At 40.7% G+C, this 56004-nt stretch carries 66 protein-coding genes and 2 pseudogenes (2 of these 68 cut by a window edge); 14 read left to right on the top strand and 54 right to left on the bottom strand.

The window, feature by feature from the left end:
* The 6 genes and pseudogenes from AC0VXY_RS11325 to AC0VXY_RS11300 form a co-directional block, all read right to left on the bottom strand.
* A protein-coding gene (locus AC0VXY_RS11325; RefSeq protein WP_475527856.1) for a DEAD/DEAH box helicase crosses the window boundary here: on the bottom strand, nt 1-446 show its 5' end (the start). It extends 868 nt beyond the left edge of the window; the window shows 446 of its 1314 coding nt (coding positions 1-446); the start codon lies at nt 444-446; its stop codon lies off the left edge, out of view.
* A gap of 17 nt (nt 447-463) precedes the next feature.
* A complete protein-coding gene (locus AC0VXY_RS11320; protein ID WP_475525300.1) occupies nt 464-1246 on the bottom strand; it encodes an AAA domain-containing protein in 783 nt (260 codons plus the stop codon).
* A 143-nt stretch (nt 1247-1389) separates the two neighbouring features.
* Entirely contained in the window at nt 1390-2685 is a 1296-nt protein-coding gene (locus AC0VXY_RS11315) for a protoglobin domain-containing protein (RefSeq protein WP_475525299.1), read from the bottom strand.
* Between the two features lie 133 nt (nt 2686-2818).
* Complete coding sequence (locus tag AC0VXY_RS11310; protein ID WP_475525298.1) at nt 2819-3454, bottom strand: lytic transglycosylase domain-containing protein; 636 nt, start codon at nt 3452-3454, stop codon at nt 2819-2821.
* A gap of 146 nt (nt 3455-3600) precedes the next feature.
* A pseudogene (locus AC0VXY_RS11305) lies at nt 3601-3681 on the bottom strand (YjcZ family sporulation protein); the annotation flags it as partial.
* A 275-nt stretch (nt 3682-3956) separates the two neighbouring features.
* Nucleotides 3957-5486: a glycine betaine uptake BCCT transporter gene (locus AC0VXY_RS11300; protein WP_435990683.1), complete on the bottom strand. Its 1530-nt coding sequence runs from the start codon at nt 5484-5486 to the stop codon at nt 3957-3959.
* Nucleotides 5487-6066: 580 nt separating this feature from the next.
* On the opposite strand from AC0VXY_RS11300, the gene AC0VXY_RS11295 reads away from it, so the two are divergent.
* Nucleotides 6067-6192: a hypothetical protein gene (locus AC0VXY_RS11295; RefSeq protein ID WP_435990684.1), complete on the top strand. Its 126-nt coding sequence runs from the start codon at nt 6067-6069 to the stop codon at nt 6190-6192.
* 75 nt (nt 6193-6267) lie between these two features.
* Here the strand turns inward: AC0VXY_RS11295 and AC0VXY_RS11290 are convergent, their stop codons facing one another.
* On the bottom strand, nt 6268-6840 hold the full coding sequence (locus tag AC0VXY_RS11290) for a 3D domain-containing protein (RefSeq protein ID WP_475525297.1): 573 nt from the start codon (nt 6838-6840) through the stop codon (nt 6268-6270).
* A 296-nt stretch (nt 6841-7136) separates the two neighbouring features.
* On the bottom strand, nt 7137-7949 hold the full coding sequence (locus AC0VXY_RS11285; RefSeq protein WP_435990686.1) for a 3D domain-containing protein: 813 nt from the start codon (nt 7947-7949) through the stop codon (nt 7137-7139).
* Nucleotides 7950-8353: 404 nt separating this feature from the next.
* Here AC0VXY_RS11285 and AC0VXY_RS11280 point away from each other — a divergent pair, with 404 nt between their 5' ends.
* On the top strand, nt 8354-8509 hold the full coding sequence (locus tag AC0VXY_RS11280; protein ID WP_098440347.1) for a DUF8096 family protein: 156 nt from the start codon (nt 8354-8356) through the stop codon (nt 8507-8509).
* 46 nt (nt 8510-8555) lie between these two features.
* On the opposite strand, the gene AC0VXY_RS11275 is transcribed toward AC0VXY_RS11280, so the two are convergent.
* The 8 genes from AC0VXY_RS11275 to AC0VXY_RS11240 all read right to left on the bottom strand — a co-directional run bounded on the left by AC0VXY_RS11275 (nt 8556) and on the right by AC0VXY_RS11240 (nt 17089).
* Nucleotides 8556-9842: a methyl-accepting chemotaxis protein gene (locus AC0VXY_RS11275; protein ID WP_435990687.1), complete on the bottom strand. Its 1287-nt coding sequence runs from the start codon at nt 9840-9842 to the stop codon at nt 8556-8558.
* A 320-nt stretch (nt 9843-10162) separates the two neighbouring features.
* Complete coding sequence (gene map / locus AC0VXY_RS11270) at nt 10163-10906, bottom strand: type I methionyl aminopeptidase (RefSeq protein ID WP_475525296.1); 744 nt, start codon at nt 10904-10906, stop codon at nt 10163-10165.
* A gap of 163 nt (nt 10907-11069) precedes the next feature.
* On the bottom strand, nt 11070-11756 hold the full coding sequence (locus tag AC0VXY_RS11265; RefSeq protein ID WP_475525295.1) for an LrgB family protein: 687 nt from the start codon (nt 11754-11756) through the stop codon (nt 11070-11072).
* A complete protein-coding gene (locus AC0VXY_RS11260; protein ID WP_435990690.1) occupies nt 11740-12120 on the bottom strand; it encodes a CidA/LrgA family protein in 381 nt (126 codons plus the stop codon). The genes AC0VXY_RS11265 and AC0VXY_RS11260 overlap by 17 nt, the downstream gene beginning before the upstream one ends.
* A 113-nt stretch (nt 12121-12233) precedes the next feature.
* On the bottom strand, nt 12234-12887 hold the full coding sequence (locus AC0VXY_RS11255) for a type 1 glutamine amidotransferase domain-containing protein (protein WP_435990691.1): 654 nt from the start codon (nt 12885-12887) through the stop codon (nt 12234-12236).
* A 148-nt stretch (nt 12888-13035) separates the two neighbouring features.
* Complete coding sequence (locus AC0VXY_RS11250; protein ID WP_475525294.1) at nt 13036-15198, bottom strand: DNA topoisomerase III; 2163 nt, start codon at nt 15196-15198, stop codon at nt 13036-13038.
* Between the two features lie 186 nt (nt 15199-15384).
* A complete protein-coding gene (locus tag AC0VXY_RS11245) occupies nt 15385-15828 on the bottom strand; it encodes a DUF6376 family protein (protein WP_475525293.1) in 444 nt (147 codons plus the stop codon).
* A 163-nt stretch (nt 15829-15991) separates the two neighbouring features.
* On the bottom strand, nt 15992-17089 hold the full coding sequence (locus AC0VXY_RS11240; protein ID WP_475525292.1) for a M24 family metallopeptidase: 1098 nt from the start codon (nt 17087-17089) through the stop codon (nt 15992-15994).
* A gap of 240 nt (nt 17090-17329) precedes the next feature.
* Here AC0VXY_RS11240 and AC0VXY_RS11235 point away from each other — a divergent pair, with 240 nt between their 5' ends.
* Nucleotides 17330-17437 carry a putative holin-like toxin gene (locus AC0VXY_RS11235; RefSeq protein WP_430341197.1) on the top strand — a complete coding sequence of 36 codons (108 nt, stop codon included), beginning with the start codon at nt 17330-17332 and terminating at the stop codon, nt 17435-17437.
* A 227-nt stretch (nt 17438-17664) separates the two neighbouring features.
* Here AC0VXY_RS11235 and AC0VXY_RS11230 read toward each other — a convergent pair whose 3' ends face one another.
* The 9 genes from AC0VXY_RS11230 to AC0VXY_RS11190 form a co-directional block, all read right to left on the bottom strand.
* Nucleotides 17665-18108, bottom strand: a complete 444-nt coding sequence (locus AC0VXY_RS11230) for a DUF4064 domain-containing protein (protein ID WP_435990695.1) — start codon at nt 18106-18108, stop codon at nt 17665-17667.
* 28 nt (nt 18109-18136) lie between these two features.
* The gene (locus AC0VXY_RS11225; protein ID WP_475525291.1) at nt 18137-18550 is read right to left on the bottom strand and encodes an NUDIX domain-containing protein; all 414 of its coding nucleotides are present in this window, start codon (nt 18548-18550) and stop codon (nt 18137-18139) included.
* 480 nt (nt 18551-19030) lie between these two features.
* On the bottom strand, nt 19031-20695 hold the full coding sequence (locus tag AC0VXY_RS11220; protein ID WP_475525290.1) for a glycerol-3-phosphate dehydrogenase/oxidase: 1665 nt from the start codon (nt 20693-20695) through the stop codon (nt 19031-19033).
* Between the two features lie 173 nt (nt 20696-20868).
* Nucleotides 20869-22359 (bottom strand): glycerol kinase GlpK, encoded by a 1491-nt coding sequence (gene glpK / locus AC0VXY_RS11215; protein ID WP_435990698.1) that lies wholly within the window; start codon nt 22357-22359, stop codon nt 20869-20871.
* 18 nt (nt 22360-22377) lie between these two features.
* Entirely contained in the window at nt 22378-23208 is an 831-nt protein-coding gene (locus AC0VXY_RS11210) for an MIP/aquaporin family protein (protein ID WP_435990699.1), read from the bottom strand.
* Nucleotides 23209-23541: 333 nt separating this feature from the next.
* Entirely contained in the window at nt 23542-24099 is a 558-nt protein-coding gene (locus tag AC0VXY_RS11205) for a glycerol-3-phosphate responsive antiterminator (protein ID WP_435990700.1), read from the bottom strand.
* A 185-nt stretch (nt 24100-24284) separates the two neighbouring features.
* Nucleotides 24285-24665, bottom strand: coding sequence for a DUF805 domain-containing protein (locus AC0VXY_RS11200; protein WP_475525289.1), 381 nt, complete (start codon nt 24663-24665; stop codon nt 24285-24287).
* Between the two features lie 221 nt (nt 24666-24886).
* Nucleotides 24887-26128 (bottom strand): aminopeptidase, encoded by a 1242-nt coding sequence (locus AC0VXY_RS11195; protein WP_475525288.1) that lies wholly within the window; start codon nt 26126-26128, stop codon nt 24887-24889.
* A gap of 11 nt (nt 26129-26139) precedes the next feature.
* Nucleotides 26140-26571 (bottom strand): HIT family protein, encoded by a 432-nt coding sequence (locus AC0VXY_RS11190; protein WP_475525287.1) that lies wholly within the window; start codon nt 26569-26571, stop codon nt 26140-26142.
* A 119-nt stretch (nt 26572-26690) separates the two neighbouring features.
* Between AC0VXY_RS11190 and AC0VXY_RS11185 the strand changes: the two genes are divergently transcribed.
* Nucleotides 26691-27194, top strand: coding sequence for a GNAT family N-acetyltransferase (locus tag AC0VXY_RS11185; protein ID WP_435990704.1), 504 nt, complete (start codon nt 26691-26693; stop codon nt 27192-27194).
* 75 nt (nt 27195-27269) lie between these two features.
* On the opposite strand, the gene AC0VXY_RS11180 is transcribed toward AC0VXY_RS11185, so the two are convergent.
* The 4 genes from AC0VXY_RS11180 to AC0VXY_RS11165 all read right to left on the bottom strand — a co-directional run bounded on the left by AC0VXY_RS11180 (nt 27270) and on the right by AC0VXY_RS11165 (nt 30600).
* Nucleotides 27270-27770 (bottom strand): CBO0543 family protein, encoded by a 501-nt coding sequence (locus tag AC0VXY_RS11180; RefSeq protein WP_435990705.1) that lies wholly within the window; start codon nt 27768-27770, stop codon nt 27270-27272.
* Nucleotides 27771-27859: 89 nt separating this feature from the next.
* Nucleotides 27860-28888, bottom strand: coding sequence for a serine hydrolase domain-containing protein (locus tag AC0VXY_RS11175; protein ID WP_475525286.1), 1029 nt, complete (start codon nt 28886-28888; stop codon nt 27860-27862).
* A complete protein-coding gene (locus AC0VXY_RS11170) occupies nt 28885-29430 on the bottom strand; it encodes a GNAT family N-acetyltransferase (protein WP_435990707.1) in 546 nt (181 codons plus the stop codon). Before AC0VXY_RS11170 ends, AC0VXY_RS11175 begins: the two co-directional genes overlap by 4 nt.
* Before the next feature lie 156 nt (nt 29431-29586).
* Entirely contained in the window at nt 29587-30600 is a 1014-nt protein-coding gene (locus tag AC0VXY_RS11165; RefSeq protein ID WP_475525285.1) for a S66 family peptidase, read from the bottom strand.
* A gap of 261 nt (nt 30601-30861) precedes the next feature.
* On the opposite strand from AC0VXY_RS11165, the gene AC0VXY_RS11160 reads away from it, so the two are divergent.
* A complete protein-coding gene (locus tag AC0VXY_RS11160; protein WP_475525284.1) occupies nt 30862-32175 on the top strand; it encodes a D-alanyl-D-alanine carboxypeptidase family protein in 1314 nt (437 codons plus the stop codon).
* Between the two features lie 103 nt (nt 32176-32278).
* A complete protein-coding gene (locus AC0VXY_RS11155; protein WP_034759385.1) occupies nt 32279-32671 on the top strand; it encodes an SET domain-containing protein in 393 nt (130 codons plus the stop codon).
* Nucleotides 32672-32794: 123 nt separating this feature from the next.
* Here AC0VXY_RS11155 and AC0VXY_RS11150 read toward each other — a convergent pair whose 3' ends face one another.
* The 6 genes from AC0VXY_RS11150 to AC0VXY_RS11125 form a co-directional block, all read right to left on the bottom strand.
* The gene (locus tag AC0VXY_RS11150) at nt 32795-33616 is read right to left on the bottom strand and encodes an EcsC family protein (protein ID WP_475525283.1); all 822 of its coding nucleotides are present in this window, start codon (nt 33614-33616) and stop codon (nt 32795-32797) included.
* A gap of 64 nt (nt 33617-33680) precedes the next feature.
* Nucleotides 33681-34949, bottom strand: a complete 1269-nt coding sequence (locus AC0VXY_RS11145) for a hemolysin family protein (protein WP_435990711.1) — start codon at nt 34947-34949, stop codon at nt 33681-33683.
* Between the two features lie 42 nt (nt 34950-34991).
* Entirely contained in the window at nt 34992-35402 is a 411-nt protein-coding gene (locus AC0VXY_RS11140; RefSeq protein WP_435990712.1) for a MerR family transcriptional regulator, read from the bottom strand.
* Between the two features lie 168 nt (nt 35403-35570).
* Nucleotides 35571-36050, bottom strand: coding sequence for a YjdJ family protein (locus tag AC0VXY_RS11135; RefSeq protein ID WP_435990713.1), 480 nt, complete (start codon nt 36048-36050; stop codon nt 35571-35573).
* Nucleotides 36051-36171: 121 nt separating this feature from the next.
* The gene (locus AC0VXY_RS11130) at nt 36172-36804 is read right to left on the bottom strand and encodes a nucleotidyltransferase family protein (protein ID WP_475525282.1); all 633 of its coding nucleotides are present in this window, start codon (nt 36802-36804) and stop codon (nt 36172-36174) included.
* A 326-nt stretch (nt 36805-37130) separates the two neighbouring features.
* A complete protein-coding gene (locus AC0VXY_RS11125; protein WP_475527855.1) occupies nt 37131-39263 on the bottom strand; it encodes a peptidoglycan D,D-transpeptidase FtsI family protein in 2133 nt (710 codons plus the stop codon).
* 369 nt (nt 39264-39632) lie between these two features.
* On the opposite strand from AC0VXY_RS11125, the gene AC0VXY_RS11120 reads away from it, so the two are divergent.
* Nucleotides 39633-40013: a sporulation protein gene (locus AC0VXY_RS11120; RefSeq protein ID WP_475525281.1), complete on the top strand. Its 381-nt coding sequence runs from the start codon at nt 39633-39635 to the stop codon at nt 40011-40013.
* A 56-nt stretch (nt 40014-40069) separates the two neighbouring features.
* Here AC0VXY_RS11120 and AC0VXY_RS11115 read toward each other — a convergent pair whose 3' ends face one another.
* From AC0VXY_RS11115 to AC0VXY_RS11100, 4 genes are all read right to left on the bottom strand, one after another.
* On the bottom strand, nt 40070-40780 hold the full coding sequence (locus AC0VXY_RS11115; protein WP_475525280.1) for a nucleotidyltransferase domain-containing protein: 711 nt from the start codon (nt 40778-40780) through the stop codon (nt 40070-40072).
* Between the two features lie 97 nt (nt 40781-40877).
* Nucleotides 40878-41018: a hypothetical protein gene (locus AC0VXY_RS11110; RefSeq protein WP_435990717.1), complete on the bottom strand. Its 141-nt coding sequence runs from the start codon at nt 41016-41018 to the stop codon at nt 40878-40880.
* Nucleotides 41019-41056: 38 nt separating this feature from the next.
* The gene (locus tag AC0VXY_RS11105) at nt 41057-41227 is read right to left on the bottom strand and encodes a tRNA U-34 5-methylaminomethyl-2-thiouridine biosynthesis protein (protein ID WP_435990718.1); all 171 of its coding nucleotides are present in this window, start codon (nt 41225-41227) and stop codon (nt 41057-41059) included.
* Between the two features lie 15 nt (nt 41228-41242).
* Nucleotides 41243-41446, bottom strand: coding sequence for a hypothetical protein (locus AC0VXY_RS11100; RefSeq protein ID WP_435990719.1), 204 nt, complete (start codon nt 41444-41446; stop codon nt 41243-41245).
* A gap of 233 nt (nt 41447-41679) precedes the next feature.
* On the opposite strand from AC0VXY_RS11100, the gene safA reads away from it, so the two are divergent.
* On the top strand, nt 41680-42309 hold the full coding sequence (gene safA / locus AC0VXY_RS11095; protein WP_435990720.1) for a SafA/ExsA family spore coat assembly protein: 630 nt from the start codon (nt 41680-41682) through the stop codon (nt 42307-42309).
* Between the two features lie 205 nt (nt 42310-42514).
* Here the strand turns inward: safA and AC0VXY_RS11090 are convergent, their stop codons facing one another.
* The 3 genes from AC0VXY_RS11090 to AC0VXY_RS11080 form a co-directional block, all read right to left on the bottom strand.
* Nucleotides 42515-42700: a hypothetical protein gene (locus AC0VXY_RS11090; protein ID WP_475525279.1), complete on the bottom strand. Its 186-nt coding sequence runs from the start codon at nt 42698-42700 to the stop codon at nt 42515-42517.
* Between the two features lie 127 nt (nt 42701-42827).
* Nucleotides 42828-43463, bottom strand: coding sequence for an FMN-dependent NADH-azoreductase (locus AC0VXY_RS11085; RefSeq protein WP_435990722.1), 636 nt, complete (start codon nt 43461-43463; stop codon nt 42828-42830).
* A gap of 197 nt (nt 43464-43660) precedes the next feature.
* Nucleotides 43661-44086, bottom strand: coding sequence for a DUF1801 domain-containing protein (locus AC0VXY_RS11080; RefSeq protein WP_475525278.1), 426 nt, complete (start codon nt 44084-44086; stop codon nt 43661-43663).
* Nucleotides 44087-44430: 344 nt separating this feature from the next.
* Here AC0VXY_RS11080 and AC0VXY_RS11075 point away from each other — a divergent pair, with 344 nt between their 5' ends.
* Together AC0VXY_RS11075 and AC0VXY_RS11070 are read left to right on the top strand one after the other, a co-directional pair.
* A complete protein-coding gene (locus AC0VXY_RS11075) occupies nt 44431-44568 on the top strand; it encodes an FbpB family small basic protein (RefSeq protein ID WP_475525277.1) in 138 nt (45 codons plus the stop codon).
* Nucleotides 44568-44954: a sporulation protein gene (locus AC0VXY_RS11070; RefSeq protein WP_475525276.1), complete on the top strand. Its 387-nt coding sequence runs from the start codon at nt 44568-44570 to the stop codon at nt 44952-44954. Before AC0VXY_RS11075 ends, AC0VXY_RS11070 begins: the two co-directional genes overlap by 1 nt.
* Before the next feature lie 35 nt (nt 44955-44989).
* Here AC0VXY_RS11070 and AC0VXY_RS11065 read toward each other — a convergent pair whose 3' ends face one another.
* The 8 genes and pseudogenes from AC0VXY_RS11065 to AC0VXY_RS11030 all read right to left on the bottom strand — a co-directional run.
* A complete protein-coding gene (locus tag AC0VXY_RS11065; protein ID WP_435994700.1) occupies nt 44990-45130 on the bottom strand; it encodes a hypothetical protein in 141 nt (46 codons plus the stop codon).
* 16 nt (nt 45131-45146) lie between these two features.
* Nucleotides 45147-45572, bottom strand: a complete 426-nt coding sequence (locus AC0VXY_RS11060; RefSeq protein WP_475525275.1) for a GNAT family N-acetyltransferase — start codon at nt 45570-45572, stop codon at nt 45147-45149.
* A 6-nt stretch (nt 45573-45578) separates the two neighbouring features.
* Nucleotides 45579-45707 carry an LPXTG cell wall anchor domain-containing protein gene (locus tag AC0VXY_RS11055; protein WP_435990731.1) on the bottom strand — a complete coding sequence of 43 codons (129 nt, stop codon included), beginning with the start codon at nt 45705-45707 and terminating at the stop codon, nt 45579-45581.
* Between the two features lie 58 nt (nt 45708-45765).
* Entirely contained in the window at nt 45766-46230 is a 465-nt protein-coding gene (locus AC0VXY_RS11050; RefSeq protein WP_435990733.1) for a GNAT family N-acetyltransferase, read from the bottom strand.
* 19 nt (nt 46231-46249) lie between these two features.
* Nucleotides 46250-47080, bottom strand: a complete 831-nt coding sequence (locus AC0VXY_RS11045) for an alpha/beta fold hydrolase (RefSeq protein WP_475527854.1) — start codon at nt 47078-47080, stop codon at nt 46250-46252.
* Nucleotides 47081-47249: 169 nt separating this feature from the next.
* Nucleotides 47250-48119: a cation diffusion facilitator family transporter gene (locus AC0VXY_RS11040; protein ID WP_475525274.1), complete on the bottom strand. Its 870-nt coding sequence runs from the start codon at nt 48117-48119 to the stop codon at nt 47250-47252.
* A gap of 253 nt (nt 48120-48372) precedes the next feature.
* The gene (locus tag AC0VXY_RS11035) at nt 48373-48924 is read right to left on the bottom strand and encodes a hypothetical protein (RefSeq protein WP_475525273.1); all 552 of its coding nucleotides are present in this window, start codon (nt 48922-48924) and stop codon (nt 48373-48375) included.
* A gap of 743 nt (nt 48925-49667) precedes the next feature.
* Nucleotides 49668-49925, bottom strand: a pseudogene (locus AC0VXY_RS11030) (acyl-CoA dehydrogenase family protein); the annotation flags it as partial.
* A 110-nt stretch (nt 49926-50035) separates the two neighbouring features.
* On the opposite strand from AC0VXY_RS11030, the gene AC0VXY_RS11025 reads away from it, so the two are divergent.
* Nucleotides 50036-51283: a cytochrome P450 gene (locus AC0VXY_RS11025; protein WP_435990741.1), complete on the top strand. Its 1248-nt coding sequence runs from the start codon at nt 50036-50038 to the stop codon at nt 51281-51283.
* A gap of 78 nt (nt 51284-51361) precedes the next feature.
* Here the strand turns inward: AC0VXY_RS11025 and AC0VXY_RS11020 are convergent, their stop codons facing one another.
* Nucleotides 51362-51910 carry a 2'-5' RNA ligase family protein gene (locus AC0VXY_RS11020; protein ID WP_475525272.1) on the bottom strand — a complete coding sequence of 183 codons (549 nt, stop codon included), beginning with the start codon at nt 51908-51910 and terminating at the stop codon, nt 51362-51364.
* A gap of 238 nt (nt 51911-52148) precedes the next feature.
* Here AC0VXY_RS11020 and guaC point away from each other — a divergent pair, with 238 nt between their 5' ends.
* A complete protein-coding gene (gene guaC / locus AC0VXY_RS11015; protein WP_475527853.1) occupies nt 52149-53132 on the top strand; it encodes a GMP reductase in 984 nt (327 codons plus the stop codon).
* A gap of 50 nt (nt 53133-53182) precedes the next feature.
* Here the strand turns inward: guaC and AC0VXY_RS11010 are convergent, their stop codons facing one another.
* Complete coding sequence (locus AC0VXY_RS11010; protein WP_475525271.1) at nt 53183-53695, bottom strand: STM3941 family protein; 513 nt, start codon at nt 53693-53695, stop codon at nt 53183-53185.
* 251 nt (nt 53696-53946) lie between these two features.
* Here AC0VXY_RS11010 and AC0VXY_RS11005 point away from each other — a divergent pair, with 251 nt between their 5' ends.
* Both AC0VXY_RS11005 and AC0VXY_RS11000 read left to right on the top strand, forming a co-directional pair.
* Entirely contained in the window at nt 53947-54273 is a 327-nt protein-coding gene (locus tag AC0VXY_RS11005; RefSeq protein WP_475525270.1) for a hypothetical protein, read from the top strand.
* 142 nt (nt 54274-54415) lie between these two features.
* A complete protein-coding gene (locus AC0VXY_RS11000; protein ID WP_435990749.1) occupies nt 54416-54598 on the top strand; it encodes a twin-arginine translocase TatA/TatE family subunit in 183 nt (60 codons plus the stop codon).
* 90 nt (nt 54599-54688) lie between these two features.
* On the opposite strand, the gene AC0VXY_RS10995 is transcribed toward AC0VXY_RS11000, so the two are convergent.
* Nucleotides 54689-55489, bottom strand: coding sequence for a methyltransferase domain-containing protein (locus tag AC0VXY_RS10995; RefSeq protein WP_475525269.1), 801 nt, complete (start codon nt 55487-55489; stop codon nt 54689-54691).
* 185 nt (nt 55490-55674) lie between these two features.
* On the bottom strand, nt 55675-56004 hold the end of the coding sequence (locus AC0VXY_RS10990; RefSeq protein WP_475525268.1) for a GNAT family N-acetyltransferase. Its footprint extends 2748 nt past the window's final position; the window shows 330 of its 3078 coding nt (coding positions 2749-3078); its start codon lies off the right edge, out of view — the gene reads right to left on this strand; its stop codon occupies nt 55675-55677.

Here is a 56004-nt window from a genome sequence, read left to right as displayed (position 1 = left end):
TCTCTCAGGGAAAATAGTACCGCTCCATGTGACGGGAAGGGTTTTTTATTTGTGATGATTTCCCGAATCGTTTTGACCGAACGATGGTCCCCCACCTGTGAATGATAAATGTACCGATTGGTGAATGCCGAAATGCTGGGGTGCATCCTCCTTTGTTCCGGAAGTAATAAGAGATGGGGGTGATCCAGTCCTTTCTCGACGGCTCCTGCCACTCCGGCTGCATGAAAGATGTCTTCCTTCAGCCACTTGGCTGCCAGGGGATGAAAGGAAGTTGAGATGGGGGGAAGCTGTTTGAAATCTCCACATATGATGATCTTCTTCCCCATGGTCGCAGCGAACGCCACTTGAGGTATATAGGCCATGCTTGCCTCATCCACGATCACTAAGTCGAACTCCTCTTCATACAGAAGTCGGTCAATGGCCGCCTTTGAAAGGGTTGTCCCGATTACCTTAGCCTCCGAAACTAACTCTCCTTCCCTTTTTCCTCGGAGAGAGTCGGATCCTGTTGTTCCAGTAATTGAAGAGCGCTTAAATCCGTCACGTCACCGCTATAGGTTTTCCTGCTTGTACCATACCGGATCACCTCTCCAGGGGTCCAACGGTCATGACTGCTTAGAAAACGATACATTTCTTCTATTAATACATCCACTGCTGCATTACTATGGGAGAGAAGCAGCACTCTCTTCCCTTCTGAATAATGATAAGCGGCCACTCTTGCAAGGGTATAAGTTTTTCCTGTTCCAGGTGGTCCCCACAGGTACGTAACAGGATTATGCTTACTTCTGACATAAGCTTCATGCAATGGGGTCTTGTATTCGTATTCAGGATGTCTTTGAGCAATTTCCGGAAACATCACCTTCTGAATGCGCTTGGATTTCCCATGGCGTTCCCTTGCTTCATCCAACCGTTCCATCAGCTTCTCAAGGATATCCCATGGCTCGTGAAGGATCTGTCCGTATGGTAGAGTATCCCCGAGGAACTGATCGAGCTCTATGATGCATTCTCGTTCTTCTGAATTAATCACGATCCCTTGGGTTGAAGAATGCTTCCGTTTATATAGGACGCTTCCCCCTTCAGGCAGCGAAGCGGGATAGTGAAGGGTGAACCAATAAATATAGGCGCCTTCTTCTTTTCGGATGCATCTTCCCTCTTCAATGAGGATCCCATTCGTTTCCCGTTTTTTTAACTGCAGGATCTCCATATCCAAAGCAGATTTCCACTCTTCTATCATGTCTGTTGTCTTCATTTAAATCACCTTTGTTAAACGATAAAAATTCAAGACCTTTATCATAACAATTTATGTAGTAGGTGTACATGGATATTGCCCGATTAGGTACCTTTTTCAATCATATAAATAGAACCGATTCAGTGAATCGGTTCGTATCCTCATTATAATTCTGCTGTTAATTGACTCAATTGATCTGCAGAAGTCGTTAGAAGGGAAATGGCGTTAGAAATCTCCTCTACAGCCAGTGAAATCTCTTTCATCTCTGTTTCTACATGCTCACTTTGGCTCTTCGAGGAATAAATGGATTCTACAATTTCGTGAAAGAAAATATGAGCTTGATTTGTAGAGTCCATCCCCTTCTTAGCAGTCTCTTCAACCGAAACAATATAACCAGAAATTTTATCCACTTGTGATTTTGTCCCGTTAATTAGACTGGAGACATTGGTTACAGATTTTTTTGTCTGCTCTGAAAGTTTTCGTACTTCTTCAGCTACTACAGCAAACCCTTTCCCATGTTCCCCTGCTCGTGCAGCTTCTATACTAGCATTAAGAGAAAGTAAATTCGTTTGCTCTGCAATGGTTTGCACGATTGAAACGATATCAAAAATTTGGTTGGAAATATGTTGTAATTGACCGATCTCCTTCAGCATCTCTCTCAAGTCAGACAGGATTTTACTCATATGGTCTTTCTGAATCCCCATATTACCCTTTCCCTCAATTGAGAAATGACTGATTTTTTCAATTGATTGAGTTCCTTTGACCGATAATAAGCTAACCTCACTCATTTTTGCATTAATTGAATCTAAAGAAGCCATTGACTCTTCTGATATTGCCGATAAACCGATAGTGGCTTCACGGACATTTTCATTCATCTTTTCTTTTAAACGTTGAGACTCAGCTCTAACACCTTCGATTTCTTCTTCATATGCTTCTAAAACCAATTGTTGCTCCAAATTTAATATCTTGGTGAAGGCATTAATAACCTTGTTATAATCATCTATGTGTGTAAAGTAACGGTACATCACTGTGAAAATGATGGTTTGAAGGTTTTGAAAAGAAGCAATGTACCATTTTGTGGGAAGTCCTATATGTATATGCATCTTAGCGATTTTTCTGCGTTTTTCAATGAATGGTTGATCAATGATACCGTTTGTCAATTCAGTGACATGGATTGCTAGCGTATGTTTTAAACGATCTATAGAGCTGTATTTTTCTATAATCTCCAATAAAGTAGGGTTATTTTCAATTGGATTATAAAAGCCATCAATAATTTCTTCAATATTCTCCACTAGATAAGATTTGGTAGAAGATAATACAGCTAATTCCTCTTTAGACAATCGAATCATATTTAATTGTTTTCTTACATCTTGTGAAACCTCGAGTTTTACTTCCTGTAACTTTGATGCTTCATTTAGTCTGTTATTTTCTTTGTGTTTCAACCTATTTTTTAATAGCACTATTTGTACCCCTCATCATAATGATAATTAGAATAAAAATCCTTTTATGGAAATCTTGCGTGAATAATATAACAAAAAAACACCCTAATGAGTAGTATGGGTGTTTAGAGAAAATTGTGACAAAAATAAGAAATTACATGGGTTTACCTTCCTCGTCCTCTTCCACGAATCGGTCAGCATAATAGAGGACATCTTCAACATATTGTTCGCTATGGTTGTAGGCAAATACAGCTTGTTCGAGCTTTCCTTCAGCAGCTCCATTATGAGCCAGATAGTTGGCGGCACTGAATATGGCATCTTCAATCTGGAAAGGATCCGCTTTTCCATCCCCGTTTGCATCCACGCCATATCCGCCATATTTTTCAATGACGGCAGGGTCCGTTTTTTGATATGTTGGGATATCCCCTTTTCCGAGTCCCGAACAACTTGGATGTGACCAGCCTACAAAGGTACAGGGCATAAACTGCATGTGGCCCTCTGCCCCGGCTGGAGAGACAAGGGACTTCATGGTGGAGAATTTCGTTTCAACCCTGTGGTGGGCAGCTAAAAGATACCAGGGCACTCCGTATTCATCTTCAGCTGCTTTATAGATGGGGATATATTCAGAAGGTATCTCATTTTTTCCAATCGATGAGAGGTTAAATGATGGGTCATCATAATTGAGTGCATAATAAATAGCTAAAATGATGATGGGGATAAGAAGCATTCTTATGGGTGATGATTGCTTATTTTTTCTTGACTGCTTTTTTCTGGCCTGTTTTTTTGTCATTGATGTCGATCCTTTACAAGGTTATGGCTGCACCTTGTATTCTAATATGAGAATTCATTTATGACAATCCATTATGTAAAAAAAGATGCCCCCTAAGCAGAAGGCTCTCTGCTTCTAAAGGACATCCATCCATTATCTATTTATTGTTAACAAACAAACGCTGCTCCAACGATAATTAAAAGGATGAATAAAACTACGATTAACGCGAAACCACCAGCGTAGCCACCACCACCGCAGCCATATCCATATCCAGGGTATCCATATCCATACATCATCAGTCACCTCCAGTTATCTTACTACGATATTAATGTATGTAGTGGACAAAATGTAGGTTAATTAAAATCATCAAGCATTTCCCATCCAGGTTCTGCATACGGATCGAAATCCGCATAAATAAAGGTTTTTGGTTTTTAAATAAGAGAAAAAATGAGTAAAATGTCTAGTTGAACCTAATGAAAGTATAAATAAAGCGCCTGGAAGTTTCCAGGCGCTTTTAAGTCGTTTACATGTGTTCTTTAGGTTCTTTTGTTTTTCTTGGCTTAGGTTTAATGTATAACCCAAGTTCCTTTTTCTCCTGGTTCAATGACTTGTACAGAGAAACCATCATGAGTGCCATGATCACCGAGAATGGCAGTGCTGCAACAATCAATGCATTCTGTAAAGCCTGTAACCCTCCGCTGTATAGTAAAATTAATGCTACGGTAGACTGTGCGAGTCCCCATGTTAGTTTTACATAGTTTGGAGGGGTTAACGAACCATAAGTCGTTTGCATCCCCAACACGAATGTAGCCGAGTCAGCAGATGTGATAAAGAATGTTCCAATCAATGTAATGGCAATGACTGAAAGAATCGTTGACCATTCAAATCCGTTAAAGACAGCAAACAATACTTCTTCCGTTTTTAAATCAGAAAGAGCTGCGCCGGCTTGTTGAACTTCAATGGCGGATGTACCAAAGGTAGCGAACCAGATGAAGCTGACTAGAGCAGGTAATAATAATACACCAATCAGGAATTCACGAATCGTTCTACCTCTTGAAACACGTGCGATGAAGATACCCACGAACGGTGACCATGAAATCCACCATGCCCAGTAGAAAATGGTCCAACCATTGATCCATGAACGGTGCTCTTCATTTAATGGAGCGATCCTGAAACTCATTGCGGCGATATTTTGAATATAAGCCCCAATCGTATCAGTAAACATATTGAGAATTAATAAAGTCGGTCCAATAAAGAATACCAGTACGAGAAGCAATACAGCGAGTACCATATTTGTATTGGATAAGTACTTGATACCTTTACTTAACCCGGACCATGCAGAAATCATGAACAGAACGGTTACAATCCCGATGATGATCGCCTGGACGGTGAAGTTGTTTGGAATATCCAACAGATAAGATAATCCTCCGTTAATCTGTGCCGCTCCAAATCCGAGGGTTGTGGCTACCCCTACAACCGTAGCGAATACAGCCAGGACATCGATGATCGTTCCGAGTGGTCCATTCATCTTATCGCCAAAGATCGGTTTCAATGTCGCGGAAATTAACCCAGGCTCATCTTTTCGGAATTTAGAGTATGCAAGTGCTAAAGCAACGATCGCATAGATCCCCCATGCGTGAACCCCCCAGTGAAAGAATGTATAACGCATTGCTTCTTTAATCGCCTGGTCGGTCCCCCCTTCTGCCATCGGAGGGGTCATATAGTGAGACAGCGGTTCGGCTGCCCCCCAGAATACTAATCCAATTCCCATTCCTGCACTAAACAACATGGCGAACCATGTTCCTCTTGTATACTCGGGTTTTTCATCCGGTTTTCCTAATCGAATTGTTCCCATGGGACTAAAGATTAAGAACACACAGAAGATGACAATCACTGTAACTAAAATAAGATAATACCAACCAAAAGTTGAAGTGATAAATGCTTGCATTTTTGTTGTTACGTCTTCAAATGATTTTGGCGCGATTGCTCCATATGCAACGGAAGCAACAACCAAAATGACGGTAATCCAGAAAACATTTGATATTCTCTTCATAAAATTCTCCTTTCCGTATTTAGGTTTTTGTTTTGACTCTTTCTAAATGAAGGGAACTACAGTGGGATTCGAGGTGTTTATGAATTCGTATGTACACCTACTGTCTAGACCCCTCATCGAAGAGTCCCGGTTAATGCAAATGGGAAAATGTGCATTCTGAGGATGAGGGAATGATTACTTATTACCTATTCCCTTGTCACTCTCTTATAAAACCAACATTTGTTACCCTATCAGAAAGAAGTTTAACTTTGCAAGTGAAAACCATCATTATTTTTATTAGTCTTTGTCTTTTTTTCATTTTCATTCCTTTTCTTTTAGATCGATTTCCCCTTAATATCAAAATCTTTTTAACGAAGCTTAGTTGGAAATGAAACCGCTTCATCAAAGGCCCTGAGTGCAAAGGTTTAGTGTTCTGCTTAAGTGAGATTTTATGACTATATAGGAAGAAGTGATGCGAAAGAGAACACGATTAGAACCCGATGCCAGAAAGGATGAATTGGTAATTTTGCCATGATTTTAGTATGGTGAAACGCCTCCAGTAGTGGAACATATAAAGAGACATATGTGAGGAGGAAATTCCATGAAAAATAATAATAAGAGAACACAACATGAAGCAGCAAAAAAATTGGCACAACAACAGATGGGTGAAGAAATCGAGTTAAAATCCGTTGCTCCATCAGCAAGAAATAGCCGTAAGGAAAAGTAGGAACTCCGTCAGCCGTTATTACGGGAAATAAGTCAACGAATGAAAGAGGACGCCAACCGGCGCCCTTTTCATTCATTATTCTTCAATAATTTTGACTTTCACATTTCTTACCCCATATTGAAGGGCATCTTTTTCTTTTTCCATATAGATATCGATGCGGTTCCCTTTGATGGCTCCACCGGTATCTTCTGCTCGGGCATAACCATACCCTTCAATGTATACCTTGGACCCTAGAGGTATGACGTTTGGATCGACTGCTATGACTCTCGCATCAGGATTCTCAATCAGGTCTACCCCTGTCTTCGTAATACCGATACACCCATCACAATGTGCCGTATAAGCAGTTGCTTTGATATCTAATTCTTTCACAACGTTATCAGTTTGTTGATCAGTGGTCTTTGCTGCTTTCACTGCTTGCGTTTCCTCTGAATCATTATTCACAGAATACCCTTCTTCTAACAATTGCTTGCGTGTGCCGACCTCGTCGACGGAAACATGATATCGGTTCGCGATTTCCCAGAGGATATCGCCTTCTTCTATATTATGATAATCATTGATAGCAGTATCATTACTCTCTGCAGAAACAGAGGCAAGTCCGATTGAAAGAAAAACTGCGAAGGAAAAAATGGAAAATAAACCTTTTTTCATCTTGTCAAATTCCTCCTTTTGTGTTTGGCCTTTAGACCAACAGTTGAAATAGTAACATAGACTTACCTCAGATACATAACAAACTGTTTATAAACCAATAACAATTAGATGACAAGCATGTAATATTTCTACTATTGAGTCGACCTTGTCGTACTTAATCCTATGTATTTCTTATAGAGGGAAATATTGATAGTTAATGAGGAAAATAAAAGTGTAAACTGGAGGGATCATGATTCATCACTATCCGGAATAAACAAAAAACCACTGAGAATCTCGTCTCAGTGGTTTAGAATCTATTATTTTGTTTCAAGAATTTTTACGTTTACTGTTTTTCTTCCAAAATCAACGGCTTGATCTTTTGATGGAATGAAAACATCAATTCGGTTTCCTTTGATCGCTCCGCCGGTGTCTTCCGCAGTAGCATAGCCGTAGCCTTCAACATATACTTTTGATCCAAGCGGGATGACATTAGGATCTACTGCAATTACTTTAGCATCCGGATTTTCTTTTAAATTCACACCGGTAGCTGTAGTACCTGAACAACCTTCACAATCGGCTGTATAAGCAGTTGCTTCCACAGTAATTTCTTTCACTGCTTTTTCTTCGGCAGCCGGTTCAGCTTGTACAGGTTTTGCTTCTGCCGTTTCCGCTGCAGGTGCTTCAGCTTCTGGAGCTACTTCTGCTTTTGGTTCTGGAGCAGGCGCTTCTGCCTTCTCAGAAGTATGTGCAGTAGCTGAAGGTGCTTTATCGTCTAAGTTGATGACTAATTCTTGGCCAGGGACAATCAGGTCACTTTCAAGTGCGTTCCATCCTATCAAGCTGTCCACTGAAATACCATATAGGGAAGATATTCCCCAAAGGGTGTCACCTTTTTTGACTGTATAGTATTCCTTTGAAGAAACCTGTAATTCCTGATCAGGATAAATGATGGATGAACCTAAGTTGTTCCATGTCATGAGTTGATCAACGGATGTTCCGTATTCATTTGCAAGTCCCCATAAAGTGTCGCCTTTTTTTACTTCTATGTCTTGTGCTGAAGCGCTAGCTCCACCAGATACTGCAAGTGTTGTAAATGCAGCCACAGAAATAATCGATTTTTTTAGTTTCATTGAAAAATTCCTCCTTATGTAGCTAGCGGTTTATTTATTTTTGCTAACAGGGAAAATACTAACATAGTAAAATCTCAATTCAATAACAGGAACTTTAACATCGTGCGTCAAGAATATTTCACTACTGTAATAGAAAGCGATTTCCTGTATAAACTATCATGTAGAGGAATACTATGGAAAAAAGTTTAGAATAATATAGATATAAAGGATATTTATGGATTTATTGGTGGTAGAGTATTCCCCTTTGGTTAAATGGCATTTGAGACAAGCAAGGTCAATTAGCGTCAGAAAATAATTGAATGAAATGCATTTATTAGCAGATCGTGACGATTATTCCTTAACAAGCTTGACTGTTCCCTCTATACTATAGAGAGAACAATGGTTTGTATTGGAGGAATAGCTGGATGGAAAATCAAGAAGAGATTGTAGTCCTTTATAAAGATGATCCCGACGAGCATAGTGGTCGTTGCGAATGTGGAAATAATATTTTCAAATCAAGGGTACTGGATGGGAAGTTTTATCGTAAGTGCCAGGAATGCGGGAAAACCAAAATCGTATAGCGTGGAAAGAAAAGGGAAACCGGTTGAATCCGGTTTCCCTTTTCTTTTATTTGTTAATTTTCCGAATGATGGTGGAAGCAAATTGGACCAACTCGTCTGTTGTGTGATTGATTTTCTTGATTGCCTCTACGATATGATTTAATTCTGATTGGTTTCGTTTAAACATATCCATATAGTTTTCCATTTCCATCTGGACCGTCATGATCCCGCTTTGAACATTTCCGATTTCTTTACGTGAGTTTTCGGTCAGGTCTGTCATGTTTCGAACACGATTTGAGACCACTCCGATTTGCTTATTGCTTTCATTCACCAACTGATGAATGGATGTGCTTAGTTCTTTGGAATCTTCGGCAAGCTTTCTTACCTCCGAGGCAACGACTGCAAACCCCCTGCCTTCATTTCCTGCCCGTGCGGCTTCAATGGAGGCATTCAATGCCAGAAGATTTGTCTGTTCAGCGATTTGCTGGATTGAGTTAGAAAGAGGCGTGATCTGTTCTGCAATGTTCTTAACGCCCTGGATTTCCTTAAGGAGCGTGTTGATTTGCTCTGTGATGACACCAAAGCTATCTATCATATGATCCGTTTGATCTTTATTCATTTTTGATAGTTGAAGAAGATTTTTGCTGCTTTTCTCAGTATTTTCCGATTCTGCACGTATGCTTTCAGCTTTCTTGGCAGTCTCATTCAGGCTTTGCTCCGTTTGACTGAGTGATGATTCCAGTTCTGTATTCATATTGAGCATTTCTAGTTGCAGTGCCTGATTTTCCTGATGCAGTTTTTCAAGCTCGTCCATCCTGCTCTGAATATAGTATTCTGAAACGATGCTTGCATCCAGATGGATACCATGATCGATCGCAACAAGTACAGATGCAAGTTTAGAAGGTTCGTTTTGGTACAGTTCTACAATTTTTGGGATTAGTAAATGTTGAATGGTGGTGTAAGTCGAAATAAACCAATCGATTGTTACCCCATTCCGGTTATGGGTTTTTCCCATTCGCTCCCTCATTGAAAAATACTCATCATTCAACTCACCTGAAAATAAAGAACGGAAATAATCGTTGAAAACGGACTTTAATCGTTCCCTGCTGGAATGGTTCTCGACAATATCCACTAAACTTGGATGCTTGTATAAGTGATCGAGTACAGTATCTAGCAGGATGTCAGAAATTTGATCGTATACGGGGAGAATTTCTTTTAATTCCTGTAAATGGTGCTCCTGAAACTGCATGTAATGAAGCCGTTCATTCAGTTTCTGGTCGCTTAGGACAATGACATTTGATTCAGGTACCATTACGGGTTCAGACTTCGGTTTTCTTGAAAATAATACAGCCATTAAGGGGATGCCTCCGATAACAATGTTATTTATTGGTCGTTATGTATAAATTTTGTACAACGTCAATATCTTTACTTTACCCCAACTTTTTTCCTATGACAATCATTTTGTTCGTAAAATTTCAAAAACTTCTATGTATTGATTTAATCGATCTTTTTCAGCAGATCCACCTCTTCTCATATCCTCGAAAAATTTACTGGGACAGAACCATTCCCTTGCATCACTATTGCGTGAATGGTTATACAAAACATATACAAAGAGAGGGACGGACCTTGACTCATAGGAGCTGCTCCTAAGAATCGAGGTCCGTCCCTCACGCATTATTCTGTTATGATAATGGGTTCGTTATGTGTAATGATGATGGTGTGTTCAATTTGGGCGACCAGGCTGTTGTCTGGGGTGATGTAGGTCCAACCGTCACCTTTCTCCACTACGTTTTGGGCTTTGGTGGAGATGAATGGTTCAAAGGCGATGACCATTCCCTCCTTCAAGAGTGCATTATCCCATGGGTCGAAGTAATTCAGGATATGATCCGGCTTCTCGTGCAGGGAACGCCCTACACCGTGACCGGTCAGGTTCATAATGACCGTATAACCATTTTTCCTGGCTTCATTATTCACGGCTTTTCCAATCCCATTTTGTTTAGAGCCGGCTCTTGCCTTTTGAAGTCCTGCCTGGAAAGACTTTAATGCAGCGTCGCATAAATCCTTCAGCTTGGGATCACCCATTCCGACAATAAATGAAATGCCAGTATCAGCATAATATCCATTTTTTGATCCTGAAACGTCTATATTGACAAGATCCCCTTCGTTTATCACTCTTTCTCCGGGAATCCCGTGGGCAACTTCTTCATTAACACTGATACATGTATACCCCGGGAAGTCATATTCTCCTTTAGGACCTGAAATCGCGCCATTTTCTTCAAACATTTTTCCTGCTAAATCATCAAGTTCCTTCGTCGTTACGCCGGGTTTTGTTTGAGAGCGTAATTCATCGCGGATCATTGCGACAATACGGCCAATTTCTTTGAGTGCCTGTAAATCTTCATCAGTTTTGACTATCATAATATCTTCCTTCTCTTTTTGAATTTCCTTCCCTTACTATACATAAACCTCATTCATTTTTAAAGGGAAAGCCCCTGCTTTCATGAATATGTATCACTTCATGGCCAGCCCTGATTTCTTCATAAAGGTGCTTTCCATCATTAGCTTTTCCTTGGACAAATGATTAAATCAACAGAAAGAGTACGGGAATGACAAAAGACATGATGGTTGCGGTCAACGCCATGGCGGCACCACTTACGGCCCCTTCTTTTTCACCTTCTTTAATGGCCTGTGCCGTACCAACCCCGTGTGAGATGACTCCGAATGGGAGTCCCCTGGCAATAGGGTGCTTAATTCCCATCGCCTTAAGGAGAGACGGAATGATCATTGCCCCTATCATCCCTGTGACGATGACAACGGTAGGAATGACCTCGATCTTTGCCCCGATTACGCTGCCGATGTCAACTGCGACAGGCGTCGTAATGGTCTTAATCAGTAGTGAACGGTTCCACTCATCCGGAATCCCCAACCATAGGCTGAGGGTATAGGATACAAGCATGGACAAGCCGCTTCCAAATAGGATGCCCACCAAGATCGGCTGGAAGTTTCTCAAAAGCAATTGTCGGTGTTGATAAAGGGGGTACGCAAGAGATACTGTCGCAGGTCCAAGTAAATAAGTGATGAGTGAAGTGTTCTGTGCAAAGGTTGAATAGGAAATATCCATAGTGAATAATGTGGCAATAATCGCAATCGTACTTAAGAAAATCGGAATCGTTAACGGATTGGGCAAACATTTATGAATCTTGACACCCAATGAAAAATATAGGAGAGAAATGCCTATTGATAGTAGAGAATTAATAAGACCGGTCATATTTCCTTTTCTCCTTCCATTTAATGAACACCTCTGCTGAAACCGAAGTGGCCAAAAATCCAATCATCCCGCTTACAATGAGAACGATAACCAGCTTCCAGCCATATTTGATAAAATAATGCCCGAGAACAATGGCGCTGACAGATAAGGGAAGGAAAAAGAAGGAGAAGTGTCTTAAAAAGAATCCTGAACCATCCAACAGTAAACGCTCATTCAGTACCCCTGTTAATAATAATAGAAATAATAGCAGCATCCCGATAATACTTCCGGGGATCGGTAAATGAAAGAATGAGGTACACCATCTTCCGAGTTCATAAAATAAACAAAGAATCGTCATCTGTATAATGATCCGAATAGCCTGCATATATTTCTCCCCTCTTAATTATTCTTCTACCGATTTTATCACATTTGTCGATGTGTTTGAGAGTAATAGAAAAGAGCATGGACCAAGTCCATGCTCTAAGAATAGTTACAGTATTATAAAACCTTAATGAACGCTTCTGCCGCTGCTTGACTTGATTGTGGATTTTGTCCCGTCACAAATTTACCATCGGTAATGACATGATTGCTCCATGCACCTGATTTTTCGAATTGAGCTCCCTGTTCCCTCAATTTCGTTTCTAATAAGAACGGCATCAGTGAATCAAGACCGGTTTGCTGTTCTTCTTCATTCGTGAAGGCAGTTAAGCTTTTTCCTTCAACCAGCCATTTACCATTAGATAATTTCGTTCCGACAAATCCAGCCGGACCGTGGCAGACGGAACCGATCGCTTTATCATTTTCAGCAAAGTGCACTAATGCCTCTTGAAGTTCAGGGCTTTCAGGCAGGTCAAACATCGTCCCGTGTCCACCTGGTAAGAAGATACCGGCATATTCATTTACATTTAATTGGGAAAGGACCAGCGTTTGATCCAGTTCTTTAGTGACCCCTTTCCACTTCTCCACTTGTTCATCATCAAGGCTGTTCGGATCCAGCGGGATGCGACCGCCTTTCAAACTTGCAACGTCCACTCCAAAACCTTGATTCTTAAATTCTTCATATGGTTCAGCGAACTCGGATAACCATAGACCTGTTTCGTGTTCATCATCAATCTTACTTTCATTTGTTAAGACCATTAATATCTTTTTCAATGTATACCCTCCATTTTTTTCTCTAATTTCTTATCACTCTATTGTTTTATCCATTTCACATAAAATTAAACTTCTTCTAAAGCATACGACCTATCGGTAGTTGGTCAGATATAAGAAAACGACCCTTGCGAGAAGGAGTCGTTTTACACTAGTTGATGTCAAATTCGAATTGGATCTTTTTCTGATTGGCATCCCAGCTCAGATAAGCGGAGAATTCTTTTTCTCCTTTCTTGAATCCGTCAATTCGGTCGGATTTACCTTCGGTTAATACCTTTTTAACGATCTTCTGTGTCATTTTCTTTGATAAGATGGTTTTAGAAATAGTAAAGCTGCACTTAGTACTCTGATAATTGGAACACCCATAGAATTTCCCTTTATCAATCACTTTCCCACCACATTTCAAACAGTTGCCTATACTTGTTTTGGGAGCTCTTTTTCCGCTTCTTCCCTTCGTTCTTTGAATAGAAATTGTATCCAAATCCTCAAACTTCCATGTGGTGGATTCCTGAAGGGCGTTTTGAACGAGCCGTTCATTTAATTTCTTCACTTGCTCCATAAATTCAGGTGCAGATGCGTTGCCTTTTCCTATCTCCTGCAGTCGCTGCTCCCACTTAGCCGTCATTTCTGCAGATGCTAACACATTATCACCTATTGCACGTATCAGTACCTTCGCTTTATCAGTGGGAAAGACGATATTTTTTTGGATATCAATGTACTTGCGATCTTTGAGCATGGTGATGATGCCTGCCCGGGTCGCTTCCGTCCCAAGGCCTTCTGTTTGTTTCAACACTTTTTCAAGCTCATCATTGTCCATATATTTACCGGCCGTCTTCATTAAGGTGATGAGTTGTCCTTCTGTGTAGCGTTTCGGGGGCTGTGTTTTCCCTTCTTTGGTCACGACCTTCTTTACGACGCCTTTATCCTGTTCTTCGACAGGTGGCAGGAGAGGTTCCTCTTCTTTTTCGTTTTGCATGAGAACCTTACGCCAGCCTTCCTGTAAAATCTGCTTCCCTTTTGAAACAAATTCAGCCCTTTCATCTACGACCGTTGAGATGGTCGTGTAATTGATGATCGCTTTGTCGTGGTGAGCCGCGATAAAGCGTTTAACGACGACATCATAGATCTTTCGTTCATCATCTGATAGGGAATGGGGATCTGTTACTTGCTCTGTAGGGATAATCGCGTAGTGATCCGATACCTTTGCTTCATTCACAAAACGTTTATTGTTCATGATGCTTGCATGGGGAGTCGGGATCCAATGATTGTAAGGGCTGAACTCTTTCAGTTTGTTCAATATTTCAGGAAAGCTTTCAGCTTCACCTTGCGTGACATATTGGGAATCAGACCTTGGATAAGAGACGATCCCTTTTTGATACAGTTTCTGCAGCACATCCAATGTTTTTTTAGGTGAGAACTTATACATTTTATTGATGGTTGCCTGCAGGGCTGAAAGATTGAAAAGTAAGGGTGGTGCGAACTCTTTCCTCTCTGTGTTCAATTTACTGACAGTTGCAGGCTTGTTTTGACAAAAAGAAGCGATTCTTTCAGCAAGATCCGGTGATTGAATCCGGCTCTCTCCATCTTTCTGCCAAATCCCTTCATAAATGTGATCGTCGATGTGAAAGGTTGCTTTCACTTCCCAAAAGGGTTCGCTTTTAAATCGGTCGATCTCTTCGTCCCTTCTCACGATCAAGGCAAGAGTCGGAGTTTGAACCCTGCCTGCAGAAAATACATCGGACATACCCTTTTCTTTTAGCAGGATGCTGTATACCCTTGAAGCATTCATACCCACGAGCCAATCGGCACATGCCCTGGAATAGGCTTCAAAATATAAACTTCTCATTTCTGTTTCTTCCCGTAGACTCTCGAATCCTTGAATGATGGCTTTCTCAGTCAGGGATGAAATCCACAGTCTCTTCATTGGTTTCTGAACCTTGGACATGGAGATGATATTCCGGATGATTAACTCCCCTTCACGCCCTGCATCACCTGCATGAATGATTTCTGTGACTTCGTTTTTTTTAAGAAGGTCTTTAATGATAGAGAATTGTTTCGCTTTAGCCCTCTGTAACTCATATTGAAATCTGAGTGGAATGATTGGAAGGTCGTCCAGTGACCATTTCTTCCATTTGCTTTCATACTTCTCAGGGGCTTGAAGCTGAAAAAGATGTCCAACTGCCCACGTAACATAAGCACCTTTGGGGAATACATCGTTTGGATGAACTTCGATATATCCTTGACGTTTCCTATGGGAAAAAGGCTTGGCAAGGGTCGCTCCCTGGTCGGGTTTTTCAGCTATTACGACTTTCATAACATTCTCCTTTTCATTTTATTGATTTTATCATTATACCATTTTTTAAGAACTGCTGTTCTACTAAAATAAGAAATCGGACTTGCATTTGATTAATCAGAAACTGGTTGTTCTTTTAGAGGGTTATATATGTTCATTCAGTATGTAAAAAGGTGTTACAGACTTTGAATCTGTAACACCCGTTCGTTACTGCCCTAGATTTTCCAAGTTTCCTTTGATGTCCTGTAATTGATTGAATGTATTCACGATTTCAAGGTTCTTGAGCTCTGATATTTGAACTTCCCCTTTATCAATTTCAACTAAAGCCCGATCGATTCCTTCCAACGCTTGTTGGTTATATCCCTCCACTTTTTGGTGGATATCGTCAGCTAGCTTAGGAGGATTTAAATCATTGATTTCCTTGATTTCATTTTTCATATCAACAAGTCTTGTCTCAAGTTCCGGAATTGCGGATGAGTCTGAAGCAGCATTTTCCATTAAACCGGGAAGGTCATTGGCAAATTGTTCTGCTTCATTCAGGTAGTCGGTCATTTCGTCTACATAGGTTAAACTGTTATTGGCTTCTTCCAATATGCCGCAGCCAGTCAGTGTAAAGAAACTGAATGCTATGAGAATCAGTAATTTTTTCATGTATCGGTCCTCCCTGTGGTGTTCCTTCCCCTGTATATACGAACCTTATCGATAAAAGTTTCACTTTTTTGTTGAATGGTCAATCTGTGAAACCAAACGATATGGAGGTTTAGGGACATGCTCAAAAAAAGAAGGCCAACGCTTATACGTTAGCCTTCTGTGTTTATTCGATGATTTGAAGTTCTTTTGGATAATTGGTTAATGTGGTATACCCGTCCTTCGTGATAAGGACGTCATCTTCAATCCTTACACCACCGATTTCCGGCACGTAAATACCAGGCTCTATTGTGTATGTCATGCCTTCTTTTAATATGCCATCATTTAAATGACTCATGGAAGGGAATTCATGGACGTTGATACCTAATCCATGCCCGATTCGATGTGGGAAGTAATCACCGTATCCTGCATCTGTGATGATGTCACGTGCGATTTGATCCAGGTCGCCAATGCGATTACCTGGCTTGCTTGCTTCTAAGGAAGCGAGCTCTGCTTTTAGAACAGTGTTGTAGATTTCCTTCTGTTTATCAGACACTGACTTATAAGCGAACGTACGTGTAATATCAGAAGTATAGCCTTCAAGGACAACCCCTAGATCAAACAGGACGAAATCTCCCGCTTTCAGTTTACGGTCTCCCGGATTACCGTGTGGATCTCCAGCCTTTTCACCGAAGAGTACCATTGTAGAGAATGACATTTCACGGATTCCTTTTTTCTTTAATTCATATTCAATCTTTGCAAGGACTTCCATTTCGGTAATGCCTTCTTGAAGTGCACTTACCCCTACTTCAACCCCAAAGTCAGCCATTTCCGCTGCTCGGCGCATGACCGCGATTTCGCCCTCATCCTTCACTACCCGCATTTGATTTAATTTGTCTTCAACGTTCACCACATGTGGCGAGTCGAAGATGTTTATAAACGCCTGACTGCGTCCATAGGTTACGACTTCATTCTCAAAGGCCACTTTTTCCCCTGTAATTTTTCTTTCATGAACGGCATCCTTAATAAAGTCCCAAGGATTTTCGTGGTCTGAGTAGCCAATCACTTCGTTGCCCCATCCGGCATCCTTCACTTGTCTCGCTTCCATTCCTGGAACCACTACAAAAGGTTCGGCATCCGGAAATACGAACAGTCCCATTAATCGCTCATGTGGATCTGTGTGGAAATTCGTTAAGTAAAATACGTTTTCAGTTGAATTGATAAATGCTGCGTCAATTTTCTCTTCTTTTAACCATTTTTTTAACGTTTCTATGCGGTGTTTCATCGTCTGTTCCTCCTCAAGTGTCATGATGTTATGTAATCGTTTAATGTGAGCATATCTATGCTAACATATTTAAGTGAAGTTTGAAATCATTGTAGTATGGGACGGTTTTTAAAGGGTGTGTGTTTTTAACAGGGTAGGCTTTTCCTACCTCCTGCCTATAAAGGATGGAGGGCGTATGTGATATAATTTGGAGTATACAGTGAATGTAGGGTGGGAGTGGCCACTTCCTTATAGAAGGAGGTGGTGCTTATAGTGACAACGTATGAGGCGTTAACGCTAATGATTACATTTGGCTCTTTAATTGTCTCCATCATTGCCATAGTTATTTCAAATGACAAAAAGAAATAACCCCACCCTCATGAAGCGCCTAAACTTTGAAGGGTAGAGTTATGTTCCTTTCTCTATTGGGCCACTGCTTTCCTTGCAGTTTGCTGTGTAGCAAGAGACATTGGTTGCCGCCAGTGTCTCTTGTTTTATATTATACTCTCCTTTTAAGATAGTATATTTTCTAACGGAAAGCAAGATGTGGCCGGGCAAAAAAGAAAGCTCAGTGAGAATTCTCTAAGCTATACGTATTAATAAACGGTTTCGGTTCTTTTTGGTTTACGAACAAAAGCCATGATGCCGGCGATTAAGAATAAAAGTCCAGGAATGAACCCGAATCCGATTGTTCCAAGTCCGATCACAAGAGCAGCAATGATAAACATGATTCCGGATAGTACCGGCTTTTTATTTTTGACAATGGTCATAACCGCAATGATACCAAGGATTGATGCAATTATGCCTAAGATCACCAGATAAGAACCCATGGATTCAGCTGTTTCCATGATGGCACTCATATCCCCTGCTGTCATCCCTGATTCCTGTAGATTCGGGTCACTTTCCATTCCTTCCTCGATTTGGGACATCACTTCCGGGCTGCTCATGCCCATGTTCAGTACGATTCCAATGATGGAAAATAATGCGGATAAGACAATTCCGATCACTCCCATGATGACTTCACCAGTACGTTTTACCATGCTAATCTCTCCTTATAAGTTGAATTCTTTATAGTATATTGTGTTTCTTGCTCATATAGGCCTCCAGGATGGATTGATCCTCTGGAAAGCCTAGGGGCAGATTTTTTAACTCTTGAAGTGAGATCCATTCAATCTTATGTATTAATTGATCGGGATCTTGAAGTGTCGCTTTCCCTCCAAGAAGTTGGACTTCGTAATAGTGAATGGTTGTGGAAATGTCTCCTTCACACCCCCATTTTGTGTAAAGATGTTTCCCTGCATTCACCTTATAGCCGGTCTCTTCCCATACTTCTCGTTCACAACAATCCCTAAGGGTTTCCCCTTCTTCAAGACCACTTGAAGGGACCGACCATCGTTTCTCTTCCTCTTCTTTTCCCTGTAAAACCATTAATAAACGCCATTCATTCATACAAAGGGCAGATGCCCCTTTCCATTCATTCATTCACCTCGCTTCAAATTAATATGTACTTTTTCCATTTTTGGAATTGAATCTCCTTAAGCTTATTCGCTCTTTTGACAAAATTCTCCTTCATTAGAATAAAATTCTTTATTTTCAGACTTCAGCCTCTTCCGCATCAATCAGAGAACACCCTTTTTATTAATATAGCAATTACTAGCTCGTTCACAGGAATATTTTCTTAGTAAGAAAACAAAAAAAGGGCTGGCTTCATCCCATTGAAGCCAACCTTTTAACGAGGAGTCGTGTCAATTTCTATTCTTACTCTACCGTAACGACCTCGCTCCCTCAACTTCCCTCTGAAGGGATATAAAGTTCTCTCAATAAATGAAATGCACGGTTTAGGCGGTTTCAGCTTCATTTCATATATTTATATAATTGTAAGCATAATTCAACATGCATGTTTTGATGAAGTGCATTAATAACTGAAAAAACGGCAGAAAATACATTCTGCCGTTTTCAACCTTATGATTGTAAATCTACCGGTATCACTGCATTTTTTAATTCCTCGTTTAAATCAGCAGTACATTTGTCTTTCTGTTCAGTAGTCCAATTCAACAATTTGGACATCATCTCAATGACTGGTTCCTTCCACTTCTCTACCCACTCACGGTCAAAGAACAAAGCGCCTGTCCGTCGAATGAAGAAATCCACTGGAGTCGCTGCCATCTCTTCCTGAATCGCATAAATCAGTTGGGCGTACAAGTAAGGAGGGACGGACCTTTCATCCGTTGATCCACTGTAAGCATGGGCAAGCTTGAATAGCTGATCCACATTGGAGCCATACATTCCGGCAAACTTTCGACCCTCCGACTCTGTTAATCCATATTGAGTGGCTTCTCCTGCCTTCTGGTCAATGAATGATTGAAAATTCTGCGATCCTCCAACATGCCCACCGGAAATCGGCATATGCTTTGTCGAAGATGCAGGGAACTTCTGCTTATGTTCTTCTTTTAAACGTTTAGATACAAGGTCAACGACATGTTCCCCCATCTTGCGGTACCCTGTCAGCTTACCGCCTGCAATGGTGATCAGTCCGCTTTCTGCTTCCCAGACTTCATCTTTGCGCGAAATTTCAGAAGGATCCTTCCCTTTTTCGAATATCAATGGACGCACCCCTGCCCAGCTGGATTCCACATCGTCTATCCCTACTGACACATCGGGAAACATGAAGTGAATCGCATTCAAAATATAATCTCTGTCTTCTGATGTCATATGAGGGGATGCTTTCTCAGAGTCAAAGAATGTGTCCGTTGTCCCTACGTAAGCTTTCCCGTTGCGAGGAATCGCGAATACCATCCGTCCATCCGGTGTATCAAAATAAACGGCTTGTTGAAGAGGGAATTTGCTTTGATCGATGACAAGATGGACTCCCTTGGTCAGGCGGAGCTGTTTATTATTCGTGCTGTAATCCTTACCACGGACATCATCCACCCAAGGACCGGCAGCATTGACAATTTTTGATCCGCGAATGTCAATCGTTTCACCTGACACCAAGTCTTCTGCTTCTATTCCGACTACTTTCTTGTTGTCATAGAGGAATCGTTGGGATTTCATATAGTTTAAAACCGTTGCCCCATGTGCAACTGCTTCCTTCATGACCTCGATGGTTAAACGTGCATCGTCTGTACGATATTCAACATAGTAACCGCCGCCCTTCAACCCATCCTTTTTGACGAGGGGCTCTTTTGTTAACGTCTCTGATACCGATAGCATGGATCGTCTTTCATTTCTTTTAACACCTGCGAGATAGTCATAGACCTTCAACCCGATCGAGGTGCTGAATTTACCGAAGGTTCCTCCTTTATGAAGGGGTAACAGCATCCATTCAGGAGTTGTGACATGCGGCCCGTTTTCGTATACGATTTCTCGTTCTTTTCCTACCTCGGCCACCATCTTGACTTCGAATTGTTTTAAGTAACGCAGTCCCCCGTGGACCAATTTTGTGGAACGGCTGGATGTACCTGCGGCAAAGTCCTGCATTTCCACCAGCGCCACTTTCATTCCACGTTTGGATGCATCGAGGGCAATCCCTGCACCGGTAATACCTCCTCCGATGACAATCAGGTCGAATTGGTTGGAAGACAGTGTATGTTTTACTTCTCTTCTTGCAGTGCTTGAAAATGTCATAGTTGGTTCCTCCTAAGAATTAAAGAAATGATTTCTGCTCTTACTCTACTGTTTAACCATAAAAAAAGAGACCGAAACAAACATCATGGTCAAAATGTGCCATAATGCAAGTTTGGTCTCTCTTGGTCTCTAACCGTTTTATTAACTTGGGTTCATTATATCATATGTTTCATTTATTTAAAAGCCATTGCTGCTTTTACAGCTTTTTTCCAGCCGCCATATAGTTCTTCCTGTGTCTCAACGGCCATGTCCGGTTCGAATTGTTTATCTTTATTCCACTGTTTGAAGATTTCTTCGCGATCTTTCCAGAAACCGACGGCAAGTCCTGCAAGGTAGGCAGCACCTAATGCGGTGGTTTCATTGACCACTGGACGTTCGACCGGTACGGATAGCAAGTCACTTTGGAATTGCATTAAGAAATCATTCTTGACTGCCCCTCCATCGACTCTCAGTTTTTTAAGGGAAATTCCGGAATCGGCTTCCATGGCTGTCAATACATCCTTTGTCTGATAAGCAAGGGATTCAAGAGTGGCTCTTACAAAATGTTCCTTCGAGGTGCCTCGCGTTAAGCCGAATACAGCACCGCGAACGTCACTATCCCAATAAGGAGTTCCCAAGCCTACAAAAGCAGGTACAACATATACGCCATCAGTTGAGTCCACTTTTTCTGCATAGTCCTCGCTATCCTTTGCATCTTTCAGCATGCGGAGTCCATCGCGAAGCCATTGAATAGCAGAACCTGCAACGAAAATGCTGCCTTCAAGAGCATATTCCACCTTTCCGTCGATTCCCCAGGCAAGGGTCGTTAATAGACCATTATCAGACTTCACCGCTTTCTCACCTGTATTCATCAGCATAAAGCAACCTGTCCCGTACGTATTCTTAGCCATGCCTTTCTCATAGCATGCCTGTCCGAATAATGCAGCCTGCTGATCTCCCGCCGCACCTGCAATCGGGATTTCTCTACCAAAGAAATGATACGGAACCGTTTTCCCATACACTTCTGATGAAGGACGGACCTCTGGAAGCATACTTGCCGGCACGCCGAGAATATCAAGGAGCTCTTCGTCCCATTTCAAGTCATGTATATTGTACATAAGTGTACGTGAAGCGTTGGAATAATCCGTTACATGAGCCGTTCCACCAGACATTTTCCAAATCAGCCATGTGTCGATCGTTCCGAACAGAAGCTTTCCTTCTTGCGCCTTTTGCTTTACACCTTCAACATTGTCCAAGATCCATTTCACCTTTGTGCCGGAGAAATAGGCATCAATCAGCAAACCGGTTTTATCACGGAAGGTATCGTTTAGTCCCTGTGATTTTAATTCCTCACAGATTCCAGCAGTTTGTCGGGACTGCCACACAATCGCATTATATACCGGGTCACCGGTCTCTTTATCCCAAACGACTGTTGTTTCACGTTGATTCGTGATCCCGATTCCTTCGATTTGATCGGGTTTCACACTAGATTCCGATAAAACGCTTGCAATGACGGCAAGGACAGATCCCCAAATTTCATTCGCACTATGTTCTACCCAGCCCGGTTTAGGAAAATGCTGAGTAAACTCCTTTTGAGCAGTATGAACGATTTCCCCTTTTTTATTAAAAAGGATGGCTCTTGAGCTTGTAGTTCCCTGATCCAAAGATAAAATAAACTTTTCCATTGATAACCCCTCCAAAGATTAATTTTCTGTAGATAATTGATGTACTTTTTTAGCTAAACTGGTCTTTCTGTCACTTGCGTAGGCAAGTCCAAGGACGGCAAGAAGAATCACAAGAACCACCCAGAAGCTGGTCGTGACTTGTCCAATGAAAACCGCTTTATAAAAGACGCCACCAAAAGATCCGCCTAATACCGGGCCTACTACTGGAACCCATGAATATCCCCAGTTGGATGGTCCCTTTCCGGGAATAGGAAGCAGGAAATGAGCGATACGCGGTCCAAGGTCACGAGCCGGGTTAATCGCATATCCTGTTGTACCGCCAAGAGAGATTCCGATCGCGATGATAAGGAATCCGACGATAAATGGATTTAATCCGTCTGTAAAGGTATTCGCCCCTATGGATAATAATCCTACTACTAATACAAAAGTTCCAATGATTTCACTCAATAAATTTGAAAAATAATGCGGAATGGCTGGACCTGTAGCAAAAACTCCTAATTTCACACCTGGATCCTTTGTTGCGTGCCAATGGGGTAAAAAGTGTAAATATGTGATGGTTGCCCCGATGATTGCCCCGATCATTTGTGCGAGGATATACTCAGGTACATCGCTCCATGGGAAATCACCATTGAACGCAAGTCCCAAAGTAACAGCAGGATTCAAATGTGCCCCACTAAACTGTCCTACGGCGTATACACTCATGGCAACACCCAATCCCCAACCAAATGTAATGACGATCCAGCCGGCGTTATACGCAAATGACTTCTTGAGATTTACATTTGCGCAAACCCCCGCACCGAAAATAATGAGCAATGCTGTACCTACCACTTCTCCTATAAATGCATTCATGCATCATCCCTCATTTCTATTAGATTTTGCTCTGATTCACTATAAGCCGACATTAACAATTGATTTCCTGTAAGAAGAACTGTCAGTACCATCACTTTTCAGGCTTTAACGGGGCTTTTTAGCTCGTTTACCCGATATATGACAGTGATAATCCTGTTAGTCAAGCTTGACCTCGTCATCAGAGCCCGTTGAATCATAAATAAAGAGACTCACGGAATATGCCCATCAATTGCGGGCACTTCACGTGAGTCTCTTCATCTCTTTCACAACGTATTAACTTGTCATATATGTTACTCCACAATGAAAGCGGTGTCAATGGATTTTCAGGATTTTTTATTTGTCAAAATGTTTCCATAGGACTCGATCAGAGGTTGTAATCGCCGTCGCTCCTGCCTCAAGTGCCGCTTCCACTTCATCCACTGTATCAATGAGTCCGCCTGCAAAGATGGGTTTGCCTGTCTTGGTGCCTATTTCCTTAATGATTTTCGGAACCACGCCGGGAAGAACTTCAATGAAATCCGGATCTGTCTTTTGGATTAATTCAATACTGCGGTTCATCGCGCTCGAATCTATGACAAACATTCGCTGGGTGGCAAACACGCCTTTTTGCCTCGCTTTTTTTATGACGTTTCCTTTAGTGGATATAATGCCATAAGGTTTGACTTCCTGGCAGACATACTCAGCTGCGTATTCATCACTCGAAAGTCCATGAATGAGATCCAGATGTAAAAACATCTTTCGATTTTCGTTACGGGCATATTCAAAAACACTTTTCAGCATCCCGACATGAAGATCTAGGAACACGCCGTACTGAAAAGAGGTTTCGAGCATTTTTTCAAAGTCCTTCATTGATCTTATGGCAGGTAATATGTTTTGGCCTTCAAAACTCAATGTCTTTCACTCCTTATGTATCAGCTTGCGTTTTAATTGATTTTACCACAAATATATTGGGGTGTAGGATGAATCATTAAATGCTTTTAACAATATGAAAATAAACATCTGTTAATAAACTTACTATATGGAAAAACACCAAAAAAAAAGAGAACCCCCTCGGTTTAGGGTTCTCCCGTCGAAACCTACGTCGTGACTGTGATGTTCTCAAAGTTTTTCGGGGTAGGTCCGTATTGATTGCTCCCATGATCACTATCAAAACACATAAAGACAAGTAAAACGATAGCTCCAGCAATAGGGACAAAAGCAATGAAGTACCACGCACCACTTCTGCCTGTATCATGCAGACGCCTGACTGAGACAGCTAAAGAAGGTACGAAAACAGCTAATGCATAAATTCCGTATAGTACCATAAAGATTGTGCCTGAAGAATCGACTATATTAGCTGCAAAACTAAGTATAAACATAATAACGAAATTGACCAATGAAAACATCCAGAATTCCTTTCTCCTCGATCTACCTGTGAAATCTGCATACTTCTTTAATGCGGTTAAGTACCAATGCATTTTGGAATCATTCCTCCTTATTTGGTGTTTAATAAATCTAAGAAATTTACAATTAATTGAATTATTTCCAATTTACCTCTTTTAATAATAATATAAACCTTTTTTATCATTTTTATAGATTGTATTGAAAATCAATTGAAAAACCCTGTTCTAAAAGGACAGGGTTTTTCCTCTTCTTCAATTTTTTCGACGCGTACCGAAACATAACGTACTTACTAAACTTATATCGCCCAATTCCCATTACGGAAAATGGCAATCTTTTTTCCATCGCGACAAACTCCGTCAATATTCATAGTGGCTGAACCAATCATGAAGTCTTCATGCACGACACTTTCATTGAGACCCTTTACTTCCCGCTCTTCGTCAGATAATATGTTTCCATCTTTAATACAAGTCGGATATGAAGACCCGATCGCTAAATGATTTGATGCATTTTCATCAAACAAGGTATTAAAGAATAAGATACCGGAGTCTGAGATGGGTGAATGATGAGGGACAAGCGCCACCTCTCCAAGGTAAGCTGCCCCTTCATCGGTTTCGATTAATTTACGTAGTATTTCTTCTCCTTCTTTAGCGGAGACTTCCTCAATTTCTCCATCAACGAATGTGAGAGTGAATCCATCTATCACATTTCCATTGTAAGCAAGTGGCTTGGTACTTGTAACGGTCCCATTCACTCCTGTTTTTACAGGGACTGTATATACCTCTTCTGTCGGCATATTGGCAATGAAGTTGGTTCCCTGAGGGGTCTTGCTTGCGCCGGTAAGCCATATATGGTCTTCATGCAGTTCAATGGATAGGTCCGTCCCTACCGCGCTGTAGTGAAGGCTTTCTAAATTTAGTGAGTTGAGTTGGGTGGCTTTATCGGTCAAGGTTTGGATATGGGATTTCCATGCGGAAACAGGATCTGGATGATCGATGCGGACCGAAGTGAAAATACGTTCCCATAGACTGGCGACTCTTTCTGATGATGGGAGTTCAGGAAACACTTTATCCGCCCATTTCTGTGAAGGAATGGCGACGATGGACCAACTGATTTCATCCTTTTCAATCGCTTCATAGAATCGATCAAGTGCATCCCCACTCGCTTTCTCGAAATTCATGATCCGGTCAGGATCGATACCTTTCAGAAGATCCGGATCATTGGCCTCTATTTGAAGAAATGCTCCTTTAAGGTCCACTACCCATTCATGAGCAGCAGCCAGCCAGCTCGGATATTCATAAAACACATCATCCGGTGCCGATTCATAATGCATTCTCATAATTTCTTCATCATACCATTGAACATGTACAATTCTTGCGCCTGCAAGATAGGCTTCCTTCACGACAAGGCGAACAAAGTCTTCTGTTCCGAGCGGTGCTGAGATCCAAAGCGGTTGATCTTCTTGTACATTCACCCCGACCTTTACTGCCAGCTCTGCATATTGTTTTACTTTTTCTTGAAAATCTTTATGTATACTCATTCTGAATTCTCCTATTCTAGTAATCTAGTGATGTATTCTTTCATTTTTTCGTGTGTTTCCTCCAACGATTCGGAGGGTTCTTCTACCTCGGCATGTCCATAAAACATATTACCAAAATGCTCTGCTTCTTCATTCCTTGGAATAACATGCATGTGGTAATGTGTTAACTCATTGTAGATTCCGCCATTCTGGCAAATTGTCACTCCATTCGGTTCATATAATGCATGAATGGTACGTGCTACCAGTTGTGAGGCCTTTATAACAGAGAGACTTTCCTCATCGTCCAGTTCTGTCACTTCTGCTTTATGTTTCTTTGGCAGGATCAGTGTATGACCTGAATGGTGGGGTACATGATCAAGTATGCATGTGACATATTCATTCTCATATACAATATGTACTTTTTCTTCATGATTTGAAAGTCGGCACCCAAGACAATTTTTCATTTGTACTCCTCCCATACACAATGGATTTAAAAGGGTTTTTCTAAAAAGTGTCGAACATGGATACATAGCAGCGTTTCTCCTATCATCATATCACGTTATGGAAAGGATATCAGAAAATAATGGAAATTACATTGCTTAATGAAACTCATGCTGAAGATTATTGGAACCTTAGGTTAGAGATGTTGAAGCAAAGTCCTTCTAGCTTTGGCAGCAGCTATGAAGAGGCACTTGAGCGTCAAAATCCAATTGAAATGACAAAAGAGAGGCTTTCAAGTGAAGACAATTTCACGTTTGGCTGCTTTGTTGAGAAAAGACTGGTAGGGGCTGTTACGATGGTACGGGAAACTACTTTGAAAATGAAGCATAAAGCCTCCATCTATGCTATGTATGTCACCCCCACACAAAGGGGGCAGGGCTTGGCAAGACGACTGCTGGAAGCAGCCATAAATCTTGCAAAAGAAACAGAAGGCATCGAACAACTGATGATCACAGTCGTTACTAACAATGAAACAGCAAAAGGACTTTATCATTCGTGTGGATTCATACCATACGGAACTGAAAAGAGAGCGTTGAAGTATAACGAGGAATACTACGATGAAGAATTAATGGTTATGTTTTTATAGTGATGCTCTGATTGAAAAAGCGGATAGTGCATCATGTTAAAAACGGTGGGTCTCCAAAAAGAGGTTCACCGTTTTTCATAATACATGATAGTCGAAGCTGATTAAAAGAAAAGTCACCACGAAAATGGATGCAATAAAGGCTTTTATAGGATTCAGGTAGTGAAGGCGTAGCATTGGGAACATAATACAATAAAAAAGTATCGTCCACCATAGATTCCATCCTTCAAAATATTCTATGGAATCGGTTTTCCCCGCAGCCCATTCAGTCAATGTTGCAACACCGATATATTTCAGATAATAGACAATCTTGATTCTCCATTCTTCAGGATAATGGCTCAAGAACAGAATGACAAGGCAAGGATAAGCAACCATTGTATAGAGCGTATCCGTCACAAACATATTGACAAAAAATCCGTCTAATTCCCACACGGCCTTAACTGTATAGCTGAGATACTGATAAAACATATTGAAAAAACTAAAATAGTAGATGGTGGGAAGAAACTCCCTCCACCTACTCCAAGATCCCCATTTCAAGGAACTAAGAACAATCAATACAATCACGGCAATATGAAACATGGGATCCCCCCATAATATGATACAAATGATTGGTCATAGTGTACCCTTCTATATGGAAATTCATTCCCAAATTCGATTTTGGGTTAGTGTCACATCTGTTTGCTGTCCGTAAATAAATCCGCTACTTTGTTGCTGAACTCTCTTAAATAATGAAGATAGTCCTCCCCACCGTAGTTATAGCGCTTATTGTACATCTTTGCCACCACAATGTTTAAAGATGGGATGACAAGAAGCGTCGGTCCCGTTACTCCAAGTATTTGATACGATTCACGGGGTACCCGTTCCCCCATTTCACTTCTCGCCCGTGCTTCTCCTTGTACATACCAGAATAGACCGTTATCTGGAAGGGACTCGTCATGATAAGCAACATTTTGGATCGAGGTAGATAACTCGATTACCTGGGATGGAACAATCTGTTCGCCTTTCATCCTGCCCTTTTGCAGGTGCAGTTGTCCCCATAGGGCAAACTCCCTCGCGGAAACGAATAGATTTTTTTCTGTACCATCATTGGTCGTGCCCAGTCCTGAAAGAGACGGTTCCGTTACTTCTACGATAATGTTCACAAGGTTTGCGTCGGGTTCTGTCCGCCAGCCCGTTTCTTTTAATCCGATACGTGAAAATATCCGTTCTTCCAATAGCTGAGGGAACCCTTTTCCGTAAAGTCGCTGAATCAATTCGGTCAAGATCTCCACTCCGATGTTACGATAAGCCCAACCGGTTCCGGCCTTGAATTCTCTGTACCATTGGCCCTTCTCATCGATATGAAGGCCGTGGGAATTAGTGGCAAGGTGCCGGATGGTCGTATCCATCACTATTCCAGCATCCAATTCAGGCATATACACAGAAATCGGATCGTCAAGACTTTCAATGTATTTGTCATATAATGCAAAGGAAACGGCAAGTCCTAAATAGCTCTTTCTGGCAGAAGCCACATTGAATTGTGAATCAGCCTGGACAATCCTCGCATCCTCTTCTTGGGAGTGGCGTCCACTATAATGCTCTACCACTACATGATTATCTTTAAGGATATAGAGTGCGCCGGCAGAGCTTCCATTTTTATCTTTGATTTCTTCCACCCAGGAAATCAATTCCTCTGCACGGTGTTCGATTTCCTTCACTCTCTTCCCCATTCTTCCGCTAAAATTCCATAAACAATATGATCAACATAGTGATCGTAGAGCCATTCCCTCTGTCTCAGCTTCCCTTCCTCTACAAATCCAAGTCTTTCCGGGATGCTGCGGCTCCGTTGATTAAATTCAGCAGCAGTTATTTCGACTTTATTCATTTTATAATAATCAAAGGCGTAGCTCGTCAACCCTTTTGCAACGGTCGTCATGATTCCTTTCCCTTGATAGCCCTCACCCAGCCAATAGCCGATATAGGCGACTTTATTGGACCAATTCAGTTCATTGAAACCCGCAACACCGACGATTTCATTTTGATAAACGATCGCAGTCGTCAAACTCTTATTATTGGCAAATCCTTGCCGGGTCGCCTTAATGAACTCCCTTGAATCCTCCACCGTTTTAGAGTAGTCCACCCAAGGAAGCCACTCGCGTAAATAGGAGCGGGATCCATCTGTCAGTTCGAATAACCTTTCTGAGTCTTGTAGTTCAAAAAGTCTTAATTCCAATTTATCGTTTAATTGATAGGTAAACATCTTCATTGCTCCTTATCTTTGTTTTGTAAGATTATTGGTATTCATGAAACTCATTACCACTTCTGTGAAGTGGTCTGTTAGAGGGACGGACCTCCATACATATAATTATGGTAAACCGCTACTGCTTTATGAAGGTCCGTCCCTCTAATTGAATGTTTATCGGAAGGTTTGCGTTACCTTCCCTTTTCCATTCTGGACTTCTACTTTTCCGTAAGCCCCATTGATGAATGTAATCTGGGGCGGCTGATGACCACAGTCGATATCATAGACCACAGGGATTTGTAATTCGCTTTCGATTTCATGATAAACATCTTCTGCTGTATAGCCGTCCACTGGAGTATTAGCGGCACTTCTCCCGAATAGCAGCCCTGCAGAATGCTCTAACCATCCTGCGAGTTTCATTTGTACGAGTGTCCGGCGTAAATCTGCCGTATTTATCTCACAGTTTTCCAAATACCAAATGATCGGCTCATCGACAATATGTTTCTTTCTGAATGAAGCCACATCCCCGAATGGTGTCCCGATAAGGTTTCTGATCACATCGATGCAGCCTCCGAGGAATCGGCCTTCCATTTCTACCTTCTTGTCCCCGACGGTTTTCCAGAACGTGGGCTCAGTTAAATGAAATACATGTGGTGAAGGCTGTTCATGATTCCATTCTTTTTGATACTTCTGGGAAGATAATTGGGTGACCGAAGAGCCATTTTCTGTGTAAAGGACATTTTCCCATTGTTTCGTTGTCGGATCAGTAGTTTCTCCTCTCAAGTCAATGAGGTTGGTCCCATGTGCCGTGGCCATCCCTGTCTTTAACGTTAATGCAAGTAAGAGGGCACTAATATCGGAATATCCAAGCACCCACTTAGGCTTGATTTGTTGAAAGTCGATTAAATCGAGGACTTCTATGAGGAGCTCTCCTCCCCAGGGCGGAATGATGAGTGAAATCGAATCATCCTGAAGCATTCTATTTAATTCGGCTGCTCTTTCCGTTGCCGGAGCAGACTTTGCTTTATGCTGCTTCCAAACGGTTTCACCACACTCTAAGGTGTACCCTGCTTCTTCCATTTTAGCTATCGCTTTCTTCAGTAAATCGTGGAGCTCATGTGGCACGCCAGAAGAAGGTGCGGTCAAGCCCACAGTAGAATGTTTCGTAAGTAATGGATATGTAATCATCTATATCCCCTCCCAGTGGTTTACCCGATTTTACCAGAATGGTAGAGTGGGGACAAGAATTTTTTTCCATTTTGAGGGACGGACCTTCTCCATTCATATTATGGTAAACCCAGATTGATAGATGAAGGTCCGTCCCTTAGAACAACAATTATTTACAATAATTTGAACGATTTGAAAAGGTTCTTGGGTTTTGGGGTGTTGGGGAGGTTTGTATGGTAGAATGATTTGGTTGCGTAAAATTGGTTTTATGGAGGTACTATTTTGGAAAAGAAGACGGTGAAACAAAGCCTGGCGGTTTTGATGATATCATGTATGGCCATGACGCCTTTTCAGCAGACGGCGCATGGTAAATCAACAGTAGAAATCAATGCAGATGCTGCAATATTAGTAGAAGCAGATACAGGAAAGATTGTTTATAGTGAACATGAAGACAAGGCACTTGGTATTGCGAGCATGACGAAAATGATGACGGAGTACCTTGTGTTAGAAGCGATTGAAAATGGGAAAATAAAATGGGATCAAACGTATAAAGTAAGCGATAAGGTTTATCAATTAGCTAATGCCCCTGGATTAAGTAACGTTCCATTGAGAGCTGATGAAGAATATACGATAAGGGAATTGTACGATGCCATGGTCATCAAGTCCGGCAATGGGGCCGCAATTGCGCTTTCAGAGGTGGTGGGTGGTTCTGAAGGGGAATTTGTGAAGATGATGAATGCCAAGGCGAAGGAACTTGGCTTTGAACATTATCAATTCGTCAATTCCTCCGGGCTCAGTAACTACGATATGCTGGGGATGTATCCTGAAGGAACAGATGTGAATGACGAAAATGTGGTGTCAGCGGAAGATATGGCAACCCTTGCCTATTACCTCATTCATGATTTTCCGGAAGTATTGGAAACATCAAGTCTCACTTCTAAAGTATTCAGACCTGGGACGAGTGAAGAACTGGTCATGAAAAACACAAATGGCCTATTAAAGGGGAAATCCTATCATTACAAAGGCGCAGACGGTCTGAAGACCGGCACGACTCCCTTCGCCGGCTCTACCTTTACCGGGACGGCAAAAAGAAATGGGGTCCGTTACATTACTGTCATTCTTGACGCCAAGGATGAGTACGGCCAGCCAAGCAGTGCAGAGCGATTTATTCAAGCAAGGGAACTCCTCGATTACGGTTTCGATGAGTTTAAGACTGTAACCTATGACTTGGATAGCATCGAAAAGAAAAAGAAGCATACCATACCGGTTCCGAATGGAAAGGAGCAGGAAGTGACAATTAAGGTCGACAAACCCCTCTCTATCCGCTTAACGGATGAGGAGGAGGACAAGGTAGAAACCACACTGAATCTCGATGAAAAAAAAGTCAACGAGGATGGGTCCCTTCAGGCTCCTATTGAAAAAGGAGAAAAAATCGGGGAATTGGTTATCGATACAAATGAAAAAGAAGAATATATCTTTGACAAGAAGTCCTCAGCTTATAAGGTGGATGTTTATGCTGCAGAATCCGTAAAGAAAGCGAGCTGGATTGTCCGAAGTGCACGCGGCATTCAGGATTTTTTCGGTGATCTCTTCTAACGGATAGGATACCTGTTAATGATCGGGCTAGATTTAGTATTTGCTTTTCTATCCCGTTCGTGTCAAACTTATTTAGTCAAGGATTTAGAAAGCAGGTGGCATAATGATCGAAGTGAAACTATCGTCTCTTAGCGACGGAGATCTTAATCGTGGAGTTTTTGCAAAAAGAGATATAGCCAAAGGAGAACTGGTTCATGAAGCACCAGTCATCCCTTACCCAAACGAGGAACATGAGCATATTGAGAAGACGTTCCTGGCGGATTATGTATTTGAATACGGAATCAACCACACAGCACTTCTATTAGGATACGGAATGTTGTTCAACCATTCATATACACCGAATACGGTTTACGAAATCAATTTTGATAATCATACTTTCGACTTTTATGCTTATAAAGATATTCAAGCCGGAGAAGAACTGCTTATTAACTACAATGGCGAAGTGGATAATGATGAACCGCTTTGGTTTAATAAAGATAAGAACGAAGAAGAATAATGAAAAAGGGACTTCCAAATTTGGAGGTCCCTTTTTTCATTTATAGGGGGACGGACCTCTATAAATGCTCCGAATATGATCAAGAATAAGCATAAAACCTGAATTCCTCATAAAAATAGCAGGTTAAATTGAGGTCCGTCCCTCTTTCAGCTTCGTGAGGATCCTTCTTTTTCGGTAGAGCATTCGACCGGTCTCCCCTATGTCTTTGATCATGGATTTGTTGATGAATGAGCCGAAGAGGATACCGGCGATGGGAACCATTTGAAAGAGTTTTTTCCATCCGAAGTTGTCACGAAAGCTGACCATCACTTCCCTCCACCCCTGCAGCTGGGACAGGGTTTGCTCTCTTTTATCCTTCTTCTCCCCATTAAAGTCTTCGAGTTCTTGTAGTATAGCTTGTTTACCTACAATGTCCGATGAAACAAATTGGAGGCATTTAATAATAAAAATACGCTCTTCTTGATCATTGGGATTATAACCATAGCACAAAGCTATTTCTTGAAGGGTTTTTAGTGATATTCCCAGAATGAATGGGATATCGATACTTAATGTCAGAAAACCACCGATCCCTGTAGTGGCACCTTGAGTCATCGCCACCTTTTTCCTCAAATCCACAATTCCTTCGCTCACTTGATCCATGTAGGCAAGTGGAAACTCTTCAATTTTCTTTAAAGTTAAATCAGAATCTATCGTTTTTTTGATGAATCGATTTAAGACCTCCTTCTCACTTGTCAGATGACTTCCACCTTTTTGTATGTAGCTCCCTATCTCATCCAAGGCTTGACCAATTTTATTATGTACCATTTGAGGGGTGATCCGATCAAGAATCATAAATGGAATCCTGCCGAGTTTCTCCCAGAACCACAATCCTTTTTGACCATCAGCCCATTCATTGACAATCTCAAGTTCCTTTAATAGGACCTCTTTCGTTTCTTCTTGACTCATGACACAGCTCCTTTCGATTACGTATAAAAAAAACAGGCATCTAAGCCTGTTTTTTTAAATGTAATTAAACCAAGTCTCCGGTTTTTTCTTCTAAAATCTCAACTTTAATTGTGCGCACCCGGCGGTTATCCACTTCTTCGACGCTTACCTTCAAGTTTTCATAATCAAAGCTGTCACCTTCTGATGGAAGGTCTTCAAAGCTTTCAACGACCCATCCCCCAATTGTATGGTAAGAGCTTTCAGGCTCTGGTACGTCGAGTAACTCTGTAAATTCATCCAATTGATATTGGGAATCGAATCTATACTCTTTGTCACTGATTTTTCTCATGGAATGTGTTTTTTCATCTTGCTCATCCCAGATTTCCCCTACAATCTCTTCCAGGATATCTTCAAGGGTGATGATTCCTGTGGTTCCACCAAATTCATCTACTACAATGGCCATATGCACATTGTTCTTTTGAAGCTTAGTAAGAAGTGAAGAGATCTTAACCGATTCAAATACAAACATCGGTTCACGAATCAATTCCCGAATGTTCACTTCACCGAACTTAATCAAGTGAGTGAAGAACTCTTTTTCCGAGAGAATTCCGATAATGTTATCAATATGATCCTCATATACTGGAATCCTCGAAAACCGTTCTTCAAAGAACATTTCTTTGATTTCTTCTATCGGCTGATTCACCTCAACGGCCATCACATCGATCCTTGGGGTCAAAACCTCGGTTGCAAGGATATCATCAAAGTCCATGGAGCGGTGAATCAACTCCCTTTCTTCTTTATCGATGACTCCTTCTTCTTCACTAATATCAAGCATCACCTTTAACTCTTCCTCTGTGACAGACGGCATTTCGTGATCTTTCGAGAAGAATTTCGATACCAACTCCTTTAATTTAATAAAAAAGAAGTTGATCGGTGTAAGGACCTTGATTAAGAAAAATAGCACGCCGGATATGGTCAGGGAATATGTTTCTGCGTTTTCTTTGGCCAATGATTTCGGGAGGATTTCTCCGAAAATCAGAATTAACAGCGTCATGACAAACGTACTGATGACAAGACCAGTGTTCCCTCCGAAAATATCTGTCGCAAGCTTTGCTGAAATACTTGCTGCCGCGATGTTCACGATATTGTTTCCGACTAATATCGTAGACAGGGCTTTATCAAAATTCTCAGCAATATAATGCGCTTTAATGCTTCCTCTTCTTCCTTCAGTTACGAAATTCTTAAGTCTGATCTTGTTCACGCTTGAGTAAGCCGTTTCCGCCGATGAGAAAAAGGCAGATAAAAGGATTAATGCTCCCAGTAATACTAATGAATTCAGTGGTATATCGTCCAAAAAAAAGTCACTCTCCTGTAATTGCTTATCTATTATGCTGGATTAACCAGAAAAAACCATTAATGTCTGAAATAATGCCAAAGCCTGTGGGGAAACCTGCTTCAACATGCGTTTGCGGTCTTCATCCCCTAGTGTATCCAACGCCTGCAAGACTTCATGTAATTCATTATGCAAATGCTTCATTTCATTTCGTATATGCTTTACCTGCTTTTCAAGCACGGATTGATCGACCTGATTGGACTTCAATAAAATCATACGATCTTTGATTTCATGTAAGGTCATTTTCATCTGTTGACATTGTTCAATCAGTTTCAGATCGGCTAATGACTCTTCATGATAGTATCGATAATTATTAAGGGACCGGTCGCACTTCAATAATCCCATTTTTGTGTAATAGTCTATGGTTCGCTTGGATACTTCACTTATCTTCGACAGCTCGCCTATTCGATACAACTTCCCAAGTGATCACCTCTAGAGTAGTATACTGCATTTTAATAAAACCGTACAGTTAAACGTTACGGTTTAGGGACGGACCTCAAAAATCCATCTATTTTAGGGGTGTAAATGCTTTATAACAAAGGATTCGCCCTGAAAAAGCGTGGTGTTTTGAGGTCCGTCCCTCTATTGGTTGAAAGACCTTTTTAATCGTAAGTATGGAAATGCATGAATGACGCACGCTGCTACTATCATCACTACTCCCACCGATAGGAACAACCAAAATAATGTGTTTCCACCCGCAGTAGGTGATGAGGAAATGACATAACTTAATGTAAGGTAGTTTACGCCAAGTAGAGCGAGGGAAATCAGGAAACCTCTTTGTTTAAATAACCTAAATCCAACCAGTATGAAAAGATAACTGGCGCTGATTATCATCATCCCCGGGTAGAGTGGCGAGAACTTCGCTGCATATACAAAGAAATCCAGGGCTACAATATCATTTGTACCCGTTACACTTCCATGAACTATCTCACTAAAGGGAGCCGAATACCTCCATTCCCAGGTATGATCCAACAACGCACTCCCTTCATACCAACTAACCAGAGTCGAAAAAACGAGTACAAGCAATCCTATTCCTGCTTGTGACCAATATTTAATGGACATAACCTTCTCCCTTCCTTTGAGGGACGGACCTAAATAATTGTTCAGTATTATGATTGAAATCGTTTCATATCAAGGGATCCACTCTGACAGAAGGTATCTAAATTGAGGTCCGTTCCATAATTTAGATACCGTGAACTTTCACCTTTGGCCACTTTTTATCCCATTGCTTTTCCTGCACCCTTTTTTCATAAATGGAAGACAGTGCCTCTTTTTCTTTAAATGGTGGAGTCGGCTTTATTTGTAGAGAAATCAAGTCTTCAATCCCCCAAGGCGCTGCCAAGATAAGCTCATTCTTCTCGTTCAGCTTCAGAGCGATAGAGGTAGCAGTCTCCGGAAAACGGGAAACGGCATCAATCGTGCAGGTATATGGCTCTTCTCCATTTTTAATATGCATCCTTGCCTGGTTTTTCACAGACCATGGTTCGGAGGGAGCTTCCCCCTTTAATCGGGATTCTAAGTATTTTTCAAAATGTTCATCTGTATTGGATGCATCGAAGTACACGACATCAATATCCGGAAGGGTCGTTTTGTTTGAATACCCATGCAGTGTATCCCACACTTTTGTCCTTACGAACCCTGCGCAGACCCACCAGTCAGGCAGGTTCAGTTTATGTGCTGTTTTAAGGAGTTCCATCATCCAGGAATCTTGTTCAACGAGCTCCAAAATATCATGTTCTGACTTGATCACATTCTTCTCTCCTTGTTCATATTTAAATACTTTGAAGACCTCGATTGACCATGAAATTTGATTCATTTACCTTTATGTATTGGTTTTAGGTACAACCTTCAAAGTTATCAATAAAAATGCCAGGAAAATGTTCCTGACATTTTCCAATCACTGCCCACCGTTAAACCAGCTGCTCGCTTTCACACGTTCTTCTTCCTGCAATTGCCTTTCGTGGCAATTACCGGCTTCGAATGTATTTTGGGAGAACCTACGTCTAAGAAGACTACTTATTATACCGAACACAACAGCAATTCCTATAATCCACCATAGCACGTGCACTACACCTCCATAAGGAATACTTTCCTTACATTAATTTACGTTTGAAGAAGCGACAGGTTTCATATTTGAAAGAATTATTCTTCTGTTGTTTCTGGATCTTCTGTGTTTTCAAGCTTATCAGCATTACGGACTTTTTCTTCTGTTGAAGAGTTATAGTAGCCTTGTTTTTCATATTGCTTTTTTAATTCGAAGTATTTGTCCATGACGCGTTTGGCGATGGTTTTGTTTACGTATGGATCTTTGTCTTGATGTGAATAGGGTAAGACTACAGAGAATGCTATTTCTGGGTTATCATATGGCGCATATCCAATTAAAGTCGTATTGTAGGTATCAAATTGTTTTTTCTGCTCTGGACTATAGTAAAATGCTTCAGCAGTACCAGATTTAGCTGCTGCATCATATGGTGCATTTCTGAAATTATTGGCAGTACCTTGGCTACCATGTGCTACCTTATAAAATCCTCTCTGTACTTGCTGAATTTGTCTTTCGGTTGCATCGATTCTATTCAGAACCTTAGCCTCATTTTCATAAATCAAAGGCCCAACTTTGTCTCTTTCCTGACTGGGTTCCCTAACTTCTTTCATTAAATGAGGTTCCATCCTGAAACCTCCATTAGCTATTGTGGAGGCATACTGAACAAGCTGCATGGGAGTATATAAATCGTATTGGCCAATGGCGAAATCCATTAACTTACCTGGCTCTCGTTCTGTTCCTTTTAATCCCTCCACTTCTCCAGGGAGGTCTATACCAGTCTTGACGCCAAGTCCAAATTGGCTATAGTAATTACGCATGGTATCAAATGCTTTTGGGTCCATATCGATGGGCTGGTCCTTCCTATATACACCACCTGCAATTTTTATCGCAGTTTTAAACATGTATGCGTTTGAAGAAATCTCCAGTGCATCGATATCATTTAAGTAAATGGGTCCTCTTGAGAGGTTAAACCATGATCTTTTAACTGGAGTTCCCTTTATGGCAATTGCCTCGTCATACAAAACCTCCCCAACATTCAACGCTCCAGTCATATACCCTGTCAACACAGTTGCACCCTTTACAGCAGATCCTACACCATATTCAGAAGTATACGTCCCTAAAGCATAATCCTGCAATCCCGTCTTTCCATTTTCATCCTTACCATACTTCTTTCCTACCATGGAGAGGATCTCACCTGTGTGCGGGTCCATCATGACGACAAATGCACGGTCCAGGAATGGAGATTCCCAATATTTCGAGGCTTGTTTGCTAAGCTCTTCTTCAACAATCTTTTCAATTTCTTTCTGGAGCTGCAAGTCAATTGTTAATACGACATCCTTACCACTATGTCCTTCGCTTACAAGCTGTGTATCAAGGACGCTACCATTTTTCGTAATGTACTCGATTTCTTCTTTTTGTCCTTTAAGGATGTTTTCATATTCAGATTCAAAATAACTCGTTCCAACCCGGTCATTTAAAGCATACCCTTGAGCTTTATATTCTTTTACAAGTTCGCTCGGCAGTCCTTGTTGGGAGGTGGATACCCTGCCTAGAATTGTTCTCAATGTACTATCATTCACATACTTCCTTTCCCAGTCCGTAGTGACGTTTACACCGGGCATTTCAGATAAACGTTCGCTCACCCTCGCCATTTCTTCCATAGATACATCTTTATTTTTGATGATTTGGGGACTAAGTGCATATCCCGTATTGAATTCACGGAAAATGGCGAGTACTTCTTCTTCCTGTTTCGAAAAAGAGTCGATATCCTTTTTAGTGATCCTCTCAAGCTGCATTTCGTAAATCTTTTTGTTCCTTTCATCCTCAGCCATGTCTTCATCATCTTCCAGCTTCTTTATTTCTTCTTTTGAAACAAGCTTTTCCGCTTGATCAGGATGAGTCAGAAGCCAGAAATCCTGCCGGTCACGATCGGTAATTTTATTTGGGTCCATTTCAATCAATTCAGCTAATTTCTCTGCAACCTTTAGCATATCTTTAGGCTTCGTCGTTTGCGTTCTCGTGTACGTAATGGCATTCAGTGGAACGTTGTCGACGATGACATTCCGGTAACGGTCATAAATTTTCCCTCTAGGAGGTGTTCCATTATGGGATTTTACATTTTCTGTTCTTGCGACTTCTGCTTCATAATGGTTTCCCTGTACAATTTGTACAATTCCAAGACGAAGAATCAGAAGTGAAAATAGAAAAAAGACCGATATAAACAGTAAATTCATTCTCAATGGGACATGGGTTTTTTTCTTTTTCTTCTTTTCCTTCAATTTGTATAACCCCTTTTAAGCTCGTATTTTACCAAAATATGATAATGTTCTAGTCTTATTTTATAGAAAATTCGACTATATTTCTACCTCTATATGGAATAAATCCCATTCACCTTACTTCATTGGTTATTGATGGTGAAATATAGGGGTTAATATGCTTATATGGTATGTTTTAGGAACTGCGAAAAATGTCGAAGAAGGAGTATAGACAAAGTGGTTCCGTTTATTTAGAATATAGTCGTATTCAAAGCGATATTAATGAAACCAAAGCTCTCCTTAATGCGTAGAATTGGTAACTAGATGATTGAGAGGTTGAAGGCTGTTATGTTTAGCAAACTGATGTGCAGGTTCGGTATTGGTGCTACAAAGATTGATTTGGTATTGAATAAGAAGGAGTTTCGCCCAGGAGATGTTATCAAGGGTGAATATGAACTCACCGGCGGACGGATAGAGCAGAAGTTAAAAAGGATTGAGACAGATCTTTTACAGTATGACGATAATCGTTCTTCTGTTCTTCATCAAAATACCATTCTAAGCTCATCAACGATGAAAGCAAACGAACAACGCACCATTCACTTTTCGTGCAGGCTTTCAGATGCATTTCCACCAAGCAGTGAGACGGTTTCTTATAAGTTCGTCACCCGACTTGTCTTTGACGATGGTGTCAACAGCGTCGATCACGATGAATTTCAGATTCTAGTATAATGATATCCATGTGAGCCCTTCTATTCGGAAGGGCTTTTGAATGTTAAATAGTTTAATTATCTTTTTCCTACCGAAAACCCTTCAAATAATCTTCCACCATGTGTCTGGAGAACCGAATCGACCAGCCTCACGACGTCCTTTTTCTCATCTTTCCGATAGAATTGCTCGAAAGCATTTACATATTCCTCGGTAAATTGCGGGTCATACTCTTTTAATGCACGGACGATCCACTTTGAAGAGCCTATCCAATGATGATTCGTCCTGAGCACAAACTCATGAAGTAATTCCCCTATGGAGTTCGCGATGAAAATGCTTTCCCCTCTATTCGTCGAGCCGATAAAATCTTCAAGGGCATCCGTGAGAAAATATCTCTTCATCCGAATGGTCTCCGCTGACCACTCAGGAGGCCCGTCTTTCAAAATGGTAGTCGCCTCTAGCTTGATTGTGTCGATGATTGCGTGGTCAATGAGTGGAATTCCTTCTGATACCATCTTTTGTAAGGAGGGTCGGGCCCGTTGGTAGTCCGATTGGAAATAGTGACGGAGGGTTTTCAAATTATGTACGAATAGTTCTATCGGCCATCCATGACAAATAAGGGATTCTCGGTATTCAGATTGGAGGTGTTCATCGATGACTACAATATCAAGATCCGAAGTTGCTGTCTCTTCTCCTCTCACGACGCTTCCACTGAGAAGTGCCGCTTGACAGGTTGGGAAATATTCGTGGATGAATCGTTTAGCTGCTTCAATTGCTGGTGGTCTTGTCATCGGAAGTCTTCCTTTCTCCCCTGATGATTAATTCTTCCAGGTCCAATGCGTGATTTACCATATAGCCCGGGTAAACTTCTCTTTGGGGATCATCTACTTATTTATTAGTTCCTTCAGAATAAAAAAACTGACGGATGGTCTCATACACTCCTCTTTTATAAGCGACTGAGTGATCGAACAATGTATCACCCAGATCAAATAATAATAAATCATAGTTTTTCAGTAATAGAGGCTTCATTTGTGTATACTTCCTTTTCACTTTTAAAAATCAAGCTGTCAAATTGACTCCGTAAATTCTTCTCTTTCTTTCCTCCTCCCTAAACTATGTCCGATCACGATTCCTATGATCAGGATAAACAGATAATCTGTTTCAAAACCTTCCGTGAGAAAACCCGTGATTCCCCATCCCGCGATGGCCCCAAATATGACTAAGAAAAGGGATTTCATATCATTTCATCCTTCCTAATAGAATCCGACCATCGTGAGGAGTCCGACTCCGATGATGGTGGTCAATCCACCTGAGATCATTGCAATAAAAAGAGTTCGTATTTGTCGCGTTTCAACCCAAATACTGAAGGCAACCACTATGGTGAGGATGATCCCGAATAAAACAGCCGCATATGGATTGGACGGGGCTAAAAGGTCGTTCCAATTCAACCAGTTCATTCACTACACTCCTTTAGTATGTATCTCGGCAAATTAAACATAAGTAAAACATATTATAAAATAAGTATATCAAAGGAAGACCATATTATGGGAGTTATTTATTCTTTTGTGATTATAAAGTAACCGGTTTATTATCCTAGTAAAATTTACTATATGTTGATTAAACGGGTTTCCTTACATGGTGGTAACAACTACCTGTTTTAAAATTAACAGAATTATATTTCAATAGAACTATGAAAACTTTAAAACTTTTATCAATCTTATTGTTGTCTGTCACTTTTGTCATTGGATTTGGAAATTCTTCAAAGGTATCCGCTGCAGGTACCTATACGGTCACTTACGGGGATACGATGTGGAAAATTGCCGTGAAACATCAGGTTGGTGTATCAGAATTGATTTCAGCAAATCCCGGGATCAGTAACCCTAATGTGATCTATCCTGGTCAAAGTGTAAATATTCCTGGAGTAAATGCCACTGCTGAAAGTTATACATATGAAGTAGTGAAACTCGTAAACAACGAGCGTTCAAAAGTGGGTTTACCCCCATTGAAGGAAAATTGGGAGTTGGCCAGGGTAGCGCGATATAAGTCGGAAGACATGATTGCGAAGAACTATTTCAGTCATACATCCCCGACATACGGGTCCCCATTCCAAATGATGAAGGATTTCGGGATTTCCTACCAAGCAGCAGGAGAAAATATCGCTGCAGGTCAAAGGACTCCAGCTGAAGTTGTAGAAGCGTGGATGAACAGCGAAGGTCATAGAAAAAATATCCTCTCCCCGACATATACAGAAATTGGGGTAGGTTATGTGAAGGGTGGATCATACGGTCATTATTGGACTCAAATGTTCATTAAAAGATAATAAATGAAAGCCGATGACTCTGGTCCTGTACCGGGGTTTCTTTTTAATATCCTCAATACAAACGGTTCATTAGGGGTCCACATTGATTAGTGCAATGGTAGTAAGAGTCATCAGAAATGGTCTGAAATCTTCTGTGCCCTTGCTACTCCCGGTTATTATAATGAACTGGGGGAGCATCAATTCCATTGATGCCTCCCTCTCTCATTTAATAAGTACTTTGGCTGATTTCAAGAATAACCGTGAAGCCGTTGTCATATGTAGATATGATCTCTTGAACATAAACGGCATGCGTTCCTAATTCTTCCCTCTTTTGGGTCACGATTGATTGTAACAAGGATGCGAGTGATTCATCTTCCCCTAATTCAATATCAATAAACTCTTGATCCTTCATTATCTCAACTCCCTATCTTGTCTCTATACGAATGAAACGTCTCTGGAGTTTCGTATTTTTTTAAAAAGTTGCAAATAAATGGAAATATAAGAAAAAGAGCCAACGTAATCGTTGACTCCCTCTATTATTAAAATGTATGTGCTAAATCTTTTGCTCTTGCAATGGCATTCTCTTTGATTTCAGCCGCTTTATCAGGCATTGCTGCATGTCCTTCTACAAATAATCCTTCAAATGAAGGAACGCCATAGAATTGCATCATTACTTCCAGGTAGCGGTGTCCCATTTCCATTGCCGCTGCCGGACCCTCTGAGTAGATTCCTCCACGTGCTTGAATATGAAGAGCTTTTTTATCAGTCAGAAGTCCAACCGGTCCCTGTTCCGTATATTTGAAGGCTTTACCTGCCACTGATACAGAGTCAATATAGGCTTTCATTACTGGAGGGAATGAGAAGTTCCAAAATGGTGTAACGAAAATATATTTATCAGCTTCGACAAACTGATCGGATAATTCACCGAGTCTGCCAACTTTTGCTTGCTCTTCTTGAGAAAGTTCTTCGAATCCTTTACCCGATTGCAATTTACCCCAGCCGCTGAATACGTCAGCATCGATTTGTGGGATGTTTTCCTTGTATAAGTCCATAGTAACAACTTCGTGACCTGGGTTTGCTTCTTTATACGTATCGATAAACGTCTTCCCTACAGCCATGCTATAAGATTGTGTATCATCGTGTGGATGTGCTGTAATATATAATACCTTTGTCATGTTGAATCGTCCCTTTCTGTATGTGAAATGATCCTTATCAAGGTTTTGGAATGATTTGAAATCATGTATCTTGAACCATGATAGTCTTAATTCAAGATTAATAATATAGGATATTAACTTGAAACACAAATAAAATGCTTCTAATCAAAAAAAATAAGGAATTAGTCACATGAACGAGACTGATTCCCTATAAAAATTTAGTGATCTTCAGGATACGTTTGTTGTAAAAAGTTCACAGACTGATGAATCAATTGCTTTAACACCGTTTCGTCAACGTCTGCTACTTTATTTATGTACACACACCCCTTACCGGATGTATGCTTCCCGAATGACTCCAGGAGCTTCTCTCTTTCAGAGTCACCAGTGGCAAAGTATAAGCTTATCTTGGATTTTCTCAGTGAAAACCCCACTAATGGGGCATCTCCCTCGTGGCCGGTTTTATATTTATAATGATAAGAACCGAATCCGATAATACTTGCCCCCCACATCTTTGCTTCAAATCCGGTTGCTTCACTGAAAATATCCAGTAGCCTATAAGCATCCTCCTTTTTTTTAGGATTTTCCACTCCCTCAATAAATTCAATGACGCTCTCATCATTTTGTTTTGTTTTCAATTCATACATATGACCAGCTCCTTTTTCCTTTTCTTCCTAACCCATTATTTCTCTTTTCACTCTGGTGATTCCTGCATTGGGTTTGATATAATGAAAGATCCAAGTATCTCATATCAGTTGACATCTATCCCTGTATCAATTATGATGGTCTCATAATTTAATATTCTCCTAAAGGGGAGTAGCTGTAACAATAAAGTCGTCATTACAGAGTGCACGCTCTCGGCTTTATTGACAACCATGTTGTTAGCGAGACCTTTACCAGTTGGTGAAGGCTTATATATGTCCACAAAAGACCTTTACCAATGGTAAAGGTCTTTTCTTTATTATTTCACTTTGAAAGGAAGTAATGGACAATGAAAAAATTAAAATCAATCCTCTCTCAATTAATAGAAGAAAACAAAGAAGAAATAATAAGAAATCGACGGGAGATGGACAAAATCGACGAAAAAATCGATAAGAAATATACAACGGTGAAAAAGGAGCATGCCTAATGATACTGCGTAAATACATGTCCCTCTTCGGTGTCGGGTCTGCGAAGATTGATCTTGTGCTGCCTAAAACCTCATTTAAACAAGGAGAGCTCTTGCGCGGTTACTTCTTTTTAGAAGGTGGCATCATCGAACAAAAGCTGAGGAGGGTTGAATGTGATTTGGTCGTGATTGATAAGAATGGAAAAGAAGAGAAACTCATTGATTCGACCACTGTATTAAAATCGGATATCATCAGGGCAGATGAACGTAATAAACTGTCATTTACCTACCGGATTCCCCAAGGCGTCCCTTGTTCTCAAGAGGGCGTCCGTTACTTGTTCAAGACGAAGCTGACATTTGACCAGGGTGTTGAAAGCGTGGATGAAGATTATATTTCAATTGTATAGAAGAATGGCTCGCAATCGTCTGCGAGCCATTTTTATCAAGTGTTTTCTTTCTTTATGTCCTCAAGTAATGCAATGATCCTTTCATTCTGTTCAATCATCGTCTGATTCTGCTTCCTGAATTTAGTGAAATCAAACGAGAAGATGAGAAGAAACACAGCTAAAACCATGATCATCAATTTTAGTCCCCCAATCTCATTGATTCTCTTTATATTTAAAATAAATCAGCTCGGGATCTCCAGGGTCCAGGTTTTCAATCGTTCCGCTTGAAGTGTATCCATTCTTTTGAAAAACTTTTTGCATCCCGATGTTTGACTGATTAGTAGATGAAAAGATTTTTTTCGTAGGTGAAATTTCCTCAAAATAATTCAAAAGGGAAGACGCATACCCTTTTCTCCTCTCCTCAGGAGCAATGATGATCAGAGAGACAAACGAATTCTCAAAAAACTGGGTATTGAATAGGAGGAAACCTGTAGTCTTCCCTTCTTTTATGATTAGACATCCCTTCTCCTTTATCGCTCTTTCAATTTCTTCCATTCTGTTTGCATGCCCGATGACTAGTTGATCAATCGCAACGATCGCTTCCAGATCTGATACTTGCGCATATTTTACTTCTCTCATGGCTCACTACCTTCTTTTCCTTAAAAATATGTAAAGAAAAACTAAGACTATTATTAGAGCTACAATCAGTAGCCATGGATTTCCAATTAAAAAATAACTGTCCTCATAACTATATGTTTCTTTTACAGCTGTCATGGTGAAAGATCATCCTCTATGTAGAAAAGGACACTGAATGAACAGGTGCCCTTTTGTTTTAAAGCGATTTGGACATTAACACATTTGTTACTTCATAACCTGTTTTTTGATACAAAGATAGAGCTGTTTTGTTATGACCGAATACATGAAGGGATATTTTCGGGATACCTTTTTCCCTTGCAAACGAGTCCAACGACGCTAAAGCTTCCTTCCCATATCCTGATCCCCTTTTGATCTCATGGATCTTAATATTATATATAAAAATTTCCTTTGCTTCATCGTTTAAAAGAACCCATAAGTTACCTACCATTTCCTTGCTTTCTTCATGAAACAGGGAAAATAAATAATGATCTTTTGTTTCCCTTCCCTCAGGTAAAAGTTTATTAAATTCTTCCTCTGCTTGTTCCAGGGACGTTTCTTTCTTAAAATTACCTGCCTTCGTTTTTTCTTCTGCATATTCCTTGATGGACTCTTTTATCCATTCACGATATTCGTTCTCTGTCATTGTTTTTAATAGAATCATAGAGTGATTCCTCCTTTACTTATTTCCAACGCTGTCTGATTTCCCTTACTACAATTTCAGGACGGTCCCAATGAAGAAGGTGGGTCGTACCCGGAATGCACTTTACTTCCCCCTTGGCCAGTACCTTAAAGATGTCTGCTGTCTTTTTGCGGGTTTCAGCAAGGCTTTCAGGGAGAGAGGCTCTTAATAATAAAACCGGATTTTCTATTTTGTGATAAATATCCTCCGCCTCATCCTTGTGCATGGCACGAATGATGTGACCGGCTGTTTCCCCGCGGGCATGCCAATAATATTGGTGGTTATGATAAAGGAAAAGATCTTGAGCGGCCTCCATCTTCAATGAAGACCAGCTTAACGTTTCACTCTTAACGAGGGCGAGGAAATCTTCCCATGTTTCCCAAATTTGTTCAAAGTCTTTTTCATAATAAGCGACTTCTTCTTCTACTGTTTGTATGGAATGACGTTTTCCCTGATAACCCCCATCGATCAACATCAGTCCTCTGATTTTTTCGGGATATTTGGCTGCATAAAATAGGGCGACAAAGCTCCCCCATGAATGAGACAGGAAATAGAATGAATCGATTTCAAGAAGTTCAAGCACTTCATTCAGCCATTCGGCCATGTTATTCATTTCATAATCTTCACCAGATTCAAATGGGGTCGTCTGTCCATGACCAGGTGCATCGATGGAAATGATTCTGTAGTCTTCCTTTAAATCGTGCGCTACTTCAATAAAGCTAAGGCCAGTACTCCCCAATCCATGAAGACAAAAAATCACGGGTTTCGAAGGGTTTCCCCATTCCGTAATGCGTATTCGCTGGAGTTGTTTTTGAAGAGAATAACGTTTTATGGTGTTCATCTCCTATGTATGACTTTCCTTCTCTCATTCTATTATTTTACCATTATCATCCAACATATTCATGCTAAGTTTCGAAATAATTGTTAAAATGGATATGAACCAAAAAAAGACCCTAAACAGGGCCCTTTAAAATGATGCGCTTTACCTTTAATGAAAGTTTTTAATTCGGTTCCACATGAACATGCACATCATACACCTCATGCTTATGCATCAATTCTTCTTCTACCTCGCTTGAAATATCATGTGCCTGTTTTATATCGAGGGTGGACCTCACCAGGATTACAACATCGACGACAGTGTTATTTCCGTAATTTCTTGCCCGAATATCTTTTACACCTTTAACCCCGGGGAGATCGAGGACAGTCTTTTCGTAAGATTCTATAAGCTCTTCATCGAATCCGTCCGTTAAGTAATGGGAAGCTTCTATAAAAATGCCCCACGCGGTTTTACAGATGAGAAGGCCGACAAGGACAGCTGTGAGGGGATCCAACCAAGGCAGATAAAATTGAGCACCAATGATTCCGATCACCGTGCCGATGCTTACCCATGCATCTGAAAGATTATCTTTTGCTGCAGCCATAAGGGATTGACTATTTATTTTCTGTGCTAATTTTTTGTTGTACCGATAGACAAAATACATGACTATTGCAGCACCAATACCAGTCCATGCGGAAATAAGATCCGGTGCCTGGGCATTTTCGTCGAATACAGATTGGACAGCATTGTATAGTACCTGTATCCCCACCACCATCATGATAAAGGATGCCAGCAAAGAGGCTACACTTTCGGCTTTCCAATGGCCATATGGATGATCTTGATCGGCTGGCTTCCTCGAATACCTTAGTCCGATAAGTACTGCCACAGATGCCACGATATCAGTGGCATTGTTCAAGCCGTCTGCACGTAATGCCTCTGAACCGGCTGATGTTCCAATGAGGAATTTAATGATTGATAATATAATATAGGCAATGATGCTTATAACTGCACCACGCTCTCCCAATTTCAACTGATCATATTTTTCTTGATTCACTATCATAATCCTCCACAATTGATATGTACCTGAATATCATAGCAACCCCTTCCCGTGTGGGTCTATAGCAACCTTCTTTAGTGAAGCTATCTTAATATGAAGAGGTGAACAATGTTTCCGGTAGTAAACTTTTGTGAAGACATAAAAAATAGGACTGTGGATGCAGTCCTATATATAACGATTTTTGACTCATTTAGCCTTTTTTCACGAATGAGTCAAAAACCTGAGTCTTATCTATATTTTTTTAATGCTATTAATCTACAATATCAGCTGAAAAACTAGGCTTCGTCAATCCTGCTTCTTCGTAGATAGCAGCCATTTTTTCTTCAAATGAAGCAAATTGTTCATCAGATTCTGTGTATTCTGCGTTTGCTTCGTCCGAAAGATTGGCAGCCCTGGTTTCGTATGATTTTGCAAGATCGTCCAATGCCCCTTGAATATCGTCTTTCTTTGAATCGACCGCAGCAGGTACTTCTAGCCCATGAACGTCTTCAGCTACAGTTTTAGCAGCAGTTTCAGCGTCGGTTTTTAGTTTGGCAATCTCTTCGGCACTGGGTTTATCCTCTTCTTTAGCTTTTGCCGATTCAAAAGTGTAAATAGCTGAATCATTGGCGTTCACTGTGTTGATGATTTCCTTTTGAAGGTCTAATAGAGCGGATTTCATTTCCATCTCGTCCGACTTTGCATTTTCTTCAGTTACTTCAGTGTTTGTCTCTTTTTCCTCTGTACTACCTTCATCACTACTGCATGCGGCAATAAATAAACTCATAGATAGCAAGAAAAAGGGTAAAATCAATTTTTTCATCTGCAATCCCTCCCCATTCATTTGTTCCTACAATTACATATATTACCTTATCACTTAATATTTGTAAACAAATGGATATTATTTAGTATTAATTGTAATTTTCCATTATATAGACATGCTGATTTCCATACTTTGACGTTTACTATTAACACGTGGGTATTATGTTCCTAAATGTGTATGGAATTCAGTGATTTGGAAACGATGAATAATAACTTATTGCAAAAGGAGGTGTCTTTCTTGGTGACGAAAGAATGTCCTTGTGAACGCTGTACGTGTAAAACGAAAAAAGAATGTGATTGTCCCTGCTGCTGTGAAAAATAAAAAGAAATCCCTGGACATTGAAAATCCTGGGATTTTTTTCATTTAAACCTTTACTTTCCCCCCACTATTTCGTCGAAGTACTGAACGGATTTCATTTCTTCATCGATCCATTCGGTTTTTCTCCATGTTTGCTTGATAAAAATATCTGCAATCATACGTTTTCTTTTTCCGCCAAATGTATAGGCATCTTTAAGTGCCACCACACTTTCGAAAATTTGGACCATTAGTTCTGCCATTCTCTTCGCATGATAGGTCTGTGTATAATGATTGGACGTGGTTACCAATGTCAATAGTTGTTCAAGCTTCAAGATTCCTTCCGTTATGGGGATCATTAACAAGATGAATTCTTCTGGAACAAGGGAGAGCTCATCTTTCATTCTGGCTAAAAAGTATTCATGAGCCCGGTGTTTATTCATTAATCTCATCGGAAAGTGAGCCAGAGGCTGTCCGAATGTTTCAGGATGGAAAGCATAATTTCTTGCTTCAAGATAGGCTCTTCTCATAATGCCGATCGATGCAATGGCATTACAAATCCGGGATAGATTTAGTGATTCCATCATATAGTAGATTCCTCTATCCGGTTCTCCAACCAGATAGGCGTTTGCACCTTTGAACTCCACCTCTGCTGAAGGCACTGCCCGGACACCTAACTTTTCCTTCAGCCTTCGAATGTGGATACCATACCTACATTTCAATTTCACAATAAACTAATAGATTAGAGCGGTGTTTATTTTCATAAGAAAAGTGGGAAAGTACAAAATAATCAAATAGAAGGGAATGTGTTTACCTAATGCCAGTTCAGGTACCGAAAGATAAGGGAATTGACCGCACATTATCGATCTTTAAGGACGGCTATGAATTTATTCAAAAACGTACTCAGAAGCATCATCTAGATGTTTATGAAACAAAAGTTCTTGGTAAGAAAGTCGCTCTTCTTAGCGGTGAAGCAGGTGTGAAACTTTTCTATGATAATGAAAAGATGAAGAGGAACGGAGCGATGCCCCCTCACATACTGAACACACTCTTTGGGAAAGGCGGTGTTCAAACGTTAGATGGGCAGTCTCATGTACACCGTAAACGTTTGTTTTTGTCTTTGATGACACGTGAAGGCCTTGATGAACTGCATAAGATTACGACAAGACAGTGGAATGCATATGCACGTAAGTGGGAGAAAAAAAGTAAAGTTAACCTTTTCGAGGAGTCCCTGGAATTACTCACAAAGGTTGGGTGTGAATGGGCTGGTATACCGATAGAAGAGAAAGAAATACCAAAACGGTCCAAAGACTTAAACAAATTAATTGAAGGAGCATCGAAAATCGGCCCCCAGTATCTTGCAGGTCTGCGGGCAAGGAAGCGATTAGAAAAATGGATTGAAAGCGTTATCCAAATGGTGCGTCAAGGGGAACATGAAACAAGAAAAGGGTCTGCCCTATATGAAATGGCTTTCCACCAAGACCTGAACGGGGATCTTCTTGATAAACAAGTGGCTGCAGTCGAATTATTAAATGTCATTCGCCCTCTAGTAGCCATATCACGCTATCTGATATTTGGGGCCGTTGCACTTGAGGAAAATCCGGAGTGGAGAGATAAGATTAATTCTGATGACGAAGACCTGCGATGCTTCATTCAGGAAGTGCGTCGCTACTACCCCTTCTTCCCATTTCTGGCTGCCCTGACAACCAAGGATTTCGTATGGCAGCAATATCACTTTAAACAAGGTCAAATGGTGATGCTTGATTTATATGGTACGAATCATGATCCGCGGCTCTGGGAGGACCCTGATCATTTCGAACCCGGGCGGTTCAGAGACTATAAAGGCAGTATTTATGAACTGGTCCCACAAGGCGGTGGAGATTACGATACTGGTCACCGCTGTCCAGGGGAATGGCCGACCATTGAAGTCATGAAAGCCAGCTTCTCTTTCATGAGTAACCATCTTAACTATCAACTGCCGAAGCAGGACATGAGCTATAGTCTTCGGGAGATTCCAACGCTACCGAAAAGTGGATTCGTGATGAAGAAAGTATGCTATATATAATTTTGCTGCATTTGCAATCTACCTAATAATACACCCAGAGGCGGGATCATAACCCGCCTCTCAGTGTTTAATACAAGTCTACCTTAATGATTTAGTAAAGATGATGGGGGCATCCATACAATCCTCTGAATCGTTAATTAATTCAATAATGGCTATATCCGTTATCTCCGCTTCAATCGTGTCTCCCCTTCCTAAACAATACTCAAACCCCTCCGCTAATTTTTCAGGGGAAAGTTTGTTAGCCAAAGTGCAGTGTGGAATCCAATTGTCTGGGAGATAAAGTGGATTAGCCTGATGATTAAAAGAATGAAAATGATCGTAATGAGACGAGTGAAAGTCCAGAAGCTCCCTCGTAACGGTGGGGGAAAGAAAAAGCGTGCCGAAATTCAAAAAAGATCCTACTGTATTGAATGTGATGCTGAAGGGTGACCTATATTCATAAAATGCTTCTAACGATCTTATGTATGCCTCTTTGTCTATTTCCATGTAATTGCCTAAAGTAATATGAGGAAGGGCATCATTGATCTCTTCTTCATAATAAGAAATTTTCTTAACCGCTAGTTCCTTCCAAATTCCTTTAATCAGCTCTTCTGTTTTATCATCGAATAAAGCGATGACCCAGTACATAGCCCATCCACCTTTCTTAACATACGGATTTAATATGTCCCGCATGTTTATACTTTAACACAGTCTCACTCAGGATAAACTATATGGAAACGCCTAATGATTAGCTAAATGAATAGTTTGTAAATCATCAAATAATTAATAAAATCTTTGACATCGATAAGAAAATGATGTAAATTACCTTATGGACGAACAATTATAAATTAAACAAAGTTTAATATTCGTGTTTAGGGGTGTAATGATGGAAAATGTATTTGATTACGAAGATATTCAATTAATTCCTGCAAAATGTGTGGTTAACAGCCGTTCTGAATGTGATACGAGTGTAACCCTGGGTGGCCATTCGTTTAAACTGCCTGTAGTCCCAGCCAACATGCAGACCATTATTGATGAAAAAATCGCTGTCTATTTAGCTGAAAATAATTATTTCTATATCATGCATCGTTTTGAACCAGAAAAGCGTGTGTCATTCATTAATGATATGAAGTCACGTGGATTAATCTCTTCTATTTCAGTGGGTGTAAAGGAAGAAGAATACGCCTTTGTCGAGCAGTTAGCTGAAGAAAAGCTTGTCCCGGAATTCATTACAATCGATATTGCCCACGGACATTCCAATGCCGTCATTAATATGATTCAACATATTAAAAAACATGTACCTGAGAGCTTTGTGATTGCCGGAAACGTTGGGACCCCAGAGGCCGTAAGAGAATTAGAACATGCCGGGGCCGATGCTACCAAGGTTGGAATTGGACCGGGTAAAGTTTGTATAACAAAGATCAAAACAGGGTTTGGTACAGGTGGATGGCAGCTGGCTGCACTGAGATGGTGCGCTAAAGCGGCTACTAAACCCATCATTGCTGATGGAGGCATCCGGACCCATGGGGATGTTGCAAAATCCATCCGCTTTGGTGCCACTATGGTGATGATCGGATCGCTATTTGCCGGTCACGAAGAATCTCCTGGAGAAACGATTGAAAAAGATGGAAAGCTTTTCAAAGAGTACTTTGGATCAGCTTCCGAATTTCAAAAGGGTGAAAAGAAAAATGTTGAAGGAAAGAAAATGTACGTTGAACATAAAGGGTCATTAGAACATACCCTGATTGAAATGGAACAAGACCTTCAATCTTCAATCTCCTATGCAGGGGGAACGAAACTTGAATCCATCCGTACAGTAGATTACGTTGTGGTGAAGAATTCGATCTTTAATGGGGATAAAGTATATTAATCTTAAAAAGTGAAAGGTGAGCAATGTTTGCTCACCTTTTTGGGGTTATATTACATTGAATTCGTAGGTGCAACAGGCTTTTCTTCAGTAACCATATTTGCATGGGGAATACGAATAGTTAATTCTTCAAGCAATTTTTGTGGCTCTTTTAAATTGCCTATTACAATATTGTATTGTGGATACCCCATTTTCACATTCATCCTGGACATGCGTTTTAGCTTATCCGGCATCTTGTCGCGGTATTCCTCTTCATCGATCAGAACGAGTCCAATAAAAGAATTCCGGTAAATTTCGTAAGGAACATAGCTTTCAATATCTTCCCAGCGAATGTGAACGGGTTCATCAGGCAACACATATAATACCAAATTTTCCATAGTCATACTTACATGAGGTACATCATTAGAGAGCTTTTTAAAGATCTGAATCAAACAAAAGAGAAAGAACACTCCTCCTAACGCAACAATCCCCCCTAACAAATAGTTCACATCAATAAAGAAAAACTCATACGTTAAATACAAACACAATAGAACAAATAAAATGCATCCAGCCGCAATCAAACTCAACTTCTTCTTGGATTCGTAAAAATGAACAACCTTCTCCTCCATGACCAAACCCCTTCCATAAATATACATATCCAATCTTCTATACCCGAAAAACCAAGAAGTAAACCTTACCCTTGAGGGACGGACCTCAAAAAAATAGAATGCAAGCTCTGTTCTCTCTCTTTTGAGGTCCGTCCCTCTGAATTTTTATAGACACCAAAAGAATTATGGCTATAATTAAGTGTAATATGATCTTGGGAGGTGAAGGGGCTATGGCGAGACTTTTGTTAATGGTGCTTCTATGTATGACATTTATGACCAATCCTGTTCAACAACAGTCACACCAATCAATATTATCAAGCATTGATGGAGAGCCTACCATTTCGGATCACCTGTTTCTAGCAGATGAAGCCATGATTCTCGACACGACGCCTTCCCTCGTCCACAAACAAGATGGTAATCCCCTTAATAAAATGACCATTCCCCCTGACATGGAATTTGGCATTAAGCCCTTCGTACAAAGTTCATTTTGCTTTGAGGTTTTTCCCGATTCGTTGGGCTTTCTTGAAGTGGTCAGGTCCCAATCAAATTACCTCTGATCCTTACATTCATACGTCATCATTCTAAAAAAACTTTTTTCAGCCGGGGGAATTTATATATCTTCCATTAATATGGACATATTCGAATTGAGAAAGTTAAGTGATTGGTTATACGACTTTAAAATAAAGTGAGGAATTTAAGATGAATCTGGGATTCGGTGAGATAGCGATTATACTGTTTGTTGCGCTTTTGTTCTTCGGACCAAGCAAACTACCAGAGCTGGGTAAAGCCGCTGGTGCTACCCTTAAAGAATTCAAAAAGGCAGTAAGTGGAATAATGGAAGACGAAGATCCACAAAGTAAGGAAGAGAATAAAAACAATTAGTAACCTTTACGAGGGACGGACCTCTAGAAGTGATGATTCTATCGTCATGTATACTCTTTCTGAGGTCCGTCCCCCTTCCATTTCTTCTAACTATTTTTTCTCTGCAATGATTGTAAATAAACCAGGTATGTTATTTTCAATCCCCAATGGAGCATTGGGTGGGAACGCCCATCTTATTCCGGCTTCTTCTTCTAATTGAGTAATGGTCATGCCTGTAATGCCAATTGCTGTGATGATATCACCCAGTGTCCATCTGCGAATTCTATTCTTAGTTGATCGGTGCAGTAGATCGGTCTTTAATAATTTCCAGAATGCAACATCTACTTCCACTTCACAGTTCTCAAAATAATCCCCTGCTGCCACCATTTTCGTACCCTCAACCGTCAATAGTTTAGTAAGCAGCGGATGGAAATCCCTCAAGATGAAAGTTCCGCCTTTCTTAAGCATCTTACTGACGATAGTGAAAACAGGCACTAAATCAACAAAGTAATGTAGAACGCCAAGTTCCAAAATGACAAAATCATAATCCTCTTTTTTCTCTTCACCGGGGATTTCTAACAAATCAGAAATGATATAATGAAGCTCGACACCAGCGGCTTCTGCCAATTCCATCGCGTACAGGCTATTTTCTTTCGAAATATCCACCACAGTTACCTCAGCACCCAATAGGGCAAAGGACACTGCTTTATTACCCTTTGACCCTAGTAGATTAGCAATTCTTTTACCTCTGATATCTCCCATATGGTTTAAATATTTCAATACTTTATGTTGTGGATTTTTCATAAGTGTAAGAGCATAATCCTTTGGCAATCCATGACGATTCACCCACGCTTGATAAGCACCATCATTCCATCCTGCCCTATTAATACTACTAAGCTCACTTTGCCTCAAAATGCCTTCACCCCCAGCATAAACTGTAGAGGGACGGACCTCCAAAAACTCGCCACATATCCTCTCGGATCCTTATACAAACAGGGTTTCCACAAGAAAAGTAACACTTTTTGGAAGTCCGTCCCTTTTCTTTAAACCTCAAAAAAACACGAACCTGCCTGCACTGCAGGCAAGTTCGGGCTGAATTAACTGAATTTGATGTTTTGTAATGCTTTAATGCTCTGGGTGTCCTTCAGTTCTCCGTAGAAGAGGATACTTGGCTCTATCTTTATGATTTCCCCTGTGGGAGCCGACCACTCTTTAGTTGATGCTACTAAAAGTGCGTCTTGATTAATGTATGCTTCTGACATCTTTCTATTAGCAGGATGAACAAACGTCATCATCTCTTCCCTTACGTCAGATCCCAACATGATAAACGGTGTATCCCTTAATACGAATTCTTCCGACCCCGCATAGTATTTTTGGAAGACTCCTTCTGTAGGAAGTGTAATGTAACTGGATTGTAACGTCTCTCC

Source organism: Rossellomorea sp. QJM3NY_18, assembly GCF_056173145.1.
This window is presented reverse-complemented; position numbering and strand designations above follow the sequence as displayed.

Excerpts from the sequence above, each read along its gene's own strand:
- AC0VXY_RS11320 (WP_475525300.1), bottom strand. The coding sequence starts at position 1,246 with ATGAAGACAACAGACATGATAGAAGAGTGGAAATCTGCTTTGGATATG.
- AC0VXY_RS11310 (WP_475525298.1), bottom strand. The coding sequence starts at position 3,454 with ATGACAAAAAAACAGGCCAGAAAAAAGCAGTCAAGAAAAAATAAGCAA.
- AC0VXY_RS11300 (WP_435990683.1), bottom strand. The coding sequence starts at position 5,486 with ATGAAGAGAATATCAAATGTTTTCTGGATTACCGTCATTTTGGTTGTT.
- AC0VXY_RS11295 (WP_435990684.1), top strand. The coding sequence starts at position 6,067 with ATGAAAAATAATAATAAGAGAACACAACATGAAGCAGCAAAAAAATTG.
- AC0VXY_RS11290 (WP_475525297.1), bottom strand. The coding sequence starts at position 6,840 with ATGAAAAAAGGTTTATTTTCCATTTTTTCCTTCGCAGTTTTTCTTTCA.
- AC0VXY_RS11285 (WP_435990686.1), bottom strand. The coding sequence starts at position 7,949 with ATGAAACTAAAAAAATCGATTATTTCTGTGGCTGCATTTACAACACTT.
- AC0VXY_RS11280 (WP_098440347.1), top strand. The coding sequence starts at position 8,354 with ATGGAAAATCAAGAAGAGATTGTAGTCCTTTATAAAGATGATCCCGAC.
- AC0VXY_RS11275 (WP_435990687.1), bottom strand. The coding sequence starts at position 9,842 with ATGGCTGTATTATTTTCAAGAAAACCGAAGTCTGAACCCGTAATGGTA.
- map (WP_475525296.1), bottom strand. The coding sequence starts at position 10,906 with ATGATAGTCAAAACTGATGAAGATTTACAGGCACTCAAAGAAATTGGC.
- AC0VXY_RS11265 (WP_475525295.1), bottom strand. The coding sequence starts at position 11,756 with ATGACCGGTCTTATTAATTCTCTACTATCAATAGGCATTTCTCTCCTA.
- AC0VXY_RS11260 (WP_435990690.1), bottom strand. The coding sequence starts at position 12,120 with ATGCAGGCTATTCGGATCATTATACAGATGACGATTCTTTGTTTATTT.
- AC0VXY_RS11250 (WP_475525294.1), bottom strand. The coding sequence starts at position 15,198 with ATGAAAGTCGTAATAGCTGAAAAACCCGACCAGGGAGCGACCCTTGCC.
- AC0VXY_RS11245 (WP_475525293.1), bottom strand. The coding sequence starts at position 15,828 with ATGAAAAAATTACTGATTCTCATAGCATTCAGTTTCTTTACACTGACT.
- AC0VXY_RS11240 (WP_475525292.1), bottom strand. The coding sequence starts at position 17,089 with ATGAAACACCGCATAGAAACGTTAAAAAAATGGTTAAAAGAAGAGAAA.
- AC0VXY_RS11230 (WP_435990695.1), bottom strand. The coding sequence starts at position 18,108 with ATGGTAAAACGTACTGGTGAAGTCATCATGGGAGTGATCGGAATTGTC.
- AC0VXY_RS11225 (WP_475525291.1), bottom strand. The coding sequence starts at position 18,550 with ATGAATGAATGGAAAGGGGCATCTGCCCTTTGTATGAATGAATGGCGT.
- AC0VXY_RS11220 (WP_475525290.1), bottom strand. The coding sequence starts at position 20,695 with ATGACATTTTCAAGCACTGCAAGAAGAGAAGTAAAACATACACTGTCT.
- glpK (WP_435990698.1), bottom strand. The coding sequence starts at position 22,359 with ATGGAAAAGTTTATTTTATCTTTGGATCAGGGAACTACAAGCTCAAGA.
- AC0VXY_RS11210 (WP_435990699.1), bottom strand. The coding sequence starts at position 23,208 with ATGAATGCATTTATAGGAGAAGTGGTAGGTACAGCATTGCTCATTATT.
- AC0VXY_RS11200 (WP_475525289.1), bottom strand. The coding sequence starts at position 24,665 with ATGCATTGGTACTTAACCGCATTAAAGAAGTATGCAGATTTCACAGGT.
- AC0VXY_RS11195 (WP_475525288.1), bottom strand. The coding sequence starts at position 26,128 with ATGAGTATACATAAAGATTTTCAAGAAAAAGTAAAACAATATGCAGAG.
- AC0VXY_RS11190 (WP_475525287.1), bottom strand. The coding sequence starts at position 26,571 with ATGAAAAATTGTCTTGGGTGCCGACTTTCAAATCATGAAGAAAAAGTA.
- AC0VXY_RS11185 (WP_435990704.1), top strand. The coding sequence starts at position 26,691 with ATGGAAATTACATTGCTTAATGAAACTCATGCTGAAGATTATTGGAAC.
- AC0VXY_RS11180 (WP_435990705.1), bottom strand. The coding sequence starts at position 27,770 with ATGTTTCATATTGCCGTGATTGTATTGATTGTTCTTAGTTCCTTGAAA.
- AC0VXY_RS11170 (WP_435990707.1), bottom strand. The coding sequence starts at position 29,430 with ATGTTTACCTATCAATTAAACGATAAATTGGAATTAAGACTTTTTGAA.
- AC0VXY_RS11165 (WP_475525285.1), bottom strand. The coding sequence starts at position 30,600 with ATGATTACATATCCATTACTTACGAAACATTCTACTGTGGGCTTGACC.
- AC0VXY_RS11155 (WP_034759385.1), top strand. The coding sequence starts at position 32,279 with ATGATCGAAGTGAAACTATCGTCTCTTAGCGACGGAGATCTTAATCGT.
- AC0VXY_RS11150 (WP_475525283.1), bottom strand. The coding sequence starts at position 33,616 with ATGAGTCAAGAAGAAACGAAAGAGGTCCTATTAAAGGAACTTGAGATT.
- AC0VXY_RS11135 (WP_435990713.1), bottom strand. The coding sequence starts at position 36,050 with ATGTCCATTAAATATTGGTCACAAGCAGGAATAGGATTGCTTGTACTC.
- AC0VXY_RS11130 (WP_475525282.1), bottom strand. The coding sequence starts at position 36,804 with ATGAATCAAATTTCATGGTCAATCGAGGTCTTCAAAGTATTTAAATAT.
- AC0VXY_RS11125 (WP_475527855.1), bottom strand. The coding sequence starts at position 39,263 with ATGAATTTACTGTTTATATCGGTCTTTTTTCTATTTTCACTTCTGATT.
- AC0VXY_RS11120 (WP_475525281.1), top strand. The coding sequence starts at position 39,633 with ATGTTTAGCAAACTGATGTGCAGGTTCGGTATTGGTGCTACAAAGATT.
- AC0VXY_RS11115 (WP_475525280.1), bottom strand. The coding sequence starts at position 40,780 with ATGACAAGACCACCAGCAATTGAAGCAGCTAAACGATTCATCCACGAA.
- AC0VXY_RS11110 (WP_435990717.1), bottom strand. The coding sequence starts at position 41,018 with ATGAAGCCTCTATTACTGAAAAACTATGATTTATTATTATTTGATCTG.
- AC0VXY_RS11105 (WP_435990718.1), bottom strand. The coding sequence starts at position 41,227 with ATGAAATCCCTTTTCTTAGTCATATTTGGGGCCATCGCGGGATGGGGA.
- AC0VXY_RS11100 (WP_435990719.1), bottom strand. The coding sequence starts at position 41,446 with ATGAACTGGTTGAATTGGAACGACCTTTTAGCCCCGTCCAATCCATAT.
- safA (WP_435990720.1), top strand. The coding sequence starts at position 41,680 with ATGAAAACTTTAAAACTTTTATCAATCTTATTGTTGTCTGTCACTTTT.
- AC0VXY_RS11090 (WP_475525279.1), bottom strand. The coding sequence starts at position 42,700 with ATGAAGGATCAAGAGTTTATTGATATTGAATTAGGGGAAGATGAATCA.
- AC0VXY_RS11085 (WP_435990722.1), bottom strand. The coding sequence starts at position 43,463 with ATGACAAAGGTATTATATATTACAGCACATCCACACGATGATACACAA.
- AC0VXY_RS11080 (WP_475525278.1), bottom strand. The coding sequence starts at position 44,086 with ATGTATGAATTGAAAACAAAACAAAATGATGAGAGCGTCATTGAATTT.
- AC0VXY_RS11075 (WP_475525277.1), top strand. The coding sequence starts at position 44,431 with ATGAAAAAATTAAAATCAATCCTCTCTCAATTAATAGAAGAAAACAAA.
- AC0VXY_RS11070 (WP_475525276.1), top strand. The coding sequence starts at position 44,568 with ATGATACTGCGTAAATACATGTCCCTCTTCGGTGTCGGGTCTGCGAAG.
- AC0VXY_RS11060 (WP_475525275.1), bottom strand. The coding sequence starts at position 45,572 with ATGAGAGAAGTAAAATATGCGCAAGTATCAGATCTGGAAGCGATCGTT.
- AC0VXY_RS11055 (WP_435990731.1), bottom strand. The coding sequence starts at position 45,707 with ATGACAGCTGTAAAAGAAACATATAGTTATGAGGACAGTTATTTTTTA.
- AC0VXY_RS11050 (WP_435990733.1), bottom strand. The coding sequence starts at position 46,230 with ATGATTCTATTAAAAACAATGACAGAGAACGAATATCGTGAATGGATA.
- AC0VXY_RS11035 (WP_475525273.1), bottom strand. The coding sequence starts at position 48,924 with ATGAAAAAATTGATTTTACCCTTTTTCTTGCTATCTATGAGTTTATTT.
- AC0VXY_RS11025 (WP_435990741.1), top strand. The coding sequence starts at position 50,036 with ATGCCAGTTCAGGTACCGAAAGATAAGGGAATTGACCGCACATTATCG.
- AC0VXY_RS11020 (WP_475525272.1), bottom strand. The coding sequence starts at position 51,910 with ATGTACTGGGTCATCGCTTTATTCGATGATAAAACAGAAGAGCTGATT.
- guaC (WP_475527853.1), top strand. The coding sequence starts at position 52,149 with ATGGAAAATGTATTTGATTACGAAGATATTCAATTAATTCCTGCAAAA.
- AC0VXY_RS11005 (WP_475525270.1), top strand. The coding sequence starts at position 53,947 with ATGGCGAGACTTTTGTTAATGGTGCTTCTATGTATGACATTTATGACC.
- AC0VXY_RS11000 (WP_435990749.1), top strand. The coding sequence starts at position 54,416 with ATGAATCTGGGATTCGGTGAGATAGCGATTATACTGTTTGTTGCGCTT.